Source organism: Paraplanobispora siamensis (assembly GCF_016863175.1).
GTDB lineage: Bacteria > Actinomycetota > Actinomycetes > Streptosporangiales > Streptosporangiaceae > Planobispora > Planobispora siamensis.
In genome coordinates, this window is the sequence record NZ_BOOJ01000038.1 from 1 (window position 1) to 53235 (window position 53235).

Sequence of the window (53235 nt, forward strand, 5' to 3'; positions counted from 1 at the left end):
GGCCAGCGCTCTGACGTCACAGACACGCTCGGCTCTGGGCACAGCCCGGGCGGGCAACACCCGGCCCACCGGGGACACGTCCCACGGATGGGCAACACCCGGCGTTCGTCACGCCTTGACGTGGCCAGCGCTCTGACGTCACAGACACGCTCGGCTCTGGGCACAGCCCGGGCGGGCAACACCCGGCCCACCGGGGACGCGCCTCACGGGTGGGCAAGACTCGCCCCACCACGGACATACCTACGGACGAATCCATCACCACGGACACGCCCCACGGCCCGCACCGCCGTACCCGCCCGCCGCTCCAGAACGCCCCCTCTAGCCGAAGGCGGCGTGTGCCGTCCCGGGGTCGGCGTCGATCCGGCCGTCCTTGACCGCCTCGACGAAGGCGGTGTAGTCGCGCTCCGTCTGGTCGGCGTACGCCACGGCGAAGTCCCCCACCGCCTCGGCGAAAGTGTCGCCCGAACCGAGGTAGGCGGCGATCGCGATCGCGTCGCCGGAGCGGGCGTGGCCGTGCGCCAGCGTCCAGCCGCACAGGGTGGCGTAACGTCCCAGCTGACCCGGATTCATCTCCGTGACCTCGGCCGCGCCTTTCATGTCGTGGAGCTGACGCCAGTAGTAGTCCCTCTGCGGGCCCGTGGACCACCCCAGGAAGATGTCGCTGCTGGCCTGCATCAGCCGCTGGCCCTCCACCACCCGCTGCCCGCGGTGGGGGAACTCGCTGGGCGGCAGATGCGCCTCGAGCACCGACGGGCCCGCCTCCTTGACCTGCAGGAAGAGCGGCTCGTCGTGATCGTGGCCCTGCATCAGGGCGATGAAGCAGCGCGTTCCGACGCTGCCCACCCCCACCACCTTCAACGCCATGTCGATCATCCGGAAATGCGACAGCACGTGCCGGCGGTCGCGCGGCAACGACGCCAGGTATCCGGTGAAGCTCTCCTCCACGTAGCGCCGGAACGTCTCGCGCGTCTCCCCGTCGCGGACCTCCCGCAGCGGCACGAGCAGCGGCGGGTCGCTGCGGATCTGCAGGCTCCCTTCGACCTGCTCGGTGAGCCTGGTCAGCGCGCGGGCGCTGGTGCGCTGCCTGGCCTTCTTCTCGGCCCGGGCGAACTGCTTGCGGTACCTGTCGACCACCAGCATGCTCTTGATCAGATCCAGCGAGGCCTGGGCGTACCACACGTCCAGGACGGACGAGGAGGCGAAGGTGGACATGGCCGTACGGTAGGCGGTCACCCCCTGCACGGCCGCGGCACGGCTCTCGGCGTCCTTGAAGCCGTTGTCGCGCCCCGCCACCACGAAACTGGCCGCCAGCCGCTTGACGTCCCACTCCCACGGGCCGGGCAGTGTCTCGTCGAAGTCGTTGAGGTCGAAGACCTGGCGGCGCTCGGGGGAGGCGAACGTGCCGAAGTTGGCCAGGTGCGCGTCCCCGCAGAGCTGGACGGTGATCCCGGTGACGGGCGTACCGGCCAGGTCCGCGGCCATCGGCGCCGCCGCCCCCCGGAAGAAGGCGAACGGCGACTCCGCCATCCGCATGTGCCGTACCGGCAGCAGCCAGGGCACCCGATCGGCCTCCTGCGCCGCCAGGTGCGTGATGGGGTCGACGCGGTCGCCCGGAGGCTCCCACCGGGCGTGTTCCCGCCGCGGGATCTCCTTGCGCGCGGCCCGTGCCGCCGCCGCCCGTTCCGCCGGGGCCTTCACGGCTTCGGGTACGGGCCGGGGACGTTCCCTCCCTCCGTTCCCGGCCGCGTTACGCGTCTCCTCCTGCTGCCGCTGACCGGACATGCGCGGCCTCCCATCGATGTGACGGCGGGTGCGGCGATCCTCACCCCCGGACACCGCCGCGGCATCACCCGCGGCGGATGAGGCGGCCCCGGACCGGCCGCCGCCTTGCGCGGACGCGGGATCGGTGCTTCCCCGCGGGGCCGGAGGGGAGGTTCTGCAAGCGGCCGGCAACCGGTGTGCATGGGGCGTGCCGTACACCTGAGGCGTCGGTTCCGATACAGAGGACCGGCGCAGAACGGCCCGTACAGAGGGACCGGCACAGAGGGAAAGGGGCACCCGGCTCATGTGGACGACCGGTCCTGCGGACTCCTTCGACGCTGAGAGGAGCTACCTGGTGTGGGGCCTGGCGGGCCTTCCCCTGCTGATCGCGATCGTGGTGATCGTCAGCCTCTCCGCCGGAGGTGGGGGGAGCCTGGAGGAGCCGGAGCGTTTCCCGGGCATCGACAGCCTCCACGTCACCGCCGACCACGGGGACGTGGAGATCGTCGGGATCGACGGCGGCGAGGTCCTGGTGACGCGCCGCCCGCAGGGGGACGCCCCGCGCGGAGTCGTGGGGCGGCGGGTCCCTCACGATCGGCCAGATCTGCGACGAGTCCCTGGTGTGCACCTCACTGCGGGACACGCCGCAGGACCACACCGACTACGTCCTGCACGTCCCCCGCGGCCTCGACGTCACGGTCCACAGCCGCAACGGGGACATCACGCTGCGGGGACTGCGCGGCCGGGTCGACGCGCACGCGTCCAACGGTACGGTGCACCGCGACCCGTCCGCCCAGACCCAGATCCAGACCCCGCTCCCGACCTCGACCTCGACCCCCACCCCGGCCCAGACCCCGCCCCCCACCCCGGCCCAGACCCAGACCCCGCCCCCGGCCTCAGCCCCGGTCCCGGCCTCGTCAGGCTCCGGAACCCTCTAGGGCCGCCCGGTACACCGTGAGGGTCTCCTCGGCGGTGCGGGCCCAGCTCAGCTCCTCCCGGACATGGCGTTCCCCGCGCGCGGCGAGGGCCCGGCGCAGCGCCGGGTTCGTCATGACCTCGATCACGGTGTCGGCGATGTCGTCGGGGTCGGTGCTGCGTACGAACCGGACGGCGGGCCTGGCCGGATCGTCGCCGATGAAGATCCGGGAGAACCCGTCTCCGAGGATCACCGGCCGGGCCAGCGCCATGGCCTCGGTCGCCACCAGCCCGAACGGCTCGAACAGTGAGGGGAAGACGCAGGCGTCGGCCATCTCGTAGTACTCCAGCAGCTCCCGGCCCTCGACCCAGCCGCCGGAGGTCATGACGCGCCCGTCCAGGCCGGCGCTCCCGACGATGCGCCGGACACCGGCCTCGTCGCCCTCGCCGACGATGACCAGCCGCAGCCCGGGGACGGCGGCGGCGATCCGCGGCATCGCATCGAGCAGCTGGTAGACGCCCTTCTGCCGTTCGATGCGGCCGACGAACAGCAGGATCTTGTCCTCGGCCGGGATCCCCAGCCTGTCCCGCAGGGCGGCCGCGCCGGAGCGCAGCTCCTCGCGGTCGAAGGCGGGGTCGGCCAGTACCCGCTCGAACGTCCCGCCCAGGGGGACGACCTCGATCGTCTTGCGGTTCCAGCCCGCGGCGATCAGCTGCTCGCGCACCTCGGGCGTGGCGACCACGACGCGGCGGGCGATCCGCCCCAGCCAGCGCTCGGCGGCGGCGACCAGGCCGAACGGGTCGACAGTGCCGCGCCGCGGGGCGATGCCGTACTCGGTGGTGTGCACGTGGAAGACGATCGGCAGGCGCAGCGCGTAGTGGCACAGCAGACCGGACAGGATGTTCGTCGAGTCGTGCACGGTGACCAGGTCGGGGCGCTCGGCGGCCCGGCGCAGCCGCAGGAAGTAGCGCCAGTTGCTCACCATGACGTTCAGCGCCAGCAGCGCGAACTCGGTCCGGCGGGTGCGGTTGAGCCGCCGGCGGCGGCCGATCGCGCCCAGCAGGCGGCCGAGCGGCCGGTACACCGTGACGGAGTCGCGCCGCTCGTGCACCGGCTGGTGGCCGTCGTTGAGGGTGAAGACGCTCAGCCGGTGGCCTTCGGTGAGGTGCGGGGTGATCTCCTCGGCGTAGCGGCCCAGCCCGGCGGTGATGTTGGGCGGGAACTGGTTAATGATGTAGGCGATCTTCATGATGCGGTCTCCGGTGCGGATGGCGCGCCGGCCGGCCGGTACACCCGGGCGGCGACGGCGACCACGGCGACGATGAGGACGAGATTGACGAGCGTGAAGGCCACCAGCGCCCCGGTCAGGCCCTGCCAGGCGGTCAGCGCCGCCTGGCAGGCGAGCCCGGCGGGCATCCCGGCGGCCAGGGAGGTGATGAGGACCTTCGCACCCCGCACCCCGTCCATCAGGAGGGCGACGGAGTAGAGGTTGAAGACCGTGTGCGCGCCGATCCCCGCGGCCGACAGCGCCATCAGGCCGGGCTCGTACGGGTACTCCGCGCGCAGCAGGAGGAAGAACACCGCGCTGGCCGCGAACGCGAAGACGGCGGTGGCCGCGCCCACCGCGGGCGCGATGCGGCGGATGCGGCGCAGCAGGGCGGGCTTGTCCATCGTGGCCATCGCCGGCAGCAGCGCCAGGCCGATCCCCTCGGTGAAGACCACGCCGAGCAGCCGTTTGGGGAAGCCGTTGTACACCGAGTACACCCCGACGTCGGCCCGGCCGGCCCAGTGGTTGAGGAAGATCACATCGATCCCGAACAGCACGGTGGTCAGGGCGGTGACGGCGGTCACGTAGGCGCCGTGCCGGTACAGGGAACGCGCCAGCGCCGGTGACCAGGACTTCGGGACGACCTCGAAGCCGGTCACGGCCACGGCGGCGAAGACGAAGTTGGTGGCGATCAGCGCGACGAGGTAGAGCTCGGCGTCCCTGATCTCCAGGACCAGCAGGCAGTACGCCGAGACCCCCAGGTACGCCACGGCGACGGCGAGCTTGAGCCCGGCCGTCAGCGCGTAGCGCTTCAGGCCCCGCAGGAAGCTCTCGGTCAGCTGGTTCGCCGTCAGGGCCAGGGCCAGGGCCAGGGAGAAGCACAGCGTGCGGAAGTCGACGCCGAGCAGGGCCGTCAGCGGCGGGGCCGCCAGCACGCCGGCGACGGTCAGGACCGTTCCCAGCGCCGCCGTGGAAAGCAACGCCGTCGTGGTCAGCGCCGGGCGGTCCGGGGCGTCCGCGCGGGGCAGCTCCTGGTACATGACGTAGTTGAGGCTCATCAGCATGCCGACGGCCACGATCAGCGCGATCGACAGGACCAGGGTGAAGTGGCCGAACGCCGCCGCGCCCGCCCCGCGGGCGATGAGGAGCGTGGTCGCGGCGGCCGTCCCGCTGGCGACGGCGCTCACCAGCGTGGGCCCGGCCGCCCACCGGCGGTCGCGCAGGAGCCGCGCCGCGGTCAGCTCCCGCATCGCGCGAACGCCCGGCGGGCGAACTCCAGATCGGCCCTGGTGTTGATGCCGCGCGCCTCGTCGGGGTCGGTGACCGGCACCGCCGTCATCCGCCATCCGCGCTCCTGCGACAGGAAGGGCAGGAACGGCAGGAAGTTCACCTCGCCGGTGACGGCCCCCGGGACGGCACCGGCGAGGTAGCGTTCCCACTCCGCCGGCAGCCCGTCCGCACCGAGGCAGAACATCCCCACGTCGCTGAGCCCGCCGGGCCGGCACGCGTCGCCCTCACGGGACATCCGTACCTCCACCAGGCCCGAGTCCGTCACCTCGTACTCGACGTACGGCTCGGCCATCGGCACCAGCGGCACGGTGAGCCCCGGCCTGCCTCCGGCGGTCGCGCTCCGGTGGGCCCGCACGACCCTGCCGACGGTCTCCGCGGACAGGTTCACCTGGTCGCCCCAGACCACCAGGATCGAGTCGTAGGTCTCCCAGTGCCCGGCGGCCCCGAAGACGGCGTCCCCCATGCCGCGGGGCTCGTCCTGGACGCTCACCGAGACGGCGCCGCTCTCGATCTCCCCGGCCGCCAGGCGCAGGAACGGGGCATGGCCCTCGGGGGAGACGACGACGTGGATGTGCTCGGTCCACGGCCTCAGCCGGCGGCTGAGCAGATGCCACACGGTGACGCCGTCGGCGACCTCCACCATGATCTTCGGGATGTCCGCGCCGAGCCGGGTCCCGCGCCCGGCCGCCGGGATCACCGCGCACACGCGCCCGTCACCCATCGTCGTCTCTCCCACCGCCGTCTCTCCCACCGCCGTCTCCCCCACCGCCGTCTCCCCCATCGCTGCCCCGCTCATCACCGATCCGCGCACCGCCGATCTCCTGCGGTCCACCGCCACGTCCCTGCGGCCGCAGGAGGGCCAGGACCCCGTCCAGGTCCCGGACCGGGATCGCTCCGGGGACGGGTACGGCCCGGCCGACCTGGAACGTCACCAGCCCGGCGCCGAGGGCGGAGGCCACCCCGTGCCCGGAGTCCTCCACCGCGACGGCCTCGGCCGGACCGACGCCCCAGCGCAGGCAGGCGTGCAGGTAGAACCCGGGGTCCGGCTTGCTCACCGGGGCGTCGTCGCCGGTGAGCACGTCGCGGAAGTACTCGTCCAGCGAGCACGCCGCCAGGACCCGCTCGACCGACCCGCGGCTGCCCGCGGTGACCAGGTACGCGGTGTGGCCTCGGTCGGCCAGGTGGCGCAGGAACCGGTGCGCCCCGGGCAGGACGGGCACCGCCCCCGCCGCGACGCGCTCGCGGTACAGCCGTTGCTTGCAGCGGATCAGCCGCTCGGCGAGCGCGCCGTCGGCGCCCAGGCCCGTCACGACCTCGCGGGTGCTCGCGCCCGCGTGGGCGTCGTACCGGAAGGAGGCCAGCAGCTCGGGCGCGAGCTGCGCGATCGCCTCGCGGAACGCGACCTCGTGGACCGGGCCGGAGTCCACCAGCGTCCCGTCGAGATCACAGAACCAGACCCGCCGCCCGCCGATCACCCCGGCCGGCCGGATCGGCCCGGCCGCTCCGGCCGCCCTGACCGTCTCGATCGGCCCGACCGGCCCGACCTGCTCAATCCGTTCGACGGCCCCGGCCGGTTCGGCCCTCTCCGTGGCCGGGGTCCGTGCCGCGCTCATCCGGCGCTCAGCACGGTGGCCTCACCGGCGACGCCGGCCAGGGCGGTGAGGGCGGTGAAGGTACGGCGGCCGCAGTGCGCGCCGGGCCGTTCGGGGTCCTCCAGGTCGGCGACGACCCATCGCACTCCCGCCCGGACGCCTCCGGCGGCCACCTCCGGCGGTGGTTGCGGGGTCCCGGCCGCAGGCGTCGCGGGCCGGTGGCACAGGACGTGGGTGACCGTACGCCGCTCGTTGCGCGGGTCCCCGAGGTAGGACAGGGTGAGGTCCACCAGGTCGGCCGCGCTCAGCCCCCGGACGTCGTGGTCGTCGCGGATGTTGACGACGAACACCTTCGCCCGGGCCCGGCTCGCCGCGATCGCGTCCGCGATCCCCGGGGTCAGATAGCTGGGCAGCAGCGACGAGTGCGGGGTGCCGGGGCCGTACACGATGAGGTCGGCGTGCACGACGGCGTCCCGGGCCTCCTGGCTCAGCGAGACCCTGGCGCCGCCGCGGGCCAGGGCCCGCCGCCGCCGTTCGGCGGCCATGGCCTCCAGCTCGGCCCGGCGCCGCGAGGAGATCGGCTCGCGCATCAGGAACAGCTCGGCGATGGCGGCGCCGTCCTGTGGGGCGACGATGTCGGCCTCGTCGGCCAGGATCCGGCCGTCGCGTCTGAGCGCGACCAGGAAGGCGTTCTCGCCGCCGGTCACGTTCACCAGGCGGGCCGGTGACTCGAAGGTCTCGGCGCAGGAACGGATCGTGGCGTTGAAGTCGCCGCCCAGGCGGAGGTAGGCCCCGGCGAACACGAGGTTGCCGAGCGCGCAGTCGGCCAGGTCGAGCCCGTCCGGACGGCTGTCGAGCCGGTGCCGGAAGACGGTCAGATCACGGACGATCGCCGCCCGCACCCGCGGCGGCAGGGCCGCGAACCTCCGGTGGGCCGTGAGCGTCCGGCAGGCCGCGGCCTCCCGGTGCCCGCCCTCGGCGGGGAAGGCGAGGGAGTCGATGAGGTCGCTCAGGTCCCGCCGGGTGGCGCCGGGCGGCAGGCGGTGTTCGAGGATCGCGGTCATCGCGGCCTGCCGGGGGTCGCCGCCGTCGAGGTGCAGCAGGAGGTTCTTGCGGAAGTCCGAAGGGCCGAGCATCCCGGGCAGGTATCGCCGCAGCGCCCCGGTGGACAGCCCGTTGTCGTACCCGTTGATCACCACGGACAGGTCGATCCCCGGCGCCCGCAGCAGCTCTCGCGCGATCCCGGCCCCGCCGCGCCCGCCCCCGAACAGGGTCACGGCCGCCCGGCCGGACCGCCGCGGGCTCATCGGGCCTTCTCCACGGCCGCGGGAGCCGCGCCGGAGGCGACCCCGGCGGAGACCGCTCCCCGGCCGGATGCGGCCGAAGCCACTCCCCGGCCGGGTTCGGGCAGAGCCGTTCCCTGGGCCGGTTCTGCGAAGGCCGCTCCCCGGACGGACTCGGCGGAGGCCGCTTCCTGGGCCGGTTCGGCGGCGGAGACGCGCAGCACGCCCCGGCGCTGCAGCCACCGGCGGTAGCCGAGGTAGCCCACGAACAGCGCCCGGTCGCGCGCCCCGCGCCAGAAGCGCCATCCCCGGCTGCCGCCGCCGCGCTCCCGATGCTCGATCGGCACCTCGATCCAGTCATGGCCGAGCTCGACGACCCGGGCGGTGATCTCGGTGGAGCAGTTCATCCCGCCCGACTCCAGCCGCAGGGAGCGGAACAGCGGGCCGTACACCACCTTGAAGATCGAGTTGAAGTCGCGGTAACGGGTGCGGTGCAGGGCGTTGCTGACCGCGCCGCTGGCCGCCGAGCCCCACCGGTACGGCAGGCCGTCGGCCTTCCTGATCCTCGCCCCGGAGAAGGCCGGCCCCTCATCGGCCAGGATGCCCGCCAGGAACAGCTCCAGGTTGGCGATGGGGAACTGGCCGTCGGAGTCCAGCAGCACGACCCAGTCCATCCGGGTATGGGCGATGGCCGCGGCGATCGCGGCGCCCGCCCCGCGGTTGCGGCCGAAGGAGACGACGACGAGCTGCGGGCACTCTTCCTGCAGGTCCGCCAGGATGTCGCCGGTCCCGTCGGTGCTCCCGTCGTCGCACACGACGATCTCCCACGCGCCGACCGCGGGGTGCCCCTCCAGATACCGCCGCCATTCCGTCACCGACGCGGCGATGTTCGCCGCCTCGTTGTAGGCGGGCGCCGCCACCGAGACCTCGACGGTGCGGGGCGGGTCGTGGGCGTCCGGCCGTTCCTCCCAACCGGGTCCGGGTACGGGGTCTCGTGGTGGGCGGGCGGAGGTCATGGGCCTCACCTCGCCCGATCCGCGGTCAACCGCTCCGCCCCGGGCAGGCGGCCGATCCAGCGGTCCAGCGGGAGCAGGTTGATCACGATGACGATCGGGATGTGCGCCAGGGCGAACAGGATCGTCGCGCCGAAGGAGATCGGTCCCCCGGTGAACACCGTGATGTGCGGCGCGTCGATGGTCGCCGGGATCTCCACCGGGTTGACCAGCTGCCACATGATGTCGAGGAGGCCGGAGAACACGATGACGATGCCGCTGAAGGCGATCTTCAGGCAGCGCCCCGGAGGTCCTCCGCCGACCCGGTAGGCGGCCGCGGCGGTGAGCACGATCCCGGGATAGAGCAGCAGGTACAGGTGCGTGTAGAAGCTGTCGTCCTGCACGCGCCCGACGTCGCCGTAGTAGAAGTAGCTGATCCGCGGGATCACGTAGCCGGTGAAGAAGACGAACGGCACGTACAGCAGCCAGTGCTGCCGCCACGACACCCACGGGAAGAACGCGACGGCGCAGCACAGGAGGGCGAAGGCCAGCAGCTTGGCCGCGAACTCCCACACCGTCTCGGCCTCCCGGCCGTGCGGCATGACCAGCCAGACGAAGGCGAAGCCCGCCACCCCGGCGAGCAGGGAGATCCACCACAGGTGGGAGGCCCAGCCGCGGGCGGCGGCCGGCGCGCCGTCGCGGTCCGGACGCTCTCCTGGGACGTCCCGGCCGTCGAGGGGCGGGGAGGACGGCGGGACGCCACCGCGCGCCGTCATGAGGTCCGGAACCTTTCATCCGATGTCAGAGCGGGTTTTCCGGCGGGGCGGGACAGGTCGAGCGGCGCCTTCGCAGCGGAGACCAGGGGGAGCATTCGCATTCACAGCCTTATGACGTGCGGCGCCCGGGAAGGCCGTTCACCGGGCCATTATTTTCCCGAGGGATCAGTTTCCTTTCCCGATCGGGTTATTTCGCTTTTCAACCATCTGGGCGGCCGGTCATCCGGCCCCGGATTTCTCGTACGCCTCCGGCCCGACCCTTCTCGTCCGGTCCAGGAGCACCGCGGGCACGCGCAGGCAACCGGCGGCCAGCCCCGCGACGAGCGCCACGTGCACGGCGAGGTGGACGGCCATGAAGTAGGCGGTGAAGGCCGCCCCGCGCTCCCGGTGGACGAACCTCAGCAGCGGCGGATCGGCCAGGACGAACCACAGGACCATCGCGGCGGGTACGGCGAGCAGCGCGGGGTGCGCCAGGCCGAGCGGCAGCCCGGCCAGCGCGAGCGCGCAGGCGAGGATCCCCGCCGGGCGGTTGGCGTGCTCCGGCTTCCCGCCGTCCCGGGAGGCGGCGACCACGAGCAGCGGGATCAGCGGAAGGGCCCGCCGCCACTGCTCGGCGAGGATCGGCAGCAGCCGGCTCCCGTCGTCGTGGCGGCCCATCACCTTGTCGGTGAGCACGATGCGGCAGCGGGCCGAGAGCCTGCTGCCGTACTCGACGTCCTCGGAGTCGCGCAGGCTCTCGTCGAGCCGTCCGGCCGCCAGCAGCGCCTCGCGCCGGATGGCGGCCAGGGCGAACACCACGCCGTTGACCTCGCCCAGGTGGCGGCGGCGCCAGTGGACGGCGTGCAGGATCCGGTAGCGCTCGACCGGCCCGTCGTCGATGAGCGGCTCGGTGTCGTAGACGCCGTGCACGCAGCCGCATCCGGGGTCGCGGTCGAGGATCTCCAGCGCGTTCGCGACCGCGTCGGGCCGCAGCGCCACGTCGGAGTCGAGGAAGAAGACGACGTCCCCGTCCGTGCCGTCGACGCCGGCGTTGCGGGCGGCCGAGACGCCGCGGTTGTCGGGAAGGCTCACCACGCGGCAGCCGAGCTCCCGGGCGATCCGCGCGGAGTCGTCGGTGCTCGCGTCGTCCACCACGACGATCTCGTCGGGCGGCCGGGTCTGGGCCAGCGCCGACTCCAGGCACAAGCGCAGCGTCCTGGCGGCGTTGTAGCACGGGATGATCAGGGAAACCGTCGTCATGAGTCCGGGCGTCCTGGCTGTCGGGGGCGAGGAGGACGCCCCCGACAGCGGCTCGGGCGCGCCCGCCGGGCGGGCCACGGGCCGGTCGGCGGGCCCGCGTAGGCGTGCCGGGACCCGGGTCGCGGGGCCGGCCGCGCGCACGGTCTGCGGAGGACGCGACCGGCCCGGTTGCCGGTCAATGCGGTGCGTCGGGCAGCATGAATTACCGTGCGGAAATAACTGCTGTTTTCGCCGTCATTGTTGCAACGATTCTCGTCGCGTCTCAGGAGTTGCGTTCGCGCGGGGATCCCCGGGCCGCGACATTCCATCCTTGAATTCTCATTTGTGGCTACCGTAGCGGCGCCCGGGGCCGGATACAACAGATTCGGCTCAAAATTTGGGAGCGCTCCCACGGCAACATCCCGTAAACTTCCCGGTCAAGATCCGAGCGCGCCGGTGGCCTGGGGCTTAACGGAAAGGTCCGATGTCAGTCTGAGGATCGACACCTCATCCGATAGGTCTGCGGATCGGCCCCTCCCCCCGCGACCCCGCCGCCCCCGTCACCGGCCGGTGCCGTCCCCGGTCCTTCGTCCCCGCCCCGGCCGTAGTGCCCGGTGAGCTCCGCGCCGATCCTGGCGAGCTCGGCGCGGACCCCGTCCGGGGCCACGACCTCGACGAGGGCTCCCCAGCCCGCCAGGTGCCGGGCGATGTCCAGGGCCGTGGGCGCCGCCAGGCGGACGCGGACGCGCCCGTCGTCGAAGGTCTCGCCGGTCTCGCAGTGACGTCCGAACTGGTCGCGGAGGATCCACAGGTGGGCGGCGCCGACGAGCACCGTCGCCGAGACGAGCGAGCGCCGCCGCTCCACCTCGTCCACGACCCGCCTCCACGCCTGCGGCAGTTCGAAGTCGCCGGGCCGTTCGAACGGCTCATCGGTCATCACGGCCTCGGCGATCCGGTCGATCCGGAAGGTCCGCTGTCCCTTCTCCGTCCCGGCCAGGAGGTACCAGACGTCGTCCTTGTCGATCAGGCCCCAGGGGTCCACGAGCCGTTGCGTGCGCTCGCGCATCCGGCCGTCGTAGGTCAGGCGGACCTTGAGCCGGCGCACGACGGCGGTCTGCAGCAGTTCCACGACCTCGGGGCGCTCCTGGTCGCGCTCTCCCCAGCGCACCGGGCCCACCATGACGGCGGCCGCCGCGGCCTCGGCCTCGGCCCGGAACGTGCCGGGCAGTGCCCGCACGAGCTTGCGCAGCGCCGACTTGACCGCCGGGGAGGCCGACGCCGCCGGGCCGACGAGCAGGAACAGCGCCCGGGCCTCGGTCTCGGTGAGGCCGCTGAGGTCGGTCCTGGCCCCGCCCACCAGCGACCATCCGCCGCCCCGGCCCGGTTGCGGATACACCGGGACCCCGGCGGCCGAAAGCGCCTCCAGGTCCCGGCGGGCGGTGGCCACCGACACCTCCAGCTCCCCGGCCAGTTCGGCGGCGGTGACCCGGCCGCGGGACTGCATCAGCAACAGGGTGGCCACGAGGCGGTCGGCGCGCATGGATCGATTCTCGCCATAAAAGTGCTCATTCGATGAGCACTTTGAGGCGAAGAATGGTTCTCATCAGCCGAACGGGGCCTGTGACCCCACGACGGAGGGACCTCAGATGTTGCGAGGATTCGCCACCATCTCGTTCTACGCCACCGACCTGGAGGCGGCGACGCGGTGGTACACCGAGGTGCTGGGCATCGAGCCGTACTTCAACCGGAAGAACCCGGACGGCAGCCTGGGATACGTCGAGTTCCGCGTCGGCGACTACCAGCACGAGCTGGGCATCATCGACAGCCGGTACGCACCGGCCGGCCGGCCGGACGTCCCGTCGGGGGCCGTCACGTTCTGGCACGTCGACGACCTGCAGGGGGCCTTCGACCGGCTGCTGTCGCTGGGGGCGGAGGAGTACGAGCCGCCCGTGGAGCGCGGTGCGGGGTTCGTCACCGCCTCGGTGGTCGACCCCTTCGGCAACATCCTCGGCGTCATGTACAACCCGCACTACGTGGAGATGCTGAAGATGGCCCCGGCGACGTGACCGCCGGGGCCGGGCCGCTCAGGCGGCGGCGGGGACCTTGTCGAGGAAGCCGTGCACGGCGCCGATCCGGCCGTCCGTCACGACCACGACGTCGAACCCGACCACGATCTCCTCGCCGTCCCGGGGACCGAGGTGCCAGGTGAAGCGGGCCAGGTCGTGGTGGCCGTCCACCGGTCCCCCGAGCCGGAAGACCATGCCGGGGAACTGCTCCTGCACGGCCCCGATCAGGCCGTCGAGGGCGTCGCGGCCCCGCACCGCCGCCAGCGGGTCGGTGTAGGCGACGTCCTCCTCGCACAGGGCGTCGATCAGCTTGCGGCGGGCCGGGCCGGTCTCGTTCCAGAGGGCGATGTACTGCTCGGCCAGCGCGGTGAAGTCCGTCATCTTCCTGCTCCCGTCACCGTGGGACGTTCTTCCTTACGGGTCACGACGCTACGGAGATCCGCAGGAGACCGAATCCGTCACGCATACCTGATCCGACCGGTCCCCGGCGGCCCGGATTAGGTATGCGCCCGGCGCGGGTCAGCGCCAGAACCGGACCTCGGGATGGCGCCGGGACGGGCCGTCGAGCAGCCGCTGGGGCCGCTCGCGCAGGTGCAGGTCGAGGAAGGCCGCGACGTACCTGCGGGTGATCTCCATCGAGCGGTCTCCGGGCAGCGTGCCGAAGCCCTCGAAGTCGATCCGGCCGGCCATCAGCGGCGCGTAGTCGGTGAAGGAGAGATGACCCATGCCGTCGACCGTGAGCCAGCGCTTCCAGCCGGTCATCCGCTGCCAGTCGCGCTTCCAGCTGGGGTCCGTACCGCCCGGCTCGTGGCTTTCACTGGCCCCCAGCAGCATGAACGGCCGGGAGAGCCCCTTGCCGGGGACCGGGATCCAGAAGCTGCCGTCCATGTTGATCCCGGCGCGCACCCGGGGGTCGTTGAGCATGGTCCACGTGGCGCTGTTGCCGCCGATGGAGTGACCGGCCATCGCGATCCGGGACGGGTCGATCAGCCCGCTGTGCTTCCAGGCCGGGTCCTCCCCGGTCAGCCGGTCGAGCACGAAGGACACGTCGGCCGCCCGGCCCCTGGTCGTCTTCGAGCCGAAATCCTCTGCCCTGCAGGCGACGCAGGTGGTGGTGCGGCCGTCGGGGAAGGTCGTGCCGGCGGCCTCGTAGGTGTGGTCGATCCCCGCCACGACGTACCCCCGGCTCGCCAGGTCCTCGGCCAGCCCCGTCAGCGAGGTGCGGGGGGCGCCGAACCCCGGGGACAGCACGACCAGGGGCAGGCCGCGCCGGCGCCCGAGCGGCGCGGCGCCGGTGACCGCGTTGGTCCGCGTCCCGCTGAGCAGCCGGGCGGGCATGCCGTCGACGCCGTTCTCCTTCAGCAGCAGCTCCGCCTCCTTCTCGGTCATGTACGGCGCCCTGCGTCCGCGGGACTCCCGGGAGGGGTACCACAGCGAGACCATGAGCTCGCGCGACTTCACCGTGGGCACCCACGGATCCGGGCGGGAGTCGTCCACGAGGTGCAGGGTCGTCGTGCCGACCGGGTGCGGCCCGGTCGGCTCGGGCAGCGCGAGGGCGGAGGCGCCGCCCCCGGCGGGCCCGGCGGCGGTGGGCGCGGCGGCCGCGGGGGCGGCGACGGCGGGGGTGGCGAGCGCGAGCACGGCGACGGCGACGGCCAGGGCGCCGCGGATGGGTGAAATGGACATGTGGATCACCCTGCCGGGGCCCGGTCCGCGGCCGCCTCGGCTGAGCGGTCAGTGCCGGGGTGCGACTTCCGCCGGCGGAGTACGACCGTCGTCGGAGGCTCTCTCCGCCGGGAGGAGCGCGCCGTCCGCCCGGGGTCGTACCCCTGAGGTCGTACCCCCGACGCCGTATCCCCGGGCCGTGCCCCGGCGTGCGGGAGGGGCGGGGAGAGGAGAATTGTCGGCGGGAACGGATACGGTCGAAATGCCATGCCTACCGCGTCAGAGACGGCGATCTCGATATGACATCTGCGCTCATCGGACGAGATCATCCCGCCGGGGTCCTGCGCGCCGAGATCGGACGCGTGACCGACAGCCACGGCGGCCTGGTGCTGGTCACCGGAGAGGCGGGCATCGGCAAGACCGCGCTGGTGACCGAGGCGGCCGAGGAGGCGCGGCGGCGCGGGGCGCTGGTCCTCGGCGGCTCGTGCTGGGACTCCGACAGCGCGCCGGGCTACTGGCCCTGGGTCCAGGTCGTGCGCGCCCTGCGGCGCGGGGCCGGCCCCGGAGAGTGGTCCGCGGCCCAGGAGGCGGCCGGCGCCGGTCTGTCGATCCTGCTGGGCGAGTCGCGCCGTGGCGAGGAGACCGAGGCCTTCCAGCTCTACGACGCGGTGACCGCCGCGCTGGTGTCGGTCTCGCAGAACCGGCCGGTGGTCGTCGTCCTCGACGACCTGCACTGGGCCGACGTGGCCTCGCTCAAGCTGCTGGAGTTCGCGGCCCAGCACACCTGGTTCGAGCGGCTGCTGCTGGTGGGCACCTACCGCGACGCCGAGACCGAGGCGACGGACCACCCGCTGCGGCCGATGCTGACCTCGCTGACGGCGAAGGCGACGACGGTGACGCTGACCGGGCTGGGTCACGAGGAGGTCGGGGCGCTGATGGCCCGTACGGCGGGCCGCGAGCCGGAGGCCGAACTGGTCGCCGAGGTGCACCGCCGCACCGGCGGCAACCCGTTCTTCGTGGAGCAGACGGCGCGGCTGTGGCACGGCGGCGGCCCGGTCACCGCGACGGCGCCGGGCGTGCACGACGCCCTGCGGCGCAGGCTGTCGCTGCTGCCCCCGGCGATCACCGGGCTGCTCACCACCGCGGCCGTGCTCGGCCGGGAGTTCCACCGCGAGGTCCTGGCGGCCGCCGGGTCCGTCCCGCTGTCCGAGGTGGACCGGCTGCTCGGCCAGGCGGTGGCCGCCCGGCTCGTCGTCGCGCGGAAGGACGGCCGCTTCGCCTTCGCGCACGACCTGGTCCGCGAGTCGCTCTACGACGAGCTGGGCGAGCAGGAGGCGCGCCGCCGGCACGCCGGGGTGGTGGGCGCGCTCGAGGATACGCCCGAGCTGGCCCGGCGGGTCTTCCCCAGCGACCTGGCCCGGCACGCCTACCTCGCGGGGGACGCCCTCGAACCGGCCCGCGCGGTGACCCACCTGCTCGCCGCGGCGCGCGACGCGAGCACCCGGATGGCCGTCGAGGAGGCCATCGGGCACTGCCGCCGCGCGCTGGAGGTGGCCGACGACCCGGTCCGCCGCGCCCTGATCGCGCTCGACCTGGGCCGGCACCTGCGTCACGAGGGTGACCGGGAGGGCGCCTGGCAGGCCTTCGAACAGGGCGTCGCCATCGCCCGCGACCTCGACGACGGCAAGCTGCTGGCGCGCGCGGCGCTCACCCTCCACCAGACCGGCGACCACGACGAGCGGGCCGGCCGGCTGCGGGACGGGACGCTCAGGCAGGCCTACGCCAAGCTGGTCGGCGACGACCCCGGCACGTCGAGGTCGCCCGACGACCTCGCCCAGGAGCTGACCGTCCACGTCCTCATGCTCGCCCGGCGCGACGACGACGATGACGAGCTGATGTTCGGCCTGTGGGCGCGGCACGACACGATCTGGGGGCTGGGCACCGCCGCTGAGCGGGTCAAGCTCGTCGACGAGCTGATGGACGTGGCGCGCCGCACCGGAGACCGCGACACCGAGCTCCTGGCGTCCTCGCTGCGCTGGGTGGCCCTGCTGGAGCTGGGCGACCCCGCCTATCTCGACCAGTACGGCGCGTTCGTCTCCCTGGCCGAGCGCCACGGCACGCCCCGTTTCGCCGAGGCCCTGTTCATCGACAAGAACATCGTCTGCACCCTGCAGGGCCGTTTCGAGGAGGCGCACGAGCACCTCGACCGCGGCCTGCCCGGCTTCTGCGAGGGCGCGCACCCCGGCCTGCTGGCCATGGCGGACCAGCTGCTCTGGTCGACCCTGATCCCCCAGGGCCGCTTCGAGGAGATGCGGCGGCTGCGCCGCGGCCTGCTGGAGCACGGCCACTCCCACCCCGACCTGCTGGAGGGCGTGGCCGCGTTGCAGCGGGGCGACGTCGGAACCGCGCTCCAGCTCCTGCCGGAGGAGAGGCCGGGGCAGGAGCCCTATCCGCGCAACCTCGCGCCGCTGGGCCTGCGCTTCCTGGCCCAGGCGGCGGCCGCGTCCCGCGACGCGGAGCTGTGCGACCGGGCCCGCGCCGCGCTGGAGCCGTACAGCGGGCAGTGGATGGTGTCGATGTACGGCTGCGACATCAGCGGGCCCGTCGACCTCTGGCTGGGCCTGCTCGACGCGGCGCAGGAGCACTGGGCGGAGGCGGTCGCCCGGCTCACCGCCGCCGGCCGGTCCGCCGACCGGCTCCGGTCGCGCACCTGGTCGGTCGAGGCCCGCTGCCACCTCGCCGAGACGCTTCTCGCCCGGGGAGAGCCCGGCGACGCACGCACGGCGGCGGCGATGCTCGACGAGGTCGGACGCGAGGCGGCCGACCTCGGCATGCGGCACGTCTCCGGGCGGGTACGGCACGCCCGCGACCTGACGGCGCAGACGGCCACGGCGGGACACCGCGTCCCCGCGGCCGGAACCCTCCGGGAGGGCGCCGACGGCCACCGCGTCCTCGCCGCCGGTTCCCGATGGGAGGGCGTCAACGGGTCCGTCCCGGACGGGTTCGCCGCGGACGGGTTCCATCGGGAGAGCGCCGGTGGGGACGAGGCCGTCGCGGAGGCCGTCACGAACGAGTTCCGCAGGGACGGCGCCGTGTGGTCGCTGGCCTTCGGGGGGCGCCGGGTGCACGTGCCCGACGCCAAGGGCCTGCGTGACCTGCACGCGCTGCTGAGCATGCCGGGCGTCGACGTGCCCGCCGTACGGCTGCTCGATCCGGAGGGCGGCGAGGTCGTGGTCGCCGCGCGGCGGATGGGCGGCGACCTCGTCCTCGACGACGAGGCCAGGGCCCGCTACCGGCGGCGCCTGGCCCTGCTGGACGAGGAGATCGACCGGGCGGCGGAGCTGGGCGACGACCGCCGCGCGGTGGAGTACGACCGGGAGCGCGAGGCCCTGCTGAACGAGCTGCGCGCCGCCACCGGACTCGGCGGGCGCGGGCGGCGGCTGGGCGACGAGGCCGAGCGCGCCCGCAAGGCCGTCACCGCCCGCATCCGCGACACCCTGCGCAAACTCGGTCCGCTCCATCCCGAACTCGCCGCCCATCTCCGCGCCGCCGTCTCCACCGGATCCAGCTGCCGTTACCAGCCCGGCCACGAGATCCGGTGGAGCCTGTGAGGGGTGATCACTTGCGGTTGTACAGCCGCATGGTGAGCGTGCCGAAGACCGCCATGATCACCGCACCGGCCACCAGGACCCAGGCGACCTCTCCCGTGGCCGGGGCGCCGGCCATCAGCCCGCGCACCGCGGAGACGAGGTGGGTGACGGGACTGGCGTCGACGAACACCTGCAGCCAGCCGGGCATCGTGGCGGGGTCGACGAAGACGTTGCTGAGGAAGGTGAGCGGGAACAGCACCATCATGCTGACGCCCATCACCGACTTCTCACTGCGCAGCAGCAGGCCGAACATGGTCCAGATCCAGGAGAAGGCGAACGAGAAGGCCACCAGCAGGCCCGCTCCGGCCACCACGCCCACCACGCCCCCTGCCGGGCGGAAGCCCATGATCAGCCCCACGACGATCATCGTGATCGAGGCGAGCACATACCTGAGCACGTCGCCCAGGAGATAGCCGACCATCGCGGCCGGCCGCCAGACGGGCAGCGTGCGGAACCGGTCGAAGATCCCCTTGGCGATGTCGGTGTTGACCGCCACCCCGGTGTACATCGTGGTCATGATCACGCTCGTCACCAGGATGCCCGGCAGCAGGAACTGCAGATACTCCTCCGTCGAACCCGCCAGCGCACCGCCGAACAGGTAGGTGAACATCAGCACCATCATGATCGGGAAGGCGGTCACGTCGAAGAGCTGCTCGGGGACGTGCTTGATCTTCAGCATCGCCCGCCACCCGAACGCCGTCGACGCCGCCACCGGGCTGGGCCGCTTCGGACGGTCCCCGCGGGTCAGGACGGCGCCGATGTTCTCGGCCACGGGCGCGTACGTCACCGCCGCGCTCTGCCCGGCCTCGGGCTCGACACGGGTCTGAGTGGTCGTCTGGGCGGTCGTCTGGGTGCTCATGCTGCGGCCTCCTCGGTGGCGGGCTCGGCGGGGCGGTCGGTGAGGGCCAGGAAGACCTCGTCGAGGCTGGGCTGGCCGAGGGAGAAGTCGTCGACGACGATGCCTGCGGCGGTCAGCTCGGCGAGCACGCGGGAGGCGTCCTCCGCGGCGCCGTACTCACTGCCGGTGCCGGAGACGCGGGCGGTCACCGCCAACGGGTCGGCCTCCGCGTGCGCCGGCACGCCCAGCGCGTGGGTGAGCACCCGTTGCGCCTCGGGACGCTGCGCGGGATCGCGCAGCCGTACGTGGACCGTCCCGCTGCCGATCGAGGACTTCAGCTCGCCCGGCGTGCCCTCGGCGATGACCCGGCCGTGGTCGATGACCGCGATGCGGCCGGCGAGCCGGTCGGCCTCGTCGAGATACTGGGTGGTCAGCAGCACCGTGGTGCCGTGGGCGACGACGGCCCGCACGATGTCCCAGACCTGGCTGCGGCTGCGCGGATCCAGGCCGGTGGTCGGCTCGTCGAGGAAGAGCAGGTCGGGGGTGCTGAGGATGCTGGCGGCGATGTCCAGCCTGCGGCGCATGCCGCCCGAGTAGGTCTTCACCTGGCGCTCCGCGGCCTCGCTCAGCCCGAACGCCTCCAGCAGCAGCCCGGCCCGGTCCCTCGCCGCGGGCTTGCGGTGTCCCAGCAGCCGGGCCAGCAGGACGAGGTTCTCCGTCCCGGTCAGGTCCTCGTCGACCGAGGCGTACTGCCCGGTCAGGCTCACCCGGCTGCGCACGGCGTCCGCCTCGCGCACCACGTCGTGGCCGAAGACCCGGGCCTGCCCTCCGTCGGGGCGCAGCAGGGTGGCCAGCATCCGCACCGCGGTGGTCTTGCCCGCCCCGTTGGGGCCGAGCACGCCGTACACGGTCCCGGCGGGCACCGTGAGGTCGAGGCCGTCGACCGCCCGGGTATCGCCGAACACCTTGACCAGCCCCGACGTCTCCACCGCCAGGTCGGTCACTCGTCCGTCCATGATCTGTCCTTCGTCCGTCTCGGCATTCACCTTCCAGGCGCGAGACGGCCCCCGGCCCGCCGCCAGATCAGATCTAGCGACCGGCCCGCACGGACCCCACCATGGTCATCTTCTCCCCCGTCCCCTAGTCTCCTTGTCTCATGCGGACCCGCCCCGGCTCCCAGCAGGCCTGCGCCGAGCTGCCCCACCGGAGCACCGAGGAGCGCTACGAGCAGACCCGCCGGTACGACCTGTGCAGGCGGAGTGCCTGGCCGCCGGCTTCGACGAGGCCTCTCCCGGTGACTGCAACACCTGGACCGCCGGGCCCTCTCGGGTGGCGTAGCCGTACGGGCGTCGGTCCCGGACTGAATCACACGTTGACCATTCCGAGTCGCGGCTGCATGCCGTGAAGATGGGGTGACGACCCCATCCGACGTCGATTGGATAAGTATGCGAGTCGTCGTTATCGGCGGGAGTGGGCACATCGGCACATTCCTCGTCCCCCGGCTGGTGCGGGCCGGCCACGAAGTGATCAACATCAGCCGGGGCACCCGCGCCCCCTATGCCGACGCTCCCGAATGGGAGCAGGTGCGCCGGGTCCCCGCCGACCGGCAGCGGGAGGACGGTGAGGGCGTCTTCGCTTCCAGGGTGGCCGGGCTGAGCCCGGACGTCGTGGTCGACCTGATCTGTTTCACCGCGGAGGCGGCCACCGCGCTGGTCGAACGGCTCCGCGGCGGGACCGGGCACCTGCTGCACTGCGGTTCCGTCTGGCGCTACGGCCCCAGTCACAAGCTGCCGATCTCCGAGACCACGGGCACCGCCCCCTTCGGGGAGTACGGAATCCAGAAGGATCGGATCGCGCGGATGCTTAAGGAGGAGACCGCCTCCGGGGGCCTGGTGACCACGTCCCTGCACCCCGGGCACATCGTCGGTCCCGGCTGGCACCCGATCGGCCCGCTGGGGAACCTCGACCCCGCGGTCTGGTCCGCGCTTTCGGCCGGGAAGCCGCTGCGGATCCCGGGCGGCGGTGCCGAGCTGATGCACCACGTGCACGCCGACGACGTCGCCCAGGCCTTCGAGCGGGCGATCGAGCACCGGGACGCGGCGGCGGGAGAGGACTTCAACGTCGTCGCCCCCACTGCGCTGAACGTCCGCGGGTACGCCCACACGGCAGCCGGCTGGTTCGGGCAGAGCGCGTCGCTGGAACCGGTGACCTGGGAACAGTTCCGCCGGACCACGACCCCGGAGCACGCCGAGACGAGCTGGGAGCACCTCCACCGCAGCCACTGCCTCACCATCGGGAAAGCCGAGACCCTCCTCGGTTACGCACCGCGCTACGAACCGGAGGCCGCCGTGCTCGAATCGGTCCGCTGGCTGATCGAGCACGACGAGCTGGAGGTGGCCCGCCCGCTCGTCGCCTGACGGGACCCCGCCGCCCGGTCAGGCGCGGTCCTCCTGCAGGGCGCGGAGCAGATCGAACGCGGGGCGGTCCATCGAGCGGTTCATGTTGGACAGCAGGACGACGGCCACACCCTTCTCCGGGTCGAACCCGGTGAAGGAGGAGAACCCTCCCGTCATCCCGTTGTGCCAGAGCTGCAGATGGCCGCCCTGCCGTTCGTGCAGGCGCTGCCCCATCCAGCCCAGGTGCGTCCAGGAGAAGGGGCTGATCCGGTGCTCGGTCGCGCGGGTGAGCCGTACGGCCTCCGCGAGCGCTCCGGCGTCGTCCAGCTGGGCGCGGACGAAGGCGACCATGTCGGCCGCCGTCGAGCGCAGCCCGCCCGCCCCGGCCAGGTCGGCCAGGTGCCACGCCCGGACGGGACGGCGGCGCCGGTCGTGCCCCTGGGCCAGACGCACCGACCTGCCGCCCTCCACGGTGATGCCGGTCTCGGCCATGCCCAGCGGCGAGCAGATCTCCTTGGCGACCAGTTCCTCGTAGGAGGCGCCGGTACGGTGGGCCAGCGCCAGCCCCAGCAGCCCGGCGCCGAGGTTGGAGTAGCGGAACCGGCGTCCCGGCGTGGCGCCCAGCCGGGTCCTGGCCAGGCCCTCCAGCAGGAACTCGGCGGTGCAGCCTGCGTACGGGTCCGGCGCCGAGGGCCGCAGCAGCGCCTTCAGCAGCATGCCCCTGGGCAGCCGCGGCAGCCCGGAGGTGTGCGTGGCCAGGCGCCGCGGCGTGATCTCCTCGCCGTCCCGCGACGGCACGCGCGACCCCTCGGGCAGCAGTCCGGCCAGCGGCTCGTCGAGGTCGACCTTGCCCGCCACGGCCAGCCGGGCGAGCGCCAGCGCCGTGAACGTCTTGCTCACCGAGCCGATCTCGAAGATCGTGTCCGCGCCGGGCACGCCGTCCCGCTCGCCGCCCGTCCGGCCGGCGCCGTGGATCTCCACGGCCTCCCCGGAGACCGCGGCGACCACCACACCCACGTGCTGAACCGCCAGGCGGTCAGCGGTTTCCCGGACAAGCCCGGCAAAATCCGTCATGACCGAAATTATGGTGCATTCCACGCCGCCCAGCGCGGTACGGCGGAGCGTCCCCGGACCGCGCGACGGGCGGCGGAAAGACCGGGCGGCCGGGCCTCAGGCGGGGTCCGGCCCGTCCGCGGGCAGGGAGAAGCGGGCGCGCTGGTCGGCGGGGACCAGGTCCAGGTACTCGGGGTGCCGCTCGATGTAACCGCGGATGAACGGGCAGAACGGCAGCACCCCCAGTCCCTGCGCCCGTGCCCCGTCCAGCGCGCCGCGGGCCAGGATGGAGCCGAGCCCCCTGCCCTCGAAGCTCGGGTCGATCTCCGTGTGGGTGAGCGAGATCTTCGAACCCGCCCGGGTGTACTCGGCGAAGCCGGCCACCGTCCCGTCCACCGTGATCTCGAACCGCCCGGCCCCGGGGTTGTCCGCGACCTTCGGCTCCGTCTGCTCCGTCACTGCCCGACTCCTCCGATCGTCATGCCTTCAGCGGCACAGTACCGGGCCCCGGCCGATCACCCGGCGGCCCGGCCGGCCTCCGGGAGCCAGGTGTCCTTCGAGCCGCCCTCCGGGGAGGAGTCGGCGATCAGGCTCCCGGCCGGGGCGACGCGGGTCAGCGCCGCCGGGGGGACCGCGACCGTCTCACCCGACAGGACGAAGGCCCGCAGGTCGACGACGCGCGGGCTCAGCCGCTCGCCGTCGAAGGACGGGTGGGTCGCCAGCGGGATCGTCTCCTGGGCGACCCACCGGCCGGGCGAGGCGGCGATCCTGTCGCGGAGCCCGGCGAGCTCCGCGGCCGACGCCTCGGGCCCGACGACCACGTCCTGCCCGCCGCGCCCGTCGACCGGCTTGACCACCAGCTCCTCCAGCCGGTCCAGCACCTGCTCCAGGTCGCCGGCCTCGCGGCACAGATAGGTGGTGATGTTGCCGATGAGCGGCTCCTCGCCCAGGTAGTACTCGATGAGGCGGGGCACGTACCGGTACAGGCGCTTGTCCTCGGCGACGCCGTTGCCCGGCGCGTTGGCCAGGGTGAGCGCGGAGCTCCCGGCGGCCCGCAGGAGCTCCTCGCCCAGGGCCCCGGCGAACAGCGCGTCCTCGTCGATCCGGCGGTAGATCACGTCGATCGGGCGCCCGGCCGCCTCCACCCGCCCGTCCCTGACGCTCAGGTCGGCGGGACCGGCCAGGACCGCTCCCAGCTCCTCGGCGAGCATCCGGTGCTCGGAGTAGGCGGGCACGTCCGGCCCGCCGGAGACCACGGCGATGTTGCGGCGCCCGCCCGCCAGCAGCGTCTCCCGCAGCATCCGCAGGCCCTCCCGCGGGTCGGCGACGCCCTCGGCGGGGACGAGCTCGGGCATGACCTCGGCCATCAGGCGCCTGCCGGCCGCGGCGTACCCGAGGCCCGAGGGCACCCGCAGGTTGTCCTCCAGCACCGTCCAGCGGCCGACGCCGTCGCGCACCAGGTCCAGTCCGGCGACCGCGCAGCGCACGGCGCCCGGCGGCATCAGCCGCCCGGCCTCGCGGTATCCGGGGGACTCCTCCACCACCCAGGCGGGGATCACGCCGTCGCGCAGGATGCGGCGCTCGCCGTACACGTCGCGCAGGAAGGCCTCCAGCGCGCGCACCCGCTGCGGCAGGGCCCGGCCGATCTGCGCCCACTCGTCGGCCGGGACGAGCCGCGGGACCAGGTCGAACGGGAGGGCACGGTGCCCGTCGCCGTCCTGCGCCCTGAAGGTCATGCCGTTGCCGCGCTGGTACTGCTCGCCCCGGCGCTCCCGCTCGCGCAGGCCGTCGGCGCCCAGCCGGTCCAGGACCCGCAGGATCGGCTGGTACGGCTCCCGCACGGTGCCCTCGATCAGCACCTCGTCGCCGGGGGCGTCGTAGCCGTCGAGCAGGCGCGTGCGGATCCGCGGCGCCGGTCCGCCGAAGGAGGCCTCCCACTCCTGGGAGCGCGTCTCGGCCAGGACGAGGTCGACCACGTCGGCGAGCCTGCCCTCCCGGGCGAACGCCCGGCGCTGGCGGGCCGAGGAGCTGCCCCGCGCCAGCGCCTCCCGGGCCAGCTCGGAGACCAGGTCCCAGTCGCCGAACTCCTCCAGCTGCGGCCGCAGGCCGTCCACCATCCGCCCGATCACCTCGGCGGCCGGGGCGGGCGTCCCCTCGACCGGGTCCACGAGCCGGCCCTCCAGTCCCGACCGGGCCGCCCGCCAGCTCGCCGCCCGCACCATCTCCAGCCGGACCTGACGGTCGGCCCCGTTGCGGACCTCCTCCAGCTCCCTGGCCACCAGCGCCCGGAACAGCCCGGCGATCAGCACGATGTCGCCCACCCGCGGGCAGGCGTCGCACACCCGCAGCTCGACGGTGGGCACGTGGGCCGAGGGCCGGATGTCGAAGTAGATCATGCCCGGGTCGGTGATCACCTCGGACCGCACCAGGTCCTCGATCAGCCGGTCGTACTCGGCGGCCGAGGAGAACCTCGCCACCGGCCCGGCCGTGGGCCAGCGCTGCCACACCAGCGGCCGGTAGGCGGCGTACCCGGTGTCGGCCCCCAGCCAGTACGGCGAGCTGACGCTCAGGGCGAGCAGCGACGGCACCCACGGCGCCAGGCGGTGGGCGATGACGACGGCCAGGTCGCGGTCCTCGACCTCGGCGTGCACCTGGGTGCCGCAGATCACCTGCTCGCGGGTGAGCAGCTGGTAGTCGGCGAGCATCTGCTCGTAACGCGGGTCCGGGGAGATCTTCAGTGCCTCCACGTCGACCAGCGGCACGCTGCCGGCCGCCGCGATCCCCAGGCCCAGCCCGTCCGCCGCCTTGATCACCGTACGGCGCAGCGCGGTCAGGTCGTGCCCGAGGTCCTCCAGCCGGACGAAGGGCCTGCTGTTGCCCTCCACCACCGAGCGGTGCAGCTCGTGGGTGAAGCGTTCCTCCGGCAGCCGCTCCAGCAGGGCCCCCGCCCGCGGCACCAGGTGCCGGGTCTCGACGTCGACGACGTGGAACTCCTCCTCGACCCCGACCGCGATCGGTTCCGCGAGACCCGCCATATGTGACCACCCCTGAAGCGCGCCGGTTGATTTTCCGCACCCTTTGCCCAGAAAAAGGGTTCACGCACCTCAGGAGGCGGATGGGTCTCAGTTACAGGGCGGCTGCAGCCGGGCGGGAGTGCGGTGGTTGTGCGGTCCGGCCGTGTCGCCGTCCTGCAGCCCGCCGTCCTTCGGCCCGGCGGCGTCCCGGCGGGCGCCCAGCAGCGCCCGGGTCAGCGCCTGCCCGTCGCTCTCCATGGCGCGCAGCACGGTGTCGAAGTGGTCGTCGGTGAGCTCGTCCCGGCCGGCGCGGATGGCGGTCAGGACGACCCGGCGCAGCAGTTCCTTGACGAAGGAGGCGGTGACCCCCTCGGTGGCGGCGACGACCTTGCCGACGTCCGCCAGGACCGGGTACGAGCGCGCGTAGAGCCGGATCAGCCGCTCCCGGGCCCGGGCGTCGGGCAGCGGGATCTCCAGCGCGAGGTCGACCCGCCCGGGACGCTGGACGAGCGCCTTCTCCAGGGCCTCCACCCGGTTGGTGGTCAGGACGAAGGTGACGTCGGCGTCCCCCGAGACCCCGTCCATGGCGTCCAGCAGCGAGAACAGCAGCGGGCTGGCCTCGTACTGGCTGCGGTCCTCGGCGATCAGGTCGACGTCCTCGATGACGACCATGGACGGCTGGAGCGTGCGGGCCATCGACACCGCGTAGTCGATCTTCCGCATGGCCGGACCGGTCATCACGATCACGGTGCACTCGCGCAGCCGCCCGATGAGATAGCGGGTGGTGTGGGTCTTGCCGGTGCCCGGCGGCCCGTACAGCAGCAGCCCCCGCCGCAGGTGCTGCCCGGCGGCGGTGAGCCGCTCGGCCACCTCCGCGATGCCCACGATGTGCTCCTCGACCGTCTCCAGCCGGCCCTCGGGCAGGATCACCTCGTTCGGGGCCAGCTCCGGCCGGGGCAGGAAGCTCACCAGCACGTTGTCCCGGTGCTCGGTGAAGCCGAAGCTGAGCACCTGGCCGCGGAACGGGTCGTGCTCCCTCTTGAGCCGGTACACCTCGTCGCGCACGGCCGTGGCCGCCTCCCGGTCGGCGGCCAGGACGGTCAGCAGGCAGTGCGCGTCGAAGTCCTCCCTGCTGTTGAGCCCGATGACGACGTCCACCATGCCTTCCATGGTGGTCGACGGAACTCCGTGGCGGCCGAGAAAGCCCGGGATTTCAGGACTTGTCGCCTTTCCCCTTCTACAGGCCGGATACCTCCGCGGAGCGTGTGAACGGTTCGGATGGGTAGGGACGTGGTGCAGTGGCCACACATCGCCGATTCGGGATGGGCCCACCACGATCACCGATGCCGGAGGGGCGGCCGCATGCCGGGCGCCGGGGGGAGAGAGACGACAGGTGGCGCACGGATTCCGGGTATGGGCCCCTGACCGCGAACGGGTTGACCTGGTGCTGGGCGAGCGCAGGCTGCCCATGCGGCGGACCGGGGGCGGATGGTGGGAGCTGACGGTCGAGGACGCCGGTCCCGGCACCGACTACGCCTACTCGCTCGACGGCGGACCGCCCCGGCCCGACCCGCGCTCGCCGTACCAGCCGCGGGGGCCGCACGCGTCCTCCCGCGTGGTCGACCACGGCTCCTTCGCCTGGAGCGACGACCGCTGGCGGGGCGTGCCGCTGCCCGGCGCGGTCCTGTACGAGCTGCACGTGGGCACCTTCTCCCCCGCCGGGACCTTCGAGGGGGCGATCGAGTACCTGCCGCACCTGGTCGAGCTGGGCGTGGACGCGATCGAGCTGATGCCGGTGGCGGAGTTCTCCGGCCGCCGGGGCTGGGGCTACGACGGCGTCAGCCTGTACGCGCCGCACCACGCCTACGGCGGGCCGGAGGGTCTCAAGCGCCTGGTGGACGCCTGTCACGCGCACGGCCTGGGCGTGGTGATGGACGTGGTCTACAACCACCTGGGGCCCTCGGGGAACTACCTGCCGGAGTTCGGTCCCTACTTCACCGACCGGCACAGCACGAACTGGGGCGACGCGGTCAACTTCGACGGCCCGGGCAGCGACGAGGTGCGTGACTTCGTCGTCGGCAACGCCCTCATGTGGCTGCGGGACTACCACTGCGACGGGCTCCGCCTGGACGCGGTGCACGCCATCGCCGACGACTCGGCGGTGCACATCCTGGACCGGCTGGCCGAGGAGGTGGAGCAGCTGGCCGCCCACGTGCGCCGCCCGCTGTTCCTCATCGCCGAGAGCGACCTGAACGACCCCCGGTTCGTGCGCCCGCGCGAGGCCGGGGGGTACGGCGTGCACGCGGCCTGGGCCGACGAGTGGCACCACGCCCTGCACGCCGCGCTGACCGGGGAGACCGACGGCTACTACGAGGACTTCGGCTCCCTGGACCTGCTGGCCAAGGCGCTGCGGCAGGCCTGGGTCTACGACGGCACGTGGTCGCCGCACCGCGGGCGGGTGCACGGCAGGTCCCCGGCGGGGCTGCCGGGGCACCGGTTCGTGGTGTGCACGCAGAACCACGACCAGGTGGGCAACAGGGCGCGGGGAGAGCGCAGCTCCGCGCTGATGAGCGAGGGCCGCCTGCGGGTGGCCGCCGCCCTGCTGTTCACCTCGCCGTTCGTCCCCATGCTCTTCCAGGGGGAGGAGTGGGGCGCCACCACCCCCTTCCTGTACTTCACCGACCACGAGGACCCGGAGCTGGGGCAGGCGGTCAGCGAGGGCCGCCGCCGGGAGTTCGCCGTGTTCGGCTGGGAGCCCGAGCAGGTGCCCGACCCCCAGGACCCCGCCACCTTCGAGCAGTCCCGGCTGGACTGGACGGAGCTCGGCAAGGAGTCCCAGGCGCGGCTGCTGGCGTGGTACCGGGAGCTGATCGCGCTGCGGCGGCGGATCCCGGCCCTCACCGACGGCCGGATCGAGCGGGTCGAGGCCGGGCACGACGGCGCCGGCCTGCTCACCGTCGAGCGGGGACCGGTCCTGGTGGCGGCCAACCTCGGCGCGGCCTCCCGGACGCTGGTCGTCTGCGGCCGCCGGGTCCTGGCCGCCTCCGGCCCGGACGTCCGGCTCTCCGGCGACGAGCTGACCCTGCCGCCGGACACCGTGGCGGTCCTGGAGGGCTGAGCGCCTGCGCAGCCGTCGTCCCCGGGCCGCGCCGGGCGGCCCGGGGATCACTTCACGCGGGTGTCCCGGCGGTCACGCGGTCCCGGGCTCGGCGCAGTACACCGACCCGCCCACGCGCACGGCGACGGCGGGCTGGGAGGCCGGCACGAAGGCCGACTCGCCCTGGCCCAGCTCGAGGGAGCCCACCCCGGCCGTGCCCTCGGCGCACAGCAGGATCCTGGGCACGCCGCCCTCCAGGCGGTGCTCGCCCCCGGCCAGCCGGCGCAGGCGGAACTCCGGCGACGGCGTGGCGTACAGGCCCTCGGGGGTGGCCTCCACCTCCAGCGGCGCGGCCGACGGGTCGGTCACGCGCAGCAGCTCCTCCACGTCGACGGGCTTGCCGGTGAGACCGGCGCGCACGACGTTGTCGGAGCTGCCCATGATCTCCACGCCGAACCCGCGGATGTAGCAGTGCAGCACCCCCGCGCCCAGGAAGAGCGCCTGGCCGGGCAGCAGCTCATGCCGCCGCAGCAGCAGCGGCGCCAGGCAGGCGGGGTCGCCGGGGTAGCAGCGCGCCAGCCGTACCACCAGCTGGTAGTCGGGGTGGTGCACCGCGGAGGCCGCCCACACCACCTGCTCTACCACCTGGCGGTCGCGCAGCAGCGCCCGCAGGGCCTCGCGGATGTCACCGGCCTCCAGCAGGGACACCGCCGGCTGCAGCCCCGGCACGCCGAGCCGCTTGATGAGCATCGCCGCCTGCTCGGGAGCGCGGAAGCCGGCCAGCGCGGTGAACGGGGTCAGCGCGCACACCAGCTCGGGCTTGGGCCACGGGTCGGCGTAGACGCCCCGCGCGTGCCCGTCGGCCGCCTGCTCGGCGGTCGGGTGCACCTGCAGGGAGAGCGGCCGGGCGACCGCGATGAGCTTCATCAGGTACGGCAGGCGCGCGCCGAAGCGGTCGACGACCGCCTGCCCCAGCTGCCCGGCCGGGTCGGCGCCGATGGCCTCGCCCAGCGAACGGCCGTCACCGGCCAGCAGCGACGGCCCGGCCGGGTGGGCGCCGAACCACATCTCGGCCTCGGGCCGGGGGGCGGGCACAGGCCTGCCGGTGAACGCCGCGATATCGGTCTGCGATCCCCAGGCGTAGTCCTTGACCGTGTTGTTCAGCAGATACATGTGCTCTCCGTGGGGGTAGGGGAGCCGGGGCGCGGAGAACGCCTCAGCACGGGCTGTCCTGGGGGAGGACGAGCGCGGCGGCGCCGAGCAGCCCGGCGTCGCGTCCGAGCGAGGTGGGATCCACACGCACGCGACGCAGGAAGCCTAACCCGGCCGAACCGGTGACGGCCCGCCGGAGCGGGTCGAACAGCACCGCCCCGGCGGCGGCCACCCCGCCGCCGATCACCACGTGGTCCAGGTCGAACAGGGCCGCCGCGGTCAGAATCGCGGTCGCCAGCGCGTCGGCCGCGCGCTGGAAGGCGCACAGCGCCACGGGGTGGCCGAGGCGGGCGTCGGCGGCCAGCGCCTTGGCGTCGTCGCCTTCCCAGCCGTTGGCGCGGGCCCAACGGACCATGTTCGGGCCGCTGGCCACGACCTCGACGCAGCCGGCCGCCCCGCACGGGCAGGGCTCGCCGCCCGGGTCGACGGCGATGTGGCCGATGTGCCCGGCGTTGCCGGTCGGGCCGAGGTAGGGCGTGCCGTCCAGGACCAGGCCGCCGCCGACCCCGGTGGAGACGACCATCCCGAGCATCGCGCGGGAGGGGGTGTGCTCGGCCAGGCCTCGCCACCACTCCCCCAGCGCCATGCACTGGCCGTCGCCGGCCAGCCGCACGGGCCGGCCGGGCAGCATCCGGCTCACCGCGTCGACCAGCGGGAAGTCGCGCCAGCCGGGGATGTTGACCGGGCTGACGCTGCCCTTGACGGAGTCGACGGGGCCCGCGGACCCGATGCCCGCGCCCTCGATCCCGTCCTCGCCCACCTGGGCCGTGACGCGCCCGACGACCTCGGCCAGCGCCGCGTCCGGCGAGGCGAAGGCGCTCAGCGGCACCTCGGCGCGGACCGGCATGCCGCCGTCGGCGGTGACCGCGGCCGCGGCGAACTTGGTGCCGCCGATGTCCACCGCGAGGACGGTCCGGGTTCCCCCGGCTCCGTTCGGGGAGCTCACCGCCGGGCCTCGTTCACGCAGCGCAGGACCGGGAAGGCGGTCAGCTCGGCCGGGTCCAGCCGCCGGCCGGTGGCGACGTGGAAGACGGCGCTCTCTCCGGGCAGCAGGGTCACCAGCATGTCGTCCACCGAGGCGGCCGGGTCGAGCCGGTCGGGGAACAGCGCCAGCTCGCGCAGCAGGGTGCGCGCGGTGACGGTCACCCGGTAGCCGCCCTCGACCGGCTCGGCCTGCGCGTCGTAGGCGGCCTCCGGGAGGGCCACCCGCGGGTCCTCGGCGAAGAAGGCGACCGTACGGCTCTCGCCCAGGCGGGCGACCAGCAGCTCGCCTCCGGGGTCGTCGGGCGTGCCGACCGCCGCGGGAAGCGCCACCGCGGCCACCGAGCGCGGTGCCGCCTCCACGGCGACGACCTCCTTGGCCAGCGCCTCCCCGGCCAGGTTGTGCCGTACCAGCTCCAGCTCGCCCCACCACGGCTCGTCGCCGTCGTTGACCACCGCGACCGCGCCGTCGCCGACGATGAGCAGGCGGTCGGCGTAGACGCGGCGCAGGGCGTACCACAGGGGCTTGCGCCGGCCGTCGCCGTCCACGGCCGACCAGGAGGTCACCGGCCAGCAGTCGTTGAGCTGCCAGACGATCGTGCCCATGCAGTGCGGCGCCAGCGACCGGAAGCGCCCGATGCCGAACTCGATCGCGCGGGCCTGGTTGAGCTGGGTCAGATAGTGCCAGTCGTCGAAGGTCTCCGGCTGCGGCAGGTGCTCTCCGAGGCCGCGCAGGAGCTTGCCGTTGCCGTCGATCGCCTTCTGGTGGTGCAGCACCAGCGGCGCGTCGGCGGCCAGCTCGCCGCTGATCGCGCGGCGCATGGTGGCGTAGGCGGCCGGCCCCTGGAAGCCGAACTCGGCCACGAAGCGCGGCGTGTAGGCGCCGTAGCGGGAGTAGTCCTCGCGGTTCCACACGTCCCAGATGTGGATGGTGCCGCGGGCCGGGTCGTTGGGCGGCAGGTCGGGCGCGCCGGAGTACGGGCTGCCCGGCCAGTAGGGGCGGGTGGGGTCGAGCTCGGCGACGATCGAGGGCAGCAGGTCGTAGTAGTAGCCAGCGCCCCAGCTCCGCCCGGCCAGCTCCTCCTGCCAGCCCCAGTCGGCGCGTCCCTCGATGTTCTCGTTGTTGCCGCACCACAGCACCAGGCTGGGGCGGTGCGCGAGCCTGGCCACGTTCTCGCGCGCCTCGGCCTCGACCTCCGAGCGCAGCGGCTCCTCCTCGGGGTAGGCGGCGCAGGCGAAGGGGAAGTCCTGCCAGACCAGCAGGCCCATCTCGTCGGCCAGGTCGTAGAAGTCCTCGCTCTCGTACAGGCCGCCGCCCCACACCCGCAGCAGGTTGACGCCCGCGTCGGCGGCCTGCCCGAAGCGCGCGGCCAGGCGCTCGCGGGTGATCCGGCTGGGGAAGCAGTCGTCCGGGATCCAGTTGACGCCGCGCACGAACGCCGGGACGTCGTTGACGTGCAGGGTGAAGGCCCCGTCGGCCGTGTCGAGCCGTACGGAGCGGAACCCGACCCTGCGGGTCACGGTCTCCTCGCCGAGCCGCACGGTCAGGTCGTACAGGGGCTGCGCGCCGTACCCGCGCGGCCACCAGAGCTCGGGCTCCGGCACGGTCAGCTCCAGCACCGCCTCGCGCTCGCCCGGCGCCAGGCGCGCCTCGGCCGAGACGCCCGCGATCTCGGCGGTGACCGTCTGCGGGTCCTCGGTGGCGCGCTCGACCCTGACGCGCACCTCGACGCGGCCGTCCCCGTCCCGCACGGTCACCAGCGGGCGCACCGAGGCCAGGCGGGCGCCGCTCCAGCTCTCCAGGCCGATCGGCCGCCAGATGCCGGCGGTGACCACGGTCGGGCCCCAGTCCCAGCCGAAGTTGCAGGCCATCTTGCGGATGAACGGGTACGGCTCGGTGTAGGGGCTGGGCCGCTCGCCCAGCGCGGCCCGCCGCGCCTCGGCGTAGGCGTAGGCCGAGGCGAAGCGCACGGTCAGCGTGTTGGTCCCCTCGCGCAGCAGGTGCCGCACCGGGAAGCGGTAGGAGCGGTGCTGGTTGGCCGTGTCCGCGATCCGCACGCCGTTGAGCGTGACCGTCGCGACCGTGTCCAGCCCGTCGCAGACCAGGTCGGTCCGCTCGTGCTCGTCGGGGACCCACTCGAAGGCGGTCTCGTAGATCCAGTCGGTGCGGCCGATCCAGGACAACCGGGTCTCGTTGTCGTCCAGATAGGGATCCTCGATCATCCCGGCGGCGAGCAGGTCGGTGTGCACGCAGCCGGGAACGGTCGCGGCCACGCCCGCCACTCCGGCGTCCGGCGAGGCGGCCATGAGGATCCAGCCGTCGTGCAGCGGACGGTACGAACTCAAGTGAAGCTCCTTCTGACGGTCGCTCGCGCCGGTCACTTCGGGCAGGCGTCGAGCTGGGCGCAGGCCACGAGGTGTCCGGGCTCCGCCTCGAACATCGCGCCGGAGGCCGCGTTCTCGTGGTAGTGGCAGGTCTGCGTGGGGGCGGCGTCCTCCCACGGGGCGTGCAGCCGGGGCACCGCCGCCAGCAGCTGCCGGGTGTAGGGGTGCAGGGGGTCGCCGAAGACCTTGCCGGTCGCCCCCATCTCGACCACGGTGCCGCGCCGCAGCACGACCGTGCGCTCGGCCAGGTAGTTGCCCAGCGACAGGTCGTGCGTGACGTACAGCACTCCGAGGCCGCGCTCCTTCAGCTCGGCCAGCAGGTTGAGCACGTCGATGCGGGTCGAGGCGTCGAGCATGCTGGTGATCTCGTCGGCGACCAGCAGCTTGAGGTCCAGCAGCAGCGCCCGGGCGATGAGCAGACGCTGGAGCTGGCCGCCGCTGAGCTGGTGCGGGTACCGGCCGAGCACCTGGTCGGGGTCGAGCCGCACGTCCCTGATCGTGGAGCGGACCCGCTCGTCCCACTCCTTGTCGCCGAGCTTCGGGTAGTAGGCGTCCTTGATCATCTGGAACACCCGGTCGGCCTTGAACACCGGGTTGTAGCAGCTGAAGGGATCCTGGAAGACGCCCTGCACGTGCCGGTAGTAGTCCTTGCCCGGCTTGACCGGGACGCCGTCGACGGTGATCGAGCCGCCGGTGATCGAGGCCAGGCCGAGGATCATCTTGCCGATCGTGCTCTTGCCGCTGCCGCTCTCGCCGATGAGGGAGACGACCTCCCCCGCCTGGACGTCGAAGCTCACGCCGTCCACGGCGGCGAAGACCTTCCCCCCGAAGGCGCCGACCTTGTAGACCTTCGTGACGTTGTCGAGTTTCAGCATCAGGCCTTCCAGCACGCGACGAAGTGGTTGGGCTCGATCTCGGCCATGGGCGGCTCCTGCACGCACTCCTCGCCGGCGATCGGGCAGCGGGACCGGAAGCGGCAGCCCGCGGGCGGGTCGAGCAGCGAGGGCGGGCTGCCGGCGATGCCGGCCAGCCGCTTCTCCGTGTACCGCACGCCGACCTCGGGCAGCGAGTCGAGCAGGAGCTTGGTGTACGGATGACGCGGCTTCTTGACGATCGCGGTGGCGGGCGCCTTCTCCGCGAGCTTCCCGGCGTACATGACCATGATCGTGTCGGCGATGTGGGAGGTGAGCGCGAGGTCGTGGGTGACGAAGATCATGCTCTTGACGAACCCGGCATCGCGGAAGCCGATCAGTGCCCGGGCCACCGCCTTCTGCGTGGACACGTCCAGGGCGGAGGTGACCTCGTCGGCGATGAGCAGCGACGGGTCGAGCAGCGTGGAGATGACCATGACCATCCGCTGCTTCATGCCGCCGGACAGCTCGATCGGATAGCGGTCCAGCACCGCGTGGGGCAGCTCGACCAGGCTCAGGCGCGACTCCAGCTCGTCGAGGTCCAGGGTGGCGCCCCGGGACCTGAGCAGCTCGCGCACCATCCTGCCGATCTTGCGGGTCGGGTTCATGGCGCTCATGGAGTACTGCGGGATGAGGGAGACCTCGCGGAAGCGGAAGTCGTTCATCCGCCGGTCGTCGCCGATGGGCAGCTCCCGGCCGTCGAGCTCGACCGTGCCGCCCATGTGGCGCATGCGGCCGTCCATCCGGATCAGGCTCTTGCCCAGGGTGGTCTTGCCGCAGCCCGACTCCCCGGCCAGGCCGAGGATCTCCCCGTCCTCCATGGAGAAGGAGACCCCGTCGAGCGCCTTCACATCCCCCTTGAGGGTCCTGTAGTAGACCCTCAGATCGTTGACCTGCAGACTCATGTCTCCCTCAGCTTCGGGTTGAAGACCTCGTCGAGCCCGACGTTGGCCACGTACAGGGAACCGACGATCGCGGTGATCCCGGCGCCCGGAGGGATGAACCACCACCACATGCCCAGCTGCATCGCGCTCCACTGGTTGGCGTTCTGCAGCATCAGCCCGAGCGAGATGCCCTCGGTGGGCCCCAGGCCGATGAAGTCCAGCGAGGAGGCGATGAGGACCGAGCCGCCGAACAGCAGGATGAAGGTCATGAACAGGTAGGAGCTCATGTTCGGCGCGATCTCCCTGGTGATGACCTTCCAGGTGTTCGCGCCGCTGAGCCTGGCCAGGTCCACGAAGTCCCTGGTGCGCAGCGAGAAGGTCTGCGCCCTGATCGCCCGCGCCGCCCACGGCCAGGAGGTCAGGCCGATGAACAGCGCCTGCGCGCCCACGCTGCGCACGCCCAGGTAGGCGTTGATGATCAGCAGGACGGCCAGCGTCGGGATGACCAGGACGATGTTGGTGAACATGTTGAGGGCCTCGTCCACCAGCCCGCCCCGGTAGCCGGCCACGAAGCCGACCAGCATCGCGATGACCGCCGCGATGCCGCCGCCCATGGCGCCGACCACGAAGGTGGTGCGCAGGCCGTACACGAACTGGGTGAAGACGTCCTGGCCGAAGGTGGTGGTGCCGAACCAGTGCTCGGCCGAGGGCGGCTGCATGGGCTGGGTGCCGTACTCGCTGCCCGTCCCGCTGAGGAACAGGGGGCCGAGCAGGCCCAGCAGGAACAGCGTCAGGACGATGCCGAAGCCGGTCAGCAGCTTGCCGTTGCGCAGCGCGAAGTACAGGGCCTCGCGCCGCACGCCCGCGGGGGCCGCCGCGTCCTGCGCGGGAACCTCCTGAAGTGCCGTCATGCCGCAGCACCCGCCATTCCCGCCCGCGTGCGCGGATCGACCACGACGTAGACGATGTCGATGATGAAGTTGGCGATCAGGACGCCGAGCACGATGAACAGGAAGGTGCCCTGCAGCAGGAAGAAGTCCTGGTTCTGGATCGCCTTGAGGATGAGGCTGCCGAGACCCGGATAGGAGAAGACGATCTCGGTCACCAGCGCCCCGGCCACCAGCACGCCCAGTTGCAGCGCCAGGCCGGTGATCTGCGGCAGGACCGCGTTCCTGAAGGCGTAGCGGCGGATCAGCCGCTGCGGCGCCCCGAGCGCGGCCAGGTAGTTCGAGTAGTCCGACTCCAGCTCATAGATGATCATGTTGCGCATGCCGATCGCCCAGCCGCCCAGCGCCACCAGGAACAGCGAGGCGAACGGCAGCACCCAGTGGTGCAGCAGGTCGAGGATGAACTCCCAGGACCAGCTGGGCTGCATGGAGAAGCTGTAGCCGCCGGCGACCGGGAACCACCCGGCCACCACGCCCAGCCCCCAGGCCAGGAGCACCGCCAGCCACATGTACGGCATCGCCGTCAGGACGTAGCCGACCGGCAGGAGGGTGTTGTCCAGCACCTTGCGCCGGGCGGCGTAGGCCCCGAACCAGTTGCCCACGACCCAGCTGAGCAGCACCGACGGGATCATCAGCCCCAGCGTGTACGGCACGGCGCCCAGGATGACCTCGGTGACCGGGGTGGGGAAGACCCAGATGCTGATGCCGAAGTCGCCCTGGAACAGGGCTCCCCAGAAGTTGACGTACTGCTTCCACAGCGGCTGGTCGAAGCCGAAGAGGTTGGTGTAGTAGACCCGCATGGTCTCCGCGGCGGCGGGGTTGCTCGCCCCCGTCCTCGCCACCATGCTCGAGACGGGATCGCCCGGCATGAACCGCGGGATCATCCAGTTGATCGTGACGGCGACGAAGAACGTCAGCCCGTAGACCAGAAGTTTCCGGCCGAAGTAACGACGCACGAGAAGTCTCTCCAGGAAGGCCCCCCTCCTCCCCGGTGGGGGGAGGGAGGAGGGGGGCGCGGTGTCAGCCGGTCAGGAAGCGGCCGGCTGCAGCTGCGTCAGCGTCTCGAAGCCGCCGAGCTCCAGCCAGTTGCGCCACATGGTGGGCGCGGTCTTGGGGGTGCCCTCGGCCGAGGACGGCCAGTTCTTCCAGGCCGCGCTGCTGACCTGCGACCACAGGCCGTTGTACCAGAGCGGGATGATCGGCAGCTCGTCCAGGTGGATCTCCTGGATCTCGGACATGACCTTCTTCATGCCCTCGACGTCGTCGGTCTTGACCTGGTCGAGCTGCTGGACCAGCTCCCAGACCTTCTTGTTCTCGTAGCGGCCGAAGTTGACGGTGTTCTGCGTCTTCTGGATCGGCAGCTGGAACATGTAGTCGTAGTAGGTCCACGGGGTGTTCGACAGCTGGCGCTCGTTGTTGATCAGCATGTCGAAGTCGCCCTTGCTGCGCTTGTCGACCAGGGCGTTGAAGTCGGGGAAGTCGGTGGTGACGTTGATCCCGGCCTCCTTCGCGCTGGCGGCGATGACGCGGATCGACTCCATCCAGTCGGTCCAGCCGGAGGGCACGATGAGGTTCAGGCTGATCTTCGAGCCGTCCTTGTTCTCCACGAGCCCGTCGCCGTCGCGGTCGCGGTAGCCCGCGTCGGCCAGCATCTTCTTGGCCTTGGCGATGTCGAAGGAGAAGCCCTTCTCGCTCACGACGGACTGGTCGACGAACTGCTCCCACTGGGGCAGCAGGCCGGTCGGGCTGGCGGGCTTGACGAGGTTGCCGTAGACGCCCTCGACGATCTTCTTGGTGTCGATCGAGCTGGCCAGCGCCTTGCGGAAGGCCGGGTCGTCCATCGGCTTCTTCGTGGTGTTCAGCACCAGGAAGGCGGTGTTGGCCGAGAGCATGTACGGCGCCTCGGGATAGTAGGTCGAGATGCCGAAGTTGCCCTTGACCAGGTTCGCCGCACCGGGCAGGAAGTTGTTGCTGAGGTCCATGCCCTTCTGCAGCAGCAGGCCCATCGCGACCTCGTTGCTGGAGTTGACGATGTCGACGATGTAGCGGGGCTTGGGCTCCATCTTGAGCGCGGTCTTGCCCCACCAGTCGTCGCGGCGCTGCCAGACGGTGCGGTCCTGGTCGTGGCTCATGTACTTGTAGGCGCCGGTGCCGATCGGGTTCTCGTTCTTGCCGTCCAGCACCTCCTGCTCGGAGCGGCCCTCCCACACGTGCTGGGGCACGATGGCCCGGCCGTACAGCTGGAAGTCCCACTCCTGGTAGTTGCTCTTGGAGAAGGTGACCTTCACCGTCTGGTCGTCGACCGCCTCGGCCTTCTCGATCCACTCCCAGATGTTGTGGTACGGCACCGTCTCCATCTTGCCGAGTTCGAGGGTGAAGACGACGTCCTTGGCCGTGAACGGCTTGCCGTCCGACCAGGTGACGCCCTGTCGGAGCTTGATCTCGTAGGTCTTGTCGTCGGTCCAGCTCCCGCTCTCGGCCAGCCAGGGGACGAGCTTGGAGGTGTTCGGATCGAAGTGGAACAGCGACTCGTAGACCAGCCCCTCCGTCCCGGTCGCGTAGTCCCACTCGCGGAGCGGGTTGAAGTTGGCCGGCGGGCCCCACTGCGTGCCGCTGGTGTAGAGCGTCTCGTTACGGGGCAGCGAGTTGGGGTTGGCCGGGTTGGCGGCGGGTGCGCTGCCCGCCGGCGAGGCCTGGCCGGCGGGCGTCTGCCCGCCGGAGGTACAGGCTGCGGCGAGCAGGCCCGCAGCCAGGAGCGGGATCATGATCCGCACCCGGTTTCGCATCGCGTCTCTCCTTCCTCCGCGCTGTGCGGAGGTCCGAACGTCTTCACAGACCCCGATGGCGGAGGGTTACGGCCCCGCCTGGCTGGGAGCGCTCCCATACGTGTCGGACGGGGCCGCCCCTGCCCTCATCCGATCCGCGCCGCCGCCGACCACCTCCGGAGCGGACGGTCCGGCATCCACCCCGGTCGCCTGCGCCTGCGCTGAACCGGATAAGCACCGTGAACGTAAATTCCGGGTAACCACGGCGTCAATAGCCGTGACCCGTTTGAGACGTACCGCCCGGCCCCTGAACAGCCCTGCGGAAGGCCTGTCTTTCCCGCCTGACCGCGTCTCGGTCACTGTCGGTGAAAACCCGCCGGGCCCAGGCGGGAGCACTTCTCAAAACCGCCATGGCGACCGGACGGCGACCAGGTAGTAAGGTCGGTTCGATATGAAGGCTAACCGGTTCAATCAGGGGGTTCGGTGAAGCGACCGACGATCGCCGACATCGCCCGGCGTGCGGGCGTCTCCAAGGTCGCGGTCTCATACGCGCTGAACGACCGCCCCGGGGTGTCGGAGGCCAAAAGGGCCGCGATCAAGGCCATCGCCGAGGAGATCGGCTGGCGGCCCAACAGCGCGGCGCGGGCACTCAACGGCGCCCAGGCGCACACCGTCGGCCTGACCGTGTGCCGCCCGGCGCGGATCCTGGGCGTCGAGCCGTTCTTCATGGAGCTGATCAGCGGGATAGAGACCGAGCTGTCGGCGCACTCCTACGCGCTGATGCTGCAGGTGGTGGCCGACCCCGGCCAGGAGATGGAGGTCTACCGCCGCTGGTGGGGCGAGGGGCGGGTCGACGGCGCGATCCTGGTGGACCTGCGCTTCTCCGACCCGCGCATCACCGAGCTGGAGGAGCTGGGCCTGCCGGCCGTCGTGGTGGGCCACCCCTCGGAGGCGGGCTCGCTGGTGCCGGTCTGGTCCGACGACACCCTGGCCGTGCGCGAGACCGTCCAGTATCTGGCGGCGCTCGGGCACCGCAGGATCGCCAGGGTCGCCGGGCTGCCCGAGCTGGTCCACACCGTCCTGCGCGACCAGGCGTTCACCGCCGTGTGCGGGGAGCTGGGGCTGGCCGCGCACACCATCATGCACACCGACTACACCGGCGAGGAGGGCGCGCGGGCCACCCGGCGGCTGCTCAGCTCCCTCGAACGGCCGACCGCGATCGTCTACGACAACGACATCATGGCCGTGGCCGGCCTGTCGGTGGCCCAGGAGATGCGCCTGGAGGTGCCGGCCGACCTGTCCGTCGTGGCCTGGGACGACTCCCCGCTCTCCCAGGTCGTGCGGCCCGCGCTGACCGCGCTGACCCGCGACATCCCCGCCTACGGGGCCCACGCCGCGCGGACGCTGCTCTCGCTCATCACCGGCGAGGAGGAACGGATCCCCGGCTTCGAGGACCAGGCCGCCCGGCTCGTGCCGCGCGGCAGCACCGCCCCTCCCCCGGCGGCGGGCTGACGGACCGGCGGGGCTCAGGCGGCGGGGCTCAGGCGGCGGGGCTCAGGCGGCGGGGCTCAGGCGGCGGGGCTCAGGCGGCGGTGAGCTTGCCGGCGATGCGGACCACGCGGCCGGCCATGTGGTCCAGGGCGGCGTACTGCGCGTCGGTGAGCGGGTCGGTGTTGCTGCCGCCGGTGACGTGGGAGACGCCGTAGGGGTTGCCGTCGGCGAACTTCAGCGGGTCGGTGTAGCCGGGGGCCACGATGACGCCGCCGAAGTGGTGGATGGTGTTGTAGAGCGCCAGCAGGGTCGACTCCTGCCCGCCGTGGGAGGTCATCGACGCGGTGAACCCGGCGTAGACCTTGTCGGCCAGCAGCCCCTGGGCCCACTGCGGGCCGAGGGTGTCGAGGAACTGCTTGAGCTGGCTGGAGACGTTGCCGTAGCGGGTGGGCGTGCCGAACAGGACGGCGTCGGCCCAGACGACGTCGTCGGCGGCGGCCTTCGGCTCGTCCTTGGTGCGGTCGAAGTGCTGGCTCCAGGCCGCGTTGGAGGCGATGGCCTCGGCCGGGGCGAGCTCGGGCACCTGGCGCAGGCGCACCTCCGCGCCCGCCTTCTGGCCGGCCGCCTCCAGGCGTTCGGCCATGGCGTGGACCGTGCCGGTGGCCGAGTAGTAGATCACGGCGAGTTTGACGCTGCTCATGAAGGACGGCTCCTCAGATATGGGCCGGCGGGATGGTCTGTTCCGTTCCCGATCGTTCGTCCCGGACGTTGTTCCTGCTGGAGGAGGGGGCAAACGGCCGCCACGGGGCGCGGCGGGTAAACAGTGGGGGAAGAGCGGGCCAAGGAGACCGGGACCCGGCACCGGGCGCGGGCCCCGGCGGCGGGCGGGATCCCCGCCGGGCCGCGGGGCGTAGGGTCGGACCATGAGTGATCTCGACCGCGAATCCGGCCAGGCGGTGTACGGCTGCACGGTCGCCCAGGAGGCGGAGCCGGAGAGCGTGCTGCTTCCCGGCCACGACGTGCCGCTCGGCCGTTACACCACGGTGCGCCGGCTGCTGCCGCAACGGCCGCGCCGGATGGTCGGCGCCTGGTGCTTCGTCGACCACTTCGGCCCGGACGACGTGAGCGGCCGCCCCGGCATGCAGGTGCCGCCGCACCCGCACACCGGCCTGCAGACCGTCACCTGGCTGGCCGAGGGTGAGATCATGCACCGCGACAGCCTGGGCAGCGCCCAGACGATCGTCCCCGGGCAGCTCAACCTGATGACCTCCGGCCACGGCATCTCCCACTCCGAGCAGTCCCCGCCGGACCACCCCCCGGGCATGCACGGGGTGCAGCTGTGGATCGCCCTGCCGGAGGAGGCCCGCCACGGCCCGGCGCGCTTCGAGCACCACCCGGTCATGCCGGTGCTGCGGGAGGGGGACGCGACCGTCACCGTCGCGGTGGGCGAGCTCGGCGCGGTGCGCTCACCCGCGCTCGCGCACACTCCCCTGGTGGCCGCCGAGATCCTCCTGGCCGGTCCCGGGCGCTGCCTGCTGCCGGTCGATCGCGACTTCGAGACCGCCGTCCTGGTCATGTCCGGCGCCGCGACGGTCGCCGGGACGGCTCTGGAGCCGGGCGCGCTGCTCTACCTCGGGCGGGGCCGGTCGGAGATGTCCGTCGAGACCGCCGGTCCGGCCCGGCTGTTCTTGATCGGCGGGGAGCCGTTCGAGGACCCCCTGGTGATGTGGTGGAACTTCGTCGGCCGCTCGCACGAGGAGATCGTGCGGGCGCGCGAGGACTGGATGGGGGGCGACCGCTTCGGCACGGTCTCCGGCTGCGACGCCGCGCCGCTGCCCGCCCCCGAGCTGCCCACCGTCCGGCTGAAGGCACGCGACCGGCACGGCCGGATCATCGGCTGAGCGCCGTGTCCGGCCGTGCCGGTCGTCTTCCCCGGGACTCTCCTGCGAAGGGTCAGCCGAGCCAGACGGCGGTGTCGGAGGGCAGGTCGGCGCCGTCGAGCGGGCCGCTGGACAGCAGGACCCGCTCGTGCGGCGGCAGCCGTACGGGATCGGCGCCGAGGTTGACCACGCAGGTCAGCCCCGACTCGCGGGTGAAGGCCAGCACCTCGGGGCCGAGGTCCAGCCAGGTGAGCGCGCCGTCGCCGAGCCGCTCCCGGCGGATGCGCAGTGCGGCGCGGTAGAGGTTGAGCGTCGAGCCGAGGTCCGCGGTCTGGGCCTCGACGGTGAGCTTGCGCCAGTCCTCCGGCTGCGGCAGCCACGGCTCGCCCGCGCCGAAGCCGAACGGCGGCTCCTCCCCCGACCAGGGCAGCGGCACCCGGCAGCCGTCGCGGCCCGGCACGGTGTGCCCCGAGCGGGTCCACATCGGGTCCTCGCGCAGCTCGTCGGGGATGTCGTCGACCTCGGGCAGGCCGAGCTCCTCGCCCTGGTAGACGTAGACGCTGCCGGGCAGGGCCATGGCCAGCAGCGCGGCGGCCCGGGCCCGGCGGTGGCCGAGTTCCAGGTCGGAGGGGGCGCCGTCCCGGCGGTCGCCGTGGTCCCAGGAGGTCTCGGCCCTGCCGTAGCGGGTCACCACCCGCGCGACGTCGTGGTTGGACAGCACCCAGGTGGGCGGGGCGCCGAGCGGGATGTGCGTGTCGAGGGTCTGCTCGATCGAGCGGCGCAGCGCGGCGGGCTCCCAGGGGCAGGCCAGGAAGTCGAAGTTGAAGGCGGTGTGCAGCTCGTCCGGGCGCAGGTAGCGGGCGAAGCGCTCCTGGTCGGGGAACCACACCTCGCCGACGAGGACGCGCTCGTCGTACTCGTCGGACAGCCGGCGCCAGCTCCGGTAGATCTCGTGGACCTCGTCCAGGTCGGTGTAGCCGTCGGGATCGCCGCCGTCGAAGTCCTTGACCAGCACCGCGGCCGAGTCGATGCGGATGCCGTCCACGCCCCGGTCGAACCAGAAGCGCAGCACGTCGTGGAACTCGGCGTGCACCTCGGGATTGGTCCAGTTGAAGTCGGGCTGCCCGGGGTCGAACAGGTGCAGGTACCACTGCCCGTCGGGCACCTGGGTCCAGGCGGGCCCGCCGAAGATGGACTTCCAGTCGCCCGGCTCGTCCCGGAACCAGAAGCGCTCCCGGGCCGGCGACCCCGGCCCGGCGGCCAGCGCCTCCTGGAACCACGCGCTCGCGGTGGAGCTGTGGTTGGGCACCACATCGATGATCACCCTGATGCCCAGGTCGTGGGCCTCCCGGATGAACTCCTCCGCCTCGGCGAGCGTGCCGAAGACCGGCGCGATGTCCCGGTAGTCGGCCACGTCGTACCCGCCGTCGGCCATCGGCGAGGGGTACCACGGGTTGAGCCAGACGGCGTTCACTCCGAGGTCCGCCAGGTACGGCAGGCGTGTGCGCAGGCCGGCCAGGTCCCCGATCCCGTCACCGTTTCCGTCGGCGAAGCTACGCAGGTAGACCTGGTAGATCGCGGCCCCCCGCCACCACGTTTCCGGCATGCTGAACACAACTCCTTGCTGTAAGTACGGGCTGATCTTTAGCGATCGGCTGGAAATGTCAGCCCTTGAGGCTTCCGGCGGTCAGGCCGGCCATGATGTGACGCTGGAACAGGAAGAACACGGCGATGGTCGGCAGGCTCGCGATCACGAGCGAGGCGATGAGCACGTTCTGCGGCATCTGCGACGACAGGCTCGCGATGCCGATGCTCACCGACATCTTCTCGCTGTCGGTCAGCACCAGCAGCGGCCAGACGAAGTCCCGCCACACCGCGACCACGGTCAGGATGGAGACCACGCCCAGGATCGGGCGGGAGACCGGGATCACGATCGACCACAGGATGCGGACGGGACCCGCGCCGTCGATCTCGGCGGCCTCCAGCAGCTCGCGCGGGATCGAGTCGAAGAAGCGCTTGAGCAGGAAGATGTTGAACCCGTTGGCCGCCGCCGGCAGCCAGATCGCCCACGGCGTGTTGAGCAGGTCCCAGCCCAGCAGCGGCAGGTCCTTGACGGTCAGGTAGGCGGGCAGCATGATCACCATCGGCGGGATCATGAGCGTGGCCAGCATCAGCGCCAGGACCAGCTTGCCCAGGACCGGCCGGAGCTTGGACAGGGCGTAGGCGGCGGTGACGTCGATCGCCAGCGTGAACAGCCACGCCCCGCCGGCGTACAGGGCGGTGTTGCCCAGCAGCAGGCTCAGGTCCATCAGCTCCCACGCCTCGGCGTAGGCGTCGAGCGTGAACTGCGGCGGCAGGAACGTCGGCGGGATCTGCACCAGGTCCTCGGTGGTCTTCATCGCCCCGGTGACCATCCAGTACAGCGGGAAGACGAAGGCCGCGGTGAAGCTCACCACCACCGCGACCAGGACGATCCAGTAGATCACCCGGCCGTGGCGGGAGTTGAGCTGGTGCGGGGAGACGACGGTGCGGAACTCCTGGTGGATCTTCCGCGGCGTCCGCCGCGCCCGCGCCGGACGGGCCGCCGCGGGAGCGGGCGCCCCGCTCCCGCCGGGCTGCCTGGGCGACTCGGGGATGACGGTGAGGTTCGACATCAGCTCTTGTCCTCCCGCGAGACGCGCAGGTAGATGGCGGAGAAGACCATCAGAACGATCATCAGCATGACGCCGAGCGCGTTGCCGCCGTTGATGTTGCCGAAGTTGAAGGCGTACTGGTACATGAGGTAGACGACGCTGACCGTGGAGTTCTCCGGACCTCCGCCGGTGAGCAGGTAGGGCTCGATGAAGACCTGCATGGTCGCCACGATCTGCAGCAGCAGCATGACCAGCAGGATCAGTTTGGTCTGCGGGATCGTGACGTGCCAGATCCGCTTGAAGATCCCGGCGCCGTCCAGCTCCGCGGCCTCGTACAGCTCACCGGGGATCGTCTGCAGCGCGGCGAGATAGATCAGCGTGCCGGTGCCGAGGTTCATCCAGGTGGAGACGATGACCAGGGAGACGAGGGCGGTGTCGGTGGAGTTCAGCCAGTCCAGGGCGGGCAGCCGGAAGAAGCCGAGGATCTGGTTGAACAGCCCGTACTCCGGCTCGTAGAACCACTGGAACAGCAGCACGCCGACGGCCGGGGGCAGCATGACCGGCAGGTAGACGACGAAGCGCAGGTAGGCCCGCGCGTGGCGCAGCTCGTTCAGGACGAGGGCGATGACGAACGGCACGCCGTACCCGAAGATCAGCGCGAGCACGGTGAACATCACCGTGTTCTTCCAGGCGGGGCCGAACGCCGCGTCCTGGAAGACCGTGACGAAGTTCTCCAGTCCCACCCAGATCGGCGGGTCGACGAAGTTGGTCTGCTGGAAGCTGAGCACGACCTCCCAGACCATGGGGTACCAGGAGAAGAACGCGAAGCAGATCAGCGCTCCGCAGAGGAATCCGTAGGCGGTGATGTTCCGCCGCACCTCGCGCCGCCTCTTGGTCGCGGGCCTCCCCCGTGACCCGCGCGGGCTCCGCGAGACGCGCATGCTGGTTGCAGTCATCCGTTTTCCGATCTCGACATGATGGCCGGGGGCGGCGGTCCGGCCGCCGCCCCCGGCCCCTGCGGGGTCAGCCCTTCTTCTCCAGCAGGGCGTTGACCTTCGCCTCGGCGTCGGAGAGCAGCTTGGCGACGTCGGCGTCCTGCCGGGTCAGCACCGCCGACATCGGGGTGTCGAGGATCGCGTAGATCTCCTGGGCGTACGGTCCCGGCTCGGCCTTCGGCGGGATGCCCTTGGAGCCCTCGACCCAGAGCGCGAACTGTGCGGGGTCGACGTTGGCGTTCTCGCTGCGCAGCTTCAGGACCTCCTGGCCGGAGGGCGTGTCGGCGCCGTACAGGTCGGGATAGGGCTGGCCGACGGTGAGGTCGGCGCCCTTGGCCCGCACGTAGTCGAGCTGGCCCTTACCGGGGGTGAGGAACTCGTACTCGATCCACTTCAGGCCGGCCCTGATCTGCTCGGGCGTGGCCTTGGGGTTGATCATGTAGCCGGCGCCGCCGTTGAACAGCGCCTTGGCCTCGGGCAGCGCGGTGATCTGGTAGTTCTCGAACTTCGCCTGGAAGTCGTTGCGCAGTCCGATCAGCACGTCGGGGGCGCCGAGCATCATGCCCATCTTGCCGCCGGCCATGGCCTTCATCAGCGAGGGCCAGTCGATGTAGAGCTTGGACCCCATGCTGTTGTCGGTCCAGCGCATCTGCTTGAGGTTCTCCAGCACCGCCTGGCCCTCGGGGGTGTTGAAGGCGGCCTTCTTGCCGTCGGGGGTGAGCACGTCGCCGCCGCGGCCGTAGAGGGAGGCGGTGAAGTGCCAGCCGCCGACGTTGTTGCCGCTGTACTCGCCGAAGCCGACGTAGCCGGGGCCGAGGGCGGCGATCTTCTTGGCCGCGGCCTGCACCTCCGCCCAGGTCTTGGGCGGGTTGCTGGGGTCGAGCCCGGCCTTGGTGAAGACGTCGCGGTTGTAGACCAGGCCCATGCCGTACCCGTCGGTGGGCAGGCCGTAGATCTTGCCGTCCTTCTTGAAGATGTCGATGGAGGCGTTGTAGTCCTTGAACGTCTTCAGCTCGTCGACGTACGGGGTGAGGTCGGCGGCCTGGCCGCTCTCCATGAGGCGGCCGACGTTGGGGAAGTTGACGTAGAAGACGGTCTCCAGCTGGCCGCCGGCCAGCTTGGCCTCGAACGTGCGCGGCTCGTAGCACGGGAAGGCGTCGGTGGCCTTCTCGATCTTGATGTTCGGGTTGAGCTTCTGGAACGCGTCGAGGTCTTCCTGGAAGGTCGCGCGCTGCGCCTTGTTCGTCTTCGGCGGCATGCAGTTGACGGTGATCGACACCGGCCCGGCGGCGGCGGAGCCCCCGGCCGTGGGCCGGGCGTTGTTCTGCGCGGGCTCGTCGCCCGAGCCGCACGCCGACGCCGTCAGACCGAGAGCGGTCGCGAGCAACAGTCCCGCGGTTCTGCGATAGCCGGATCTCGTCATGGAGCTGACCCTTCTGATGCGGATGGAGACGCCGGCGGAGTGCGACAGACGATCTACTCCGGCGTGGCCCTCACGATAGGCTCCACGACACATCTCTGCAATGTTTCGACAGGAGAATGCAATATAACGACTAAGTTACGTGACACGCCGATACGGCGCGGGCCTGACACATGTCCCACAACACGAAGAGGGGGTGACACGGTCACCGTGTCACCCCCCCGGGGCGGCGATCCCAGCGATCCCTCAGGGCGAGGGCCGCGCCGTGGAGGCCCGCACCACCAGCTCAGGCTCGAAGAGCAGCTCGTCGGCCGGGACCACCGCCTTGTCGATCAGTGCCGTCAGCAGGTCCACCGCCGCCCGCCCCATCGCGTCGATCGGCTGGCGCACCGTGGTCAGCGGCGGCTCGGTGCAGTTCATCAGGGCCGAGTCGTCGTAGCCGATGACCGAGACGTCGGCGGGGACCGACAGTCCCGACCGGCGGGCCGCCCGCACCGCGCCGAGCGCGAGCAGGTCGCTGGCGCACACCACGCCGGTGACCCCCTTGCGCAGCAGCCTGGTCGCCGTCGCGTGCCCTCCTTCGAGGGAGAACATCGTGTGCTCGACGAGCGCCGGGTCGCCGCCCGAGGCCAGGAACGTCTCCAGCTTGCGGCGCGAGGGCATGTGGTCCCTGGGGCCGAGCACCATGCCGATGCGCTCGTGGCCCAGCGCCCTCAGGTGCCCGACCGCCATCTCCGCGGCCACCACGTCGTCGCAGGAGACCTGGGGGAAACCCAGGTGCTCGACGGCCGCGTTGACCAGCACCGTGGGGAGTTTGCGCTCCCGGAGCAGCTCGTAGTGCTCGTGGGAGGCGTCGCCCTGGGCGTACAGGCCGCCGGCGAAGACCACGCCCGAGACCTGCTGCTGCAGGAGCAGGTCCACGTAGTCGGCCTCGGAGACCCCGCCCACGGTCCGGGTGCACAGCACCGAGGTGAAGCCCTGCTGGGCCAGCGCGCCGCCGACGACCTCGGCGAAGGCCGGGAAGATCGGGTTCTGCAGCTCGGGCAGGACCAGGCCGACCAGCCGGGCCCGGTCGCCGCGCAGCTGGGTGGGGCGCTCGTAGCCGAGCACGTCGAGAGCTGTCAGCACGGCCTCGCGGGTCGCCTCGGACACGCCGGGCTTCCCGTTGAGCACGCGGCTGACCGTCGCCTCGCTCACCCCGACCTTCTTGGCCACCTCTGCAAGTCGTCGTGTCATGCCGCAAACTATACGACAATCAGCGCAACCATTTGCACACGCTTGCGCTCGCCGGACGTCAACCCGTTGCGCAGCGCGAAACAGGTTTTCCGCTCGGTCTCGACCCGTCAGCCAGCGATGACGCAGCTTCACCTCATATCGCATCGCGGTGTGCGTCTTGCGAAATTCAGTCGAAATATTGCCGATATCTATTTGGCATCTTACGGTTCGGCCAGCTGCCCTTACCGGGAGCAGTTGGGATCACCCGAGTGCCGAGTCATGCCCCCGTCGTTCCACGAACGAGACAGAGGAACGGATGAGAACCCCCCACACAGCGCTCTTACGACTGGTCGCGACCCTGACCGTGATCGTCCTGGCCGTCACCGCCGGGCCGGTCTCCCCCGCCTCCGCCGCAGGCGGACCCAACCTGGCCGCGGGCAGGCCCGCCGCCGCCAGCGCCTCCAACGGCCCCTACACACCCGGCAACGTCAACGACGGCAACCAGTCCACCTACTGGGAGGGCCCGAACAACGCCTTCCCGCAGTGGGTCCGGGTCGACCTGGGCGCCTCCACGAGCGTCGACCAGGTCGTGGTGAAGCTCCCGCCGAGCTGGGAGGCCCGCACCCAGACCTTCGCCGTGCAGGGCAGCGCCGACGGCACGTCCTACACGACGCTCGCCGGCTCGGCCGCCCACGCCTTCAGCCCCGGCGCGGGCAACACCGTCACGGTGAACTTCCCGGCCGCCGAGGCCCGCTACGTCCGGCTGAACGTTACGGCCAACACCGGCTGGCCGGCGGCGCAGGTCGCCGAGCTGGAGGTGTACGGCGCGACGGGCTCCTCGGGCAACCTCGCCCAGGGCAGGCCGATGACCGCCAGCGGCTCCACGCAGACCTACGCGGCGGCCAACGCCGGTGACGGCAACCAGTCCACCTACTGGGAGAGCGCCAACAACGCCTTCCCGCAGTGGCTCCAGGTGGACCTCGGCTCCGCCGTACGGGTCAACCGGCTCGTGCTGAAGATCCCGGCGGGCTGGGAGGCCCGCACGCAGACCCTGGAGGTCCAGGGCAGCACGGACGGCTCGTCCTTCTCCACCGTCGTCGCCCCGGCCGCGCACCGTTTCGAACCGGCGGCCACGATCACCTTCAACGCCGTCACCACCCGCCATCTGCGGCTGCGCTTCACCGCCAACACCGCCTGGCCCGCCGCCCAGATCGCGGAGTTCGAGGTGTACGGCGCCGCCACCGGCGACACCCAGGCGCCCACCGCGCCGGGCGACCTCGCCTACACCGAGCCCTCCCCCGGGCAGATCCGGCTGACCTGGAACGCCTCCACCGACAACACCGGCGTCACCGCCTATGACGTCTACGCCAACGACGTCCTGCGCACGAGCGTGGCGGGCAACGTCCTGACCTACACCGACACCCAGCCCGCCAACGCCACCGTCACCTACCACGTCAAGGCCAGGGACGCCGCGGGCAACCAGTCCGCCGCCGGCAACGCGGTGACCAGGAGGGGCGACACGGGCGACACCCAGGCGCCCACCGCGCCGGGCGACCTCGCCTACACCGAGCCCTCCCCCGGGCAGATCCGGCTGACCTGGAACGCCTCCACCGACAACACCGGCGTCACCGGCTATGACGTCTACGCCAACGACGTCCTGCGCACGAGCGTGGCGGGCAACGTCCTGACCTACACCGACACCCAGCCCGCCAACGCCACCGTCACCTACCGGGTCAGGGCGAAGGACGCCGCGGGCAACCAGTCCGCCGCCAGCAACGCCGTCACCCGCACCGGCAGCGGCGGCGGCTCGAACCTGGCCGTCGGCAAGCCGATCAGCGCCTCCTCGCACGTCCACACGTTCGTGGCGGCCAACGCCAACGACAACAGCACGGCCACCTACTGGGAGGCCGCGCCCGGCGCCTACCCGAACACGCTGACGGTGAGGCTGGGCGCGAACGCGAGCATCACCTCAGTCGTGGTCAAGCTCAACCCGGACGCCGTCTGGGGCGCCCGTACCCAGACCATCGAGGTCCTGGGCCGCGAGCAGAGCGCCTCGGCGTTCACCACGCTGAAGGCGGCGGCGCCGTACGCCTTCGACCCGGCCGGCGGGAACACGGTGACGATCCCCGTCACCGCCGACGCCGCCGACGTCCAGCTCAAGATCACCTCCAACACCGGGTCGAGCGGCGGACAGGTCGCCGAGCTCCAGGTGATCGGCACCCCGGCGCCCAACCCCGACCTCCAGGTCACCGCCCTGACCTGGACGCCCTCCTCCCCGGTGGAGACCGACACGATCAGGCTCCAGGCCACGGTGCGCAACTCCGGCACCCGGGCCTCGGGCGCCACCGATGTGAACTTCTACCTCGGCGGGACAAAGGTCGGCACCGCCCCGGTGGCGTCGCTGTCGGCGGGTGCCTCCGCGAACGTCTCGGCGGACGTCGGCGCGCGGAACGCGGGCTCCTATCCGGTCACCGCCGAGGTGGACGAGGCCAACGCGGTCATCGAGCAGAACGACCTGAACAACGAGCTCACCGCGTCCTCGCCGATGACCGTCCGGCCGGTCGACAGCTCCGACCTGGTCGCCTCGCCGGTGAGCTGGACGCCGGGCAACCCGGCCAACGGCACCGCCGTCACCTTCTCTGTGGCGATCAAGAACCAGGGCAATGTCGCCTCGGCGAGCGGCGCGCACGGCATCACGCTGACCGTGCTCGACGACGCCGGGACCGTCGTGCGCACGCTGACCGGCTCCCACAACGGCGTGATCGCCGCGGGCGCCACCACCGCGCCGGTGAACCTCGGCACGTGGACCGCCGCCAACGGCAGGTACACCGTCCGGACGGAGCTGGCCGCCGACGCAGCCGAGCTGCCGGTCAAGCGGGGCGACAACGTCAGCACGGTCCCGCTGTTCGTCGGCCGGGGCGCGAACATGCCCTACGACATGTACGAGGCCGAGGACGGCTCCCTCGGCGGCGGCGCGCAGGTCGTCGGCCCGAACCGGACCGTCGGCGACCTGGCGGGCGAGGCGTCCGGGCGCAAGGCGGTGACGCTGAACACCACCGGCTCCTACGTCGAGTTCACCACCAAGGCGCCGACCAACACCCTGGTCACCCGCTTCTCCATCCCGGACGCGCCGGGCGGCGGCGGGACCAACTCCACGCTCAACGTCTACGTCAACGGTTCCTTCCACAAGGCGATCAGCCTGACCTCCCGGTACGCCTGGCTGTACGGCAACGAGACCAATCCCGGCAACTCCCCCGGTTCGGGCGGGCCGCGTCACATCTACGACGAGGCCAACATGATGCTCAACACGACCGTCCCGGCCGGGAGCAGGATCAGGCTGCAGAAGGACGCGGCCAACACCACCACCTACGCGATCGACTTCGTCAACACCGAGCAGGTCGCGCCGGTCGCCAACCCGGACCCGGCCCGCTACGTCACGCCCACCGGCTTCGCCCACCAGGACGTGCAGAACGCGCTGGACCGGGCCCGGATGGAGTCCGGCTGGCTCGGCGTCTACCTGCCGCCCGGCGACTACCAGACCTCGAACAAGTTCCAGGTGTACGGCAAGCCGGTGAAGATCGTCGGCGCCGGGCCCTGGTACACGAGGTTCCACGCGCCCGCCACGCAGGACAACACCGACGTCGGCTTCCGCGCCGAGGCCTCGGCCAACGGCTCGACGTTCGCGGGCTTCGCCTACTTCGGCAACTACACCTCCCGCATCGACGGCCCCGGCAAGGTCTTCGACTTCGGCAACGTCGCCGACATCACGATCGACGACATCTGGGCCGAGCACATGGTCTGCCTCTACTGGGGCGCCAACACCGACCGGATGACGATCAAGAACTCGCGCATCCGGAACACCTTCGCCGACGCGATCAACATGACCAACGGCAGCACCGACAACCTGGTCAGCAACAACGAGTCGCGGGCCAGCGGCGACGACAGCTTCGCGCTGTTCTCCGCCATCGACGCGGGCGGCGGGGACGTCAAGGGCAACGTCTACGAGAACCTGACCTCGATCCTGACCTGGCGGGCGGCCGGCGTCGCGGTCTACGGCGGGTACGACAACGTCTTCCGCAACATCCACATCGCCGACACGCTGGTGTACTCCGGCATCACGATCAGCTCGCTCGACTTCGGCTACCCGATGAACGGCTTCGGCGCCGACCCGCCCACCCGGTTCGACAACATCTCGATCGTCCGGGCCGGCGGCCACTTCTGGGGCTCCCAGACCTTCCCCGGGATCTGGGTCTTCTCCGCCTCAAAGGTGTTCCAGGGCATCCGGGTGAGCAATGTGGACATCGTCGACCCGACGTACCACGGCATCATGTTCCAGACCAACTACGTGGGAGGCCAGCCGCAGAACCCGGTCAAGGACACCGTGTTCACCAACGTCTCGATCACCGGCGCCCGCAAGAGCGGTGACGCCTACGACGCCAAGTCCGGGTTCGGGATCTGGGCCAACGAGATGCCCGAGGCCGGCCAGGGCCCGGCGGTGGGCTCGGCCGTCTTCAACAACCTGCGGATGAGCGGCAACGCCCAGGACGTCAGGAACACGACGTCCACCTTCACCATCACCGTCAACGACTAGCCGGGCGCGTCCTCGGGCCAGGAGTCGGTACGGCGGGCGCACCGTGCGCCC

At 72.0% G+C, this 53235-nt stretch carries 40 protein-coding genes; 8 read left to right on the forward strand and 32 right to left on the reverse strand.

Going from position 1 to position 53235, the window contains the following annotated elements; translation table 11 throughout:
• Positions 1 to 318: 318 nt before the first annotated feature.
• Entirely contained in the window at positions 319 to 1782 is a 1464-nt protein-coding gene (locus tag Psi01_RS23850; RefSeq protein WP_204066311.1) for a DUF2252 domain-containing protein, read from the reverse strand.
• A 599-nt stretch (positions 1783 to 2381) separates the two neighbouring features.
• On the opposite strand from Psi01_RS23850, the gene Psi01_RS23855 reads away from it, so the two are divergent.
• Positions 2382 to 2699, forward strand: coding sequence for a hypothetical protein (locus Psi01_RS23855; RefSeq protein WP_204066312.1), 318 nt, complete (start codon positions 2382 to 2384; stop codon positions 2697 to 2699).
• On the opposite strand, the gene Psi01_RS23860 is transcribed toward Psi01_RS23855, so the two are convergent.
• The 9 genes from Psi01_RS23860 to Psi01_RS23900 all read right to left on the reverse strand — a co-directional run bounded on the left by Psi01_RS23860 (position 2679) and on the right by Psi01_RS23900 (position 12635).
• Positions 2679 to 3926, reverse strand: a complete 1248-nt coding sequence (locus Psi01_RS23860; protein ID WP_204066313.1) for a glycosyltransferase family 4 protein — start codon at positions 3924 to 3926, stop codon at positions 2679 to 2681. The two genes, Psi01_RS23855 and Psi01_RS23860, sit on opposite strands and share 21 nt — an antisense overlap.
• Complete coding sequence (locus Psi01_RS23865) at positions 3923 to 5194, reverse strand: lipopolysaccharide biosynthesis protein (RefSeq protein ID WP_204066314.1); 1272 nt, start codon at positions 5192 to 5194, stop codon at positions 3923 to 3925. The genes Psi01_RS23860 and Psi01_RS23865 overlap by 4 nt, the downstream gene beginning before the upstream one ends.
• Positions 5182 to 5955, reverse strand: coding sequence for an NTP transferase domain-containing protein (locus Psi01_RS23870; RefSeq protein ID WP_239127970.1), 774 nt, complete (start codon positions 5953 to 5955; stop codon positions 5182 to 5184). The genes Psi01_RS23865 and Psi01_RS23870 overlap by 13 nt, the downstream gene beginning before the upstream one ends.
• Positions 5948 to 6847 (reverse strand): HAD family hydrolase, encoded by a 900-nt coding sequence (locus tag Psi01_RS23875; RefSeq protein ID WP_204066315.1) that lies wholly within the window; start codon positions 6845 to 6847, stop codon positions 5948 to 5950. Before Psi01_RS23875 ends, Psi01_RS23870 begins: the two co-directional genes overlap by 8 nt.
• Positions 6844 to 8133, reverse strand: coding sequence for a 2-phospho-L-lactate transferase CofD family protein (locus tag Psi01_RS23880; protein ID WP_204066316.1), 1290 nt, complete (start codon positions 8131 to 8133; stop codon positions 6844 to 6846). Before Psi01_RS23880 ends, Psi01_RS23875 begins: the two co-directional genes overlap by 4 nt.
• Positions 8130 to 9125 (reverse strand): glycosyltransferase family 2 protein, encoded by a 996-nt coding sequence (locus Psi01_RS23885; RefSeq protein ID WP_239127971.1) that lies wholly within the window; start codon positions 9123 to 9125, stop codon positions 8130 to 8132. The genes Psi01_RS23880 and Psi01_RS23885 overlap by 4 nt, the downstream gene beginning before the upstream one ends.
• 5 nt (positions 9126 to 9130) lie before the next feature.
• Complete coding sequence (locus Psi01_RS23890) at positions 9131 to 9877, reverse strand: hypothetical protein (RefSeq protein WP_239127972.1); 747 nt, start codon at positions 9875 to 9877, stop codon at positions 9131 to 9133.
• A 219-nt stretch (positions 9878 to 10096) separates the two neighbouring features.
• Positions 10097 to 11116: a glycosyltransferase family 2 protein gene (locus Psi01_RS23895; RefSeq protein WP_239127973.1), complete on the reverse strand. Its 1020-nt coding sequence runs from the start codon at positions 11114 to 11116 to the stop codon at positions 10097 to 10099.
• 466 nt (positions 11117 to 11582) lie between these two features.
• Positions 11583 to 12635: a helix-turn-helix transcriptional regulator gene (locus Psi01_RS23900; RefSeq protein ID WP_204066317.1), complete on the reverse strand. Its 1053-nt coding sequence runs from the start codon at positions 12633 to 12635 to the stop codon at positions 11583 to 11585.
• Positions 12636 to 12741: 106 nt separating this feature from the next.
• Here Psi01_RS23900 and Psi01_RS23905 point away from each other — a divergent pair, with 106 nt between their 5' ends.
• On the forward strand, positions 12742 to 13161 hold the full coding sequence (locus Psi01_RS23905) for a VOC family protein (protein ID WP_204066318.1): 420 nt from the start codon (positions 12742 to 12744) through the stop codon (positions 13159 to 13161).
• Positions 13162 to 13179: 18 nt separating this feature from the next.
• On the opposite strand, the gene Psi01_RS23910 is transcribed toward Psi01_RS23905, so the two are convergent.
• Both Psi01_RS23910 and Psi01_RS23915 read right to left on the reverse strand, forming a co-directional pair.
• Positions 13180 to 13542, reverse strand: a complete 363-nt coding sequence (locus Psi01_RS23910) for a nuclear transport factor 2 family protein (protein ID WP_204066319.1) — start codon at positions 13540 to 13542, stop codon at positions 13180 to 13182.
• Between the two features lie 138 nt (positions 13543 to 13680).
• Positions 13681 to 14847, reverse strand: coding sequence for an alpha/beta hydrolase family protein (locus tag Psi01_RS23915; RefSeq protein WP_204066320.1), 1167 nt, complete (start codon positions 14845 to 14847; stop codon positions 13681 to 13683).
• 278 nt (positions 14848 to 15125) lie between these two features.
• On the opposite strand from Psi01_RS23915, the gene Psi01_RS23920 reads away from it, so the two are divergent.
• Complete coding sequence (locus Psi01_RS23920; protein ID WP_204066321.1) at positions 15126 to 18437, forward strand: ATP-binding protein; 3312 nt, start codon at positions 15126 to 15128, stop codon at positions 18435 to 18437.
• Between the two features lie 7 nt (positions 18438 to 18444).
• On the opposite strand, the gene Psi01_RS23925 is transcribed toward Psi01_RS23920, so the two are convergent.
• Positions 18445 to 19335, reverse strand: coding sequence for an ABC transporter permease (locus tag Psi01_RS23925; protein ID WP_204066322.1), 891 nt, complete (start codon positions 19333 to 19335; stop codon positions 18445 to 18447).
• Entirely contained in the window at positions 19332 to 20330 is a 999-nt protein-coding gene (locus Psi01_RS23930) for an ATP-binding cassette domain-containing protein (protein WP_204066323.1), read from the reverse strand. Before Psi01_RS23930 ends, Psi01_RS23925 begins: the two co-directional genes overlap by 4 nt.
• 429 nt (positions 20331 to 20759) lie before the next feature.
• On the opposite strand from Psi01_RS23930, the gene Psi01_RS23935 reads away from it, so the two are divergent.
• Positions 20760 to 21731, forward strand: a complete 972-nt coding sequence (locus Psi01_RS23935) for an NAD-dependent epimerase/dehydratase family protein (protein WP_204066324.1) — start codon at positions 20760 to 20762, stop codon at positions 21729 to 21731.
• 18 nt (positions 21732 to 21749) lie between these two features.
• On the opposite strand, the gene Psi01_RS23940 is transcribed toward Psi01_RS23935, so the two are convergent.
• The 4 genes from Psi01_RS23940 to Psi01_RS23955 all read right to left on the reverse strand — a co-directional run bounded on the left by Psi01_RS23940 (position 21750) and on the right by Psi01_RS23955 (position 26938).
• Entirely contained in the window at positions 21750 to 22784 is a 1035-nt protein-coding gene (locus tag Psi01_RS23940; protein ID WP_204066325.1) for a serine hydrolase domain-containing protein, read from the reverse strand.
• A gap of 96 nt (positions 22785 to 22880) precedes the next feature.
• Positions 22881 to 23222, reverse strand: coding sequence for a GNAT family N-acetyltransferase (locus Psi01_RS23945; protein ID WP_204066326.1), 342 nt, complete (start codon positions 23220 to 23222; stop codon positions 22881 to 22883).
• A gap of 56 nt (positions 23223 to 23278) precedes the next feature.
• A complete protein-coding gene (locus Psi01_RS23950; protein ID WP_204066327.1) occupies positions 23279 to 25798 on the reverse strand; it encodes a carboxylate--amine ligase/circularly permuted type 2 ATP-grasp protein in 2520 nt (839 codons plus the stop codon).
• An 87-nt stretch (positions 25799 to 25885) separates the two neighbouring features.
• Complete coding sequence (locus Psi01_RS23955; protein ID WP_204066328.1) at positions 25886 to 26938, reverse strand: AAA family ATPase; 1053 nt, start codon at positions 26936 to 26938, stop codon at positions 25886 to 25888.
• A 232-nt stretch (positions 26939 to 27170) separates the two neighbouring features.
• On the opposite strand from Psi01_RS23955, the gene treZ reads away from it, so the two are divergent.
• On the forward strand, positions 27171 to 28895 hold the full coding sequence (gene treZ / locus Psi01_RS23960) for a malto-oligosyltrehalose trehalohydrolase (protein ID WP_204066329.1): 1725 nt from the start codon (positions 27171 to 27173) through the stop codon (positions 28893 to 28895).
• Between the two features lie 72 nt (positions 28896 to 28967).
• Here the strand turns inward: treZ and manA are convergent, their stop codons facing one another.
• From manA to Psi01_RS24000, 8 genes are all read right to left on the reverse strand, one after another.
• Complete coding sequence (gene manA / locus Psi01_RS23965) at positions 28968 to 30047, reverse strand: mannose-6-phosphate isomerase, class I (RefSeq protein WP_204066330.1); 1080 nt, start codon at positions 30045 to 30047, stop codon at positions 28968 to 28970.
• Positions 30048 to 30090: 43 nt separating this feature from the next.
• Positions 30091 to 31032, reverse strand: coding sequence for an ROK family protein (locus Psi01_RS23970; protein WP_204066331.1), 942 nt, complete (start codon positions 31030 to 31032; stop codon positions 30091 to 30093).
• Positions 31029 to 33413, reverse strand: coding sequence for a glycoside hydrolase family 2 protein (locus Psi01_RS23975; protein WP_204066332.1), 2385 nt, complete (start codon positions 33411 to 33413; stop codon positions 31029 to 31031). Before Psi01_RS23975 ends, Psi01_RS23970 begins: the two co-directional genes overlap by 4 nt.
• Before the next feature lie 32 nt (positions 33414 to 33445).
• Positions 33446 to 34327: an ATP-binding cassette domain-containing protein gene (locus tag Psi01_RS23980; RefSeq protein ID WP_204066333.1), complete on the reverse strand. Its 882-nt coding sequence runs from the start codon at positions 34325 to 34327 to the stop codon at positions 33446 to 33448.
• Positions 34327 to 35268 (reverse strand): ABC transporter ATP-binding protein, encoded by a 942-nt coding sequence (locus tag Psi01_RS23985; protein ID WP_204066334.1) that lies wholly within the window; start codon positions 35266 to 35268, stop codon positions 34327 to 34329. The genes Psi01_RS23980 and Psi01_RS23985 overlap by 1 nt, the downstream gene beginning before the upstream one ends.
• Positions 35265 to 36158, reverse strand: a complete 894-nt coding sequence (locus Psi01_RS23990; RefSeq protein ID WP_204066335.1) for an ABC transporter permease — start codon at positions 36156 to 36158, stop codon at positions 35265 to 35267. Before Psi01_RS23990 ends, Psi01_RS23985 begins: the two co-directional genes overlap by 4 nt.
• Entirely contained in the window at positions 36155 to 37150 is a 996-nt protein-coding gene (locus tag Psi01_RS23995; RefSeq protein WP_204066336.1) for an ABC transporter permease, read from the reverse strand. The genes Psi01_RS23990 and Psi01_RS23995 overlap by 4 nt, the downstream gene beginning before the upstream one ends.
• A 72-nt stretch (positions 37151 to 37222) precedes the next feature.
• Positions 37223 to 38980 (reverse strand): ABC transporter substrate-binding protein, encoded by a 1758-nt coding sequence (locus Psi01_RS24000; RefSeq protein WP_204066337.1) that lies wholly within the window; start codon positions 38978 to 38980, stop codon positions 37223 to 37225.
• 462 nt (positions 38981 to 39442) lie between these two features.
• Between Psi01_RS24000 and Psi01_RS24005 the strand changes: the two genes are divergently transcribed.
• The gene (locus Psi01_RS24005) at positions 39443 to 40471 is read left to right on the forward strand and encodes a LacI family DNA-binding transcriptional regulator (protein WP_204066338.1); all 1029 of its coding nucleotides are present in this window, start codon (positions 39443 to 39445) and stop codon (positions 40469 to 40471) included.
• Between the two features lie 70 nt (positions 40472 to 40541).
• Here the strand turns inward: Psi01_RS24005 and wrbA are convergent, their stop codons facing one another.
• On the reverse strand, positions 40542 to 41150 hold the full coding sequence (gene wrbA / locus Psi01_RS24010; protein WP_204066339.1) for an NAD(P)H:quinone oxidoreductase: 609 nt from the start codon (positions 41148 to 41150) through the stop codon (positions 40542 to 40544).
• 223 nt (positions 41151 to 41373) lie between these two features.
• Here wrbA and Psi01_RS24015 point away from each other — a divergent pair, with 223 nt between their 5' ends.
• A complete protein-coding gene (locus Psi01_RS24015) occupies positions 41374 to 42351 on the forward strand; it encodes a pirin family protein (protein ID WP_204066340.1) in 978 nt (325 codons plus the stop codon).
• Between the two features lie 52 nt (positions 42352 to 42403).
• Here Psi01_RS24015 and Psi01_RS24020 read toward each other — a convergent pair whose 3' ends face one another.
• The 5 genes from Psi01_RS24020 to Psi01_RS24040 all read right to left on the reverse strand — a co-directional run bounded on the left by Psi01_RS24020 (position 42404) and on the right by Psi01_RS24040 (position 48614).
• On the reverse strand, positions 42404 to 43936 hold the full coding sequence (locus Psi01_RS24020; RefSeq protein WP_204066341.1) for a glycoside hydrolase family 13 protein: 1533 nt from the start codon (positions 43934 to 43936) through the stop codon (positions 42404 to 42406).
• 58 nt (positions 43937 to 43994) lie between these two features.
• A complete protein-coding gene (locus Psi01_RS24025) occupies positions 43995 to 44984 on the reverse strand; it encodes a carbohydrate ABC transporter permease (RefSeq protein ID WP_204066342.1) in 990 nt (329 codons plus the stop codon).
• Entirely contained in the window at positions 44984 to 45919 is a 936-nt protein-coding gene (locus Psi01_RS24030; protein ID WP_239127974.1) for a carbohydrate ABC transporter permease, read from the reverse strand. Before Psi01_RS24030 ends, Psi01_RS24025 begins: the two co-directional genes overlap by 1 nt.
• A gap of 67 nt (positions 45920 to 45986) precedes the next feature.
• Positions 45987 to 47381, reverse strand: a complete 1395-nt coding sequence (locus Psi01_RS24035; protein WP_204066343.1) for an extracellular solute-binding protein — start codon at positions 47379 to 47381, stop codon at positions 45987 to 45989.
• Between the two features lie 243 nt (positions 47382 to 47624).
• Positions 47625 to 48614: a LacI family DNA-binding transcriptional regulator gene (locus tag Psi01_RS24040; RefSeq protein WP_204066344.1), complete on the reverse strand. Its 990-nt coding sequence runs from the start codon at positions 48612 to 48614 to the stop codon at positions 47625 to 47627.
• Positions 48615 to 48909: 295 nt separating this feature from the next.
• On the opposite strand from Psi01_RS24040, the gene Psi01_RS24045 reads away from it, so the two are divergent.
• Positions 48910 to 53184 (forward strand): discoidin domain-containing protein, encoded by a 4275-nt coding sequence (locus Psi01_RS24045; RefSeq protein WP_204066345.1) that lies wholly within the window; start codon positions 48910 to 48912, stop codon positions 53182 to 53184.
• Positions 53185 to 53235 lie beyond the last annotated feature (51 nt).

What these genes read in the sequence shown, in the direction of transcription:
- Psi01_RS23850 (WP_204066311.1), bottom strand. Translation starts at nt 1,782, where the DNA reads ATGTCCGGTCAGCGGCAGCAGGAGGAGACGCGTAACGCGGCCGGGAAC.
- Psi01_RS23860 (WP_204066313.1), bottom strand. Translation starts at nt 3,926, where the DNA reads ATGAAGATCGCCTACATCATTAACCAGTTCCCGCCCAACATCACCGCC.
- Psi01_RS23865 (WP_204066314.1), bottom strand. Translation starts at nt 5,194, where the DNA reads ATGCGGGAGCTGACCGCGGCGCGGCTCCTGCGCGACCGCCGGTGGGCG.
- Psi01_RS23870 (WP_239127970.1), bottom strand. Translation starts at nt 5,955, where the DNA reads ATGGGTGACGGGCGCGTGTGCGCGGTGATCCCGGCGGCCGGGCGCGGG.
- Psi01_RS23875 (WP_204066315.1), bottom strand. Translation starts at nt 6,847, where the DNA reads ATGAGCGCGGCACGGACCCCGGCCACGGAGAGGGCCGAACCGGCCGGG.
- Psi01_RS23880 (WP_204066316.1), bottom strand. Translation starts at nt 8,133, where the DNA reads ATGAGCCCGCGGCGGTCCGGCCGGGCGGCCGTGACCCTGTTCGGGGGC.
- Psi01_RS23885 (WP_239127971.1), bottom strand. Translation starts at nt 9,125, where the DNA reads ATGACCTCCGCCCGCCCACCACGAGACCCCGTACCCGGACCCGGTTGG.
- Psi01_RS23890 (WP_239127972.1), bottom strand. Translation starts at nt 9,877, where the DNA reads ATGACGGCGCGCGGTGGCGTCCCGCCGTCCTCCCCGCCCCTCGACGGC.
- Psi01_RS23895 (WP_239127973.1), bottom strand. Translation starts at nt 11,116, where the DNA reads ATGACGACGGTTTCCCTGATCATCCCGTGCTACAACGCCGCCAGGACG.
- Psi01_RS23900 (WP_204066317.1), bottom strand. Translation starts at nt 12,635, where the DNA reads ATGCGCGCCGACCGCCTCGTGGCCACCCTGTTGCTGATGCAGTCCCGC.
- Psi01_RS23905 (WP_204066318.1), top strand. Translation starts at nt 12,742, where the DNA reads ATGTTGCGAGGATTCGCCACCATCTCGTTCTACGCCACCGACCTGGAG.
- Psi01_RS23910 (WP_204066319.1), bottom strand. Translation starts at nt 13,542, where the DNA reads ATGACGGACTTCACCGCGCTGGCCGAGCAGTACATCGCCCTCTGGAAC.
- Psi01_RS23915 (WP_204066320.1), bottom strand. Translation starts at nt 14,847, where the DNA reads ATGTCCATTTCACCCATCCGCGGCGCCCTGGCCGTCGCCGTCGCCGTG.
- Psi01_RS23920 (WP_204066321.1), top strand. Translation starts at nt 15,126, where the DNA reads ATGACATCTGCGCTCATCGGACGAGATCATCCCGCCGGGGTCCTGCGC.
- Psi01_RS23925 (WP_204066322.1), bottom strand. Translation starts at nt 19,335, where the DNA reads ATGAGCACCCAGACGACCGCCCAGACGACCACTCAGACCCGTGTCGAG.
- Psi01_RS23930 (WP_204066323.1), bottom strand. Translation starts at nt 20,330, where the DNA reads ATGGACGGACGAGTGACCGACCTGGCGGTGGAGACGTCGGGGCTGGTC.
- Psi01_RS23935 (WP_204066324.1), top strand. Translation starts at nt 20,760, where the DNA reads ATGCGAGTCGTCGTTATCGGCGGGAGTGGGCACATCGGCACATTCCTC.
- Psi01_RS23940 (WP_204066325.1), bottom strand. Translation starts at nt 22,784, where the DNA reads ATGACGGATTTTGCCGGGCTTGTCCGGGAAACCGCTGACCGCCTGGCG.
- Psi01_RS23950 (WP_204066327.1), bottom strand. Translation starts at nt 25,798, where the DNA reads ATGGCGGGTCTCGCGGAACCGATCGCGGTCGGGGTCGAGGAGGAGTTC.
- Psi01_RS23955 (WP_204066328.1), bottom strand. Translation starts at nt 26,938, where the DNA reads ATGGTGGACGTCGTCATCGGGCTCAACAGCAGGGAGGACTTCGACGCG.
- manA (WP_204066330.1), bottom strand. Translation starts at nt 30,047, where the DNA reads ATGTATCTGCTGAACAACACGGTCAAGGACTACGCCTGGGGATCGCAG.
- Psi01_RS23980 (WP_204066333.1), bottom strand. Translation starts at nt 34,327, where the DNA reads ATGCTGAAACTCGACAACGTCACGAAGGTCTACAAGGTCGGCGCCTTC.
- Psi01_RS23985 (WP_204066334.1), bottom strand. Translation starts at nt 35,268, where the DNA reads ATGAGTCTGCAGGTCAACGATCTGAGGGTCTACTACAGGACCCTCAAG.
- Psi01_RS23990 (WP_204066335.1), bottom strand. Translation starts at nt 36,158, where the DNA reads ATGACGGCACTTCAGGAGGTTCCCGCGCAGGACGCGGCGGCCCCCGCG.
- Psi01_RS24000 (WP_204066337.1), bottom strand. Translation starts at nt 38,980, where the DNA reads ATGCGAAACCGGGTGCGGATCATGATCCCGCTCCTGGCTGCGGGCCTG.
- wrbA (WP_204066339.1), bottom strand. Translation starts at nt 41,150, where the DNA reads ATGAGCAGCGTCAAACTCGCCGTGATCTACTACTCGGCCACCGGCACG.
- Psi01_RS24015 (WP_204066340.1), top strand. Translation starts at nt 41,374, where the DNA reads ATGAGTGATCTCGACCGCGAATCCGGCCAGGCGGTGTACGGCTGCACG.
- Psi01_RS24020 (WP_204066341.1), bottom strand. Translation starts at nt 43,936, where the DNA reads ATGCCGGAAACGTGGTGGCGGGGGGCCGCGATCTACCAGGTCTACCTG.
- Psi01_RS24025 (WP_204066342.1), bottom strand. Translation starts at nt 44,984, where the DNA reads ATGTCGAACCTCACCGTCATCCCCGAGTCGCCCAGGCAGCCCGGCGGG.
- Psi01_RS24030 (WP_239127974.1), bottom strand. Translation starts at nt 45,919, where the DNA reads ATGACTGCAACCAGCATGCGCGTCTCGCGGAGCCCGCGCGGGTCACGG.
- Psi01_RS24035 (WP_204066343.1), bottom strand. Translation starts at nt 47,381, where the DNA reads ATGACGAGATCCGGCTATCGCAGAACCGCGGGACTGTTGCTCGCGACC.
- Psi01_RS24040 (WP_204066344.1), bottom strand. Translation starts at nt 48,614, where the DNA reads ATGACACGACGACTTGCAGAGGTGGCCAAGAAGGTCGGGGTGAGCGAG.
- Psi01_RS24045 (WP_204066345.1), top strand. Translation starts at nt 48,910, where the DNA reads ATGAGAACCCCCCACACAGCGCTCTTACGACTGGTCGCGACCCTGACC.